Origin of the sequence: Cupriavidus basilensis (assembly GCF_000876015.1) — a bacterium.
In the GTDB taxonomy this organism is placed as follows: domain Bacteria; phylum Pseudomonadota; class Gammaproteobacteria; order Burkholderiales; family Burkholderiaceae; genus Cupriavidus; species Cupriavidus basilensis_B.
In genome coordinates, this window is record NZ_BBQM01000011.1 from 281,378 (window position 1) to 337,343 (window position 55,966).

General features: G+C 68.6%; 54 protein-coding genes and 2 tRNA genes (2 of these 56 cut by a window edge). 40 read left to right on the forward strand and 16 right to left on the reverse strand.

Going from position 1 to position 55,966, the window contains the following annotated elements; translation table 11 throughout:
- From sdhA to KF708C_RS07630, 26 genes are all read left to right on the forward strand, one after another.
- Positions 1-1,451 carry the 3' portion of a succinate dehydrogenase flavoprotein subunit gene (sdhA, locus tag KF708C_RS07505; protein WP_029043134.1) on the forward strand. 328 nt of this gene lie to the left of the window's left edge, so the window shows 1,451 of its 1,779 coding nt (coding positions 329-1,779); its start codon lies beyond the left edge, outside the window; the stop codon is at positions 1,449-1,451.
- Between the two features lie 35 nt (positions 1,452-1,486).
- Positions 1,487-2,188 (forward strand): succinate dehydrogenase iron-sulfur subunit, encoded by a 702-nt coding sequence (locus tag KF708C_RS07510; protein ID WP_020200774.1) that lies wholly within the window; start codon positions 1,487-1,489, stop codon positions 2,186-2,188.
- An 82-nt stretch (positions 2,189-2,270) separates the two neighbouring features.
- Positions 2,271-2,558, forward strand: coding sequence for an FAD assembly factor SdhE (locus tag KF708C_RS07515; RefSeq protein ID WP_059411347.1), 288 nt, complete (start codon positions 2,271-2,273; stop codon positions 2,556-2,558).
- Between the two features lie 41 nt (positions 2,559-2,599).
- Positions 2,600-3,901, forward strand: coding sequence for a citrate synthase (gene gltA, locus KF708C_RS07520; protein ID WP_029043132.1), 1,302 nt, complete (start codon positions 2,600-2,602; stop codon positions 3,899-3,901).
- A gap of 541 nt (positions 3,902-4,442) precedes the next feature.
- Entirely contained in the window at positions 4,443-5,558 is a 1,116-nt protein-coding gene (locus tag KF708C_RS07525) for a branched-chain amino acid ABC transporter substrate-binding protein (protein ID WP_020200771.1), read from the forward strand.
- Between the two features lie 187 nt (positions 5,559-5,745).
- Positions 5,746-6,672: a high-affinity branched-chain amino acid ABC transporter permease LivH gene (gene livH / locus KF708C_RS07530; RefSeq protein WP_020200770.1), complete on the forward strand. Its 927-nt coding sequence runs from the start codon at positions 5,746-5,748 to the stop codon at positions 6,670-6,672.
- Between the two features lie 10 nt (positions 6,673-6,682).
- Positions 6,683-7,927 (forward strand): high-affinity branched-chain amino acid ABC transporter permease LivM, encoded by a 1,245-nt coding sequence (locus KF708C_RS07535; protein ID WP_029043131.1) that lies wholly within the window; start codon positions 6,683-6,685, stop codon positions 7,925-7,927.
- Positions 7,924-8,712, forward strand: coding sequence for a high-affinity branched-chain amino acid ABC transporter ATP-binding protein LivG (livG, locus tag KF708C_RS07540; protein WP_059411348.1), 789 nt, complete (start codon positions 7,924-7,926; stop codon positions 8,710-8,712). Before KF708C_RS07535 ends, livG begins: the two co-directional genes overlap by 4 nt.
- Positions 8,713-9,414: an ABC transporter ATP-binding protein gene (locus KF708C_RS07545; RefSeq protein ID WP_059411349.1), complete on the forward strand. Its 702-nt coding sequence runs from the start codon at positions 8,713-8,715 to the stop codon at positions 9,412-9,414.
- A 275-nt stretch (positions 9,415-9,689) separates the two neighbouring features.
- On the forward strand, positions 9,690-11,099 hold the full coding sequence (gene leuC, locus KF708C_RS07550) for a 3-isopropylmalate dehydratase large subunit (RefSeq protein ID WP_020200766.1): 1,410 nt from the start codon (positions 9,690-9,692) through the stop codon (positions 11,097-11,099).
- 48 nt (positions 11,100-11,147) lie between these two features.
- Positions 11,148-11,276, forward strand: coding sequence for an entericidin A/B family lipoprotein (locus KF708C_RS07555; RefSeq protein WP_196812830.1), 129 nt, complete (start codon positions 11,148-11,150; stop codon positions 11,274-11,276).
- A gap of 11 nt (positions 11,277-11,287) precedes the next feature.
- Positions 11,288-11,938: a 3-isopropylmalate dehydratase small subunit gene (leuD, locus tag KF708C_RS07560; RefSeq protein ID WP_020200764.1), complete on the forward strand. Its 651-nt coding sequence runs from the start codon at positions 11,288-11,290 to the stop codon at positions 11,936-11,938.
- Positions 11,939-11,969: 31 nt separating this feature from the next.
- Positions 11,970-13,037, forward strand: coding sequence for a 3-isopropylmalate dehydrogenase (gene leuB / locus KF708C_RS07565; RefSeq protein ID WP_059411350.1), 1,068 nt, complete (start codon positions 11,970-11,972; stop codon positions 13,035-13,037).
- Between the two features lie 378 nt (positions 13,038-13,415).
- Positions 13,416-14,552, forward strand: coding sequence for an aspartate-semialdehyde dehydrogenase (gene asd / locus KF708C_RS07570; RefSeq protein ID WP_029043129.1), 1,137 nt, complete (start codon positions 13,416-13,418; stop codon positions 14,550-14,552).
- 340 nt (positions 14,553-14,892) lie between these two features.
- On the forward strand, positions 14,893-17,769 hold the full coding sequence (locus tag KF708C_RS07575; protein ID WP_059411351.1) for a FimV/HubP family polar landmark protein: 2,877 nt from the start codon (positions 14,893-14,895) through the stop codon (positions 17,767-17,769).
- Positions 17,770-17,942: 173 nt separating this feature from the next.
- Positions 17,943-18,767, forward strand: coding sequence for a tRNA pseudouridine(38-40) synthase TruA (gene truA / locus KF708C_RS07580; RefSeq protein ID WP_059411352.1), 825 nt, complete (start codon positions 17,943-17,945; stop codon positions 18,765-18,767).
- A complete protein-coding gene (locus KF708C_RS07585) occupies positions 18,751-19,449 on the forward strand; it encodes a phosphoribosylanthranilate isomerase (RefSeq protein ID WP_059411353.1) in 699 nt (232 codons plus the stop codon). Before truA ends, KF708C_RS07585 begins: the two co-directional genes overlap by 17 nt.
- Before the next feature lie 115 nt (positions 19,450-19,564).
- Entirely contained in the window at positions 19,565-20,758 is a 1,194-nt protein-coding gene (gene trpB, locus KF708C_RS07590) for a tryptophan synthase subunit beta (protein WP_020206426.1), read from the forward strand.
- Complete coding sequence (locus KF708C_RS07595; protein ID WP_020206427.1) at positions 20,758-21,666, forward strand: DNA-methyltransferase; 909 nt, start codon at positions 20,758-20,760, stop codon at positions 21,664-21,666. Before trpB ends, KF708C_RS07595 begins: the two co-directional genes overlap by 1 nt.
- Before the next feature lie 2 nt (positions 21,667-21,668).
- Complete coding sequence (gene trpA, locus KF708C_RS07600; protein WP_059411389.1) at positions 21,669-22,466, forward strand: tryptophan synthase subunit alpha; 798 nt, start codon at positions 21,669-21,671, stop codon at positions 22,464-22,466.
- A 181-nt stretch (positions 22,467-22,647) separates the two neighbouring features.
- Entirely contained in the window at positions 22,648-23,520 is an 873-nt protein-coding gene (gene accD, locus KF708C_RS07605; RefSeq protein WP_020206429.1) for an acetyl-CoA carboxylase, carboxyltransferase subunit beta, read from the forward strand.
- 321 nt (positions 23,521-23,841) lie between these two features.
- Positions 23,842-25,152 (forward strand): bifunctional tetrahydrofolate synthase/dihydrofolate synthase, encoded by a 1,311-nt coding sequence (gene folC, locus KF708C_RS07610; protein WP_059411354.1) that lies wholly within the window; start codon positions 23,842-23,844, stop codon positions 25,150-25,152.
- Positions 25,153-25,275: 123 nt separating this feature from the next.
- The gene (locus KF708C_RS07615; protein WP_020206431.1) at positions 25,276-26,085 is read left to right on the forward strand and encodes an SPOR domain-containing protein; all 810 of its coding nucleotides are present in this window, start codon (positions 25,276-25,278) and stop codon (positions 26,083-26,085) included.
- A 69-nt stretch (positions 26,086-26,154) separates the two neighbouring features.
- Positions 26,155-26,652: a CvpA family protein gene (locus KF708C_RS07620; RefSeq protein ID WP_020206432.1), complete on the forward strand. Its 498-nt coding sequence runs from the start codon at positions 26,155-26,157 to the stop codon at positions 26,650-26,652.
- Between the two features lie 93 nt (positions 26,653-26,745).
- Positions 26,746-28,275 carry an amidophosphoribosyltransferase gene (purF, locus tag KF708C_RS07625; RefSeq protein WP_059411355.1) on the forward strand — a complete coding sequence of 510 codons (1,530 nt, stop codon included), beginning with the start codon at positions 26,746-26,748 and terminating at the stop codon, positions 28,273-28,275.
- 441 nt (positions 28,276-28,716) lie between these two features.
- Positions 28,717-29,922 carry an O-succinylhomoserine sulfhydrylase gene (locus KF708C_RS07630; protein WP_059411356.1) on the forward strand — a complete coding sequence of 402 codons (1,206 nt, stop codon included), beginning with the start codon at positions 28,717-28,719 and terminating at the stop codon, positions 29,920-29,922.
- A gap of 30 nt (positions 29,923-29,952) precedes the next feature.
- Here KF708C_RS07630 and KF708C_RS07635 read toward each other — a convergent pair whose 3' ends face one another.
- From KF708C_RS07635 to nodI, 3 genes are read right to left on the reverse strand one after another with little or no spacing between them, the layout of a single operon-like run.
- Complete coding sequence (locus KF708C_RS07635; protein WP_020206435.1) at positions 29,953-30,207, reverse strand: hypothetical protein; 255 nt, start codon at positions 30,205-30,207, stop codon at positions 29,953-29,955.
- Positions 30,204-31,061, reverse strand: a complete 858-nt coding sequence (locus KF708C_RS07640) for an ABC transporter permease (RefSeq protein WP_020206436.1) — start codon at positions 31,059-31,061, stop codon at positions 30,204-30,206. Before KF708C_RS07640 ends, KF708C_RS07635 begins: the two co-directional genes overlap by 4 nt.
- 57 nt (positions 31,062-31,118) lie before the next feature.
- Positions 31,119-32,057 carry a nodulation factor ABC transporter ATP-binding protein NodI gene (gene nodI, locus KF708C_RS07645; protein ID WP_029044330.1) on the reverse strand — a complete coding sequence of 313 codons (939 nt, stop codon included), beginning with the start codon at positions 32,055-32,057 and terminating at the stop codon, positions 31,119-31,121.
- Positions 32,058-32,226: 169 nt separating this feature from the next.
- Between nodI and KF708C_RS07650 the strand changes: the two genes are divergently transcribed.
- Complete coding sequence (locus KF708C_RS07650; RefSeq protein ID WP_059411357.1) at positions 32,227-32,760, forward strand: PaaI family thioesterase; 534 nt, start codon at positions 32,227-32,229, stop codon at positions 32,758-32,760.
- A 359-nt stretch (positions 32,761-33,119) separates the two neighbouring features.
- Here the strand turns inward: KF708C_RS07650 and rpsU are convergent, their stop codons facing one another.
- Together rpsU and KF708C_RS07660 are read right to left on the reverse strand one after the other, a co-directional pair.
- Entirely contained in the window at positions 33,120-33,332 is a 213-nt protein-coding gene (gene rpsU, locus KF708C_RS07655; protein ID WP_029044331.1) for a 30S ribosomal protein S21, read from the reverse strand.
- Between the two features lie 36 nt (positions 33,333-33,368).
- A complete protein-coding gene (locus KF708C_RS07660) occupies positions 33,369-33,566 on the reverse strand; it encodes a cold-shock protein (RefSeq protein WP_006158572.1) in 198 nt (65 codons plus the stop codon).
- A 128-nt stretch (positions 33,567-33,694) separates the two neighbouring features.
- On the opposite strand from KF708C_RS07660, the gene KF708C_RS07665 reads away from it, so the two are divergent.
- From KF708C_RS07665 to KF708C_RS07675, 3 genes are all read left to right on the forward strand, one after another.
- Positions 33,695-33,770 (forward strand) — tRNA-Met (locus KF708C_RS07665).
- 281 nt (positions 33,771-34,051) lie between these two features.
- Positions 34,052-36,160, forward strand: a complete 2,109-nt coding sequence (fusA, locus tag KF708C_RS07670; RefSeq protein ID WP_059411390.1) for an elongation factor G — start codon at positions 34,052-34,054, stop codon at positions 36,158-36,160.
- 81 nt (positions 36,161-36,241) lie between these two features.
- Positions 36,242-36,511, forward strand: coding sequence for a hypothetical protein (locus tag KF708C_RS07675; RefSeq protein ID WP_020206044.1), 270 nt, complete (start codon positions 36,242-36,244; stop codon positions 36,509-36,511).
- A 97-nt stretch (positions 36,512-36,608) separates the two neighbouring features.
- Here KF708C_RS07675 and KF708C_RS07680 read toward each other — a convergent pair whose 3' ends face one another.
- Positions 36,609-37,343: a GntR family transcriptional regulator gene (locus tag KF708C_RS07680; protein ID WP_059411358.1), complete on the reverse strand. Its 735-nt coding sequence runs from the start codon at positions 37,341-37,343 to the stop codon at positions 36,609-36,611.
- A gap of 170 nt (positions 37,344-37,513) precedes the next feature.
- On the opposite strand from KF708C_RS07680, the gene pcaB reads away from it, so the two are divergent.
- The 3 genes from pcaB to KF708C_RS07695 all read left to right on the forward strand — a co-directional run bounded on the left by pcaB (position 37,514) and on the right by KF708C_RS07695 (position 41,780).
- Complete coding sequence (gene pcaB / locus KF708C_RS07685) at positions 37,514-38,890, forward strand: 3-carboxy-cis,cis-muconate cycloisomerase (RefSeq protein ID WP_059411359.1); 1,377 nt, start codon at positions 37,514-37,516, stop codon at positions 38,888-38,890.
- Positions 38,891-38,912: 22 nt separating this feature from the next.
- Complete coding sequence (locus tag KF708C_RS07690; protein ID WP_155888335.1) at positions 38,913-40,277, forward strand: cation:dicarboxylate symporter family transporter; 1,365 nt, start codon at positions 38,913-38,915, stop codon at positions 40,275-40,277.
- Positions 40,278-40,385: 108 nt separating this feature from the next.
- Complete coding sequence (locus tag KF708C_RS07695; RefSeq protein WP_059411391.1) at positions 40,386-41,780, forward strand: class II fumarate hydratase; 1,395 nt, start codon at positions 40,386-40,388, stop codon at positions 41,778-41,780.
- Positions 41,781-41,806: 26 nt separating this feature from the next.
- On the opposite strand, the gene KF708C_RS07700 is transcribed toward KF708C_RS07695, so the two are convergent.
- From KF708C_RS07700 to KF708C_RS07730, 7 genes are all read right to left on the reverse strand, one after another.
- On the reverse strand, positions 41,807-42,568 hold the full coding sequence (locus tag KF708C_RS07700; protein WP_231401709.1) for a GntR family transcriptional regulator: 762 nt from the start codon (positions 42,566-42,568) through the stop codon (positions 41,807-41,809).
- Positions 42,569-42,704: 136 nt separating this feature from the next.
- Positions 42,705-43,667: a Bug family tripartite tricarboxylate transporter substrate binding protein gene (locus tag KF708C_RS07705; RefSeq protein WP_059411360.1), complete on the reverse strand. Its 963-nt coding sequence runs from the start codon at positions 43,665-43,667 to the stop codon at positions 42,705-42,707.
- A 26-nt stretch (positions 43,668-43,693) separates the two neighbouring features.
- On the reverse strand, positions 43,694-44,374 hold the full coding sequence (locus KF708C_RS07710; RefSeq protein ID WP_231586395.1) for a 3-oxoacid CoA-transferase subunit B: 681 nt from the start codon (positions 44,372-44,374) through the stop codon (positions 43,694-43,696).
- Complete coding sequence (locus KF708C_RS07715; protein WP_059411361.1) at positions 44,371-45,042, reverse strand: 3-oxoacid CoA-transferase subunit A; 672 nt, start codon at positions 45,040-45,042, stop codon at positions 44,371-44,373. Before KF708C_RS07715 ends, KF708C_RS07710 begins: the two co-directional genes overlap by 4 nt.
- A gap of 70 nt (positions 45,043-45,112) precedes the next feature.
- On the reverse strand, positions 45,113-46,282 hold the full coding sequence (locus KF708C_RS07720; RefSeq protein ID WP_059411362.1) for an acetyl-CoA acetyltransferase: 1,170 nt from the start codon (positions 46,280-46,282) through the stop codon (positions 45,113-45,115).
- Entirely contained in the window at positions 46,279-46,689 is a 411-nt protein-coding gene (locus tag KF708C_RS07725) for a Zn-ribbon domain-containing OB-fold protein (protein ID WP_059411363.1), read from the reverse strand. Before KF708C_RS07725 ends, KF708C_RS07720 begins: the two co-directional genes overlap by 4 nt.
- Before the next feature lie 26 nt (positions 46,690-46,715).
- Positions 46,716-47,618, reverse strand: a complete 903-nt coding sequence (locus KF708C_RS07730) for an SDR family oxidoreductase (RefSeq protein WP_059411364.1) — start codon at positions 47,616-47,618, stop codon at positions 46,716-46,718.
- Positions 47,619-47,662: 44 nt separating this feature from the next.
- On the opposite strand from KF708C_RS07730, the gene KF708C_RS36880 reads away from it, so the two are divergent.
- Positions 47,663-47,794: a hypothetical protein gene (locus KF708C_RS36880; RefSeq protein WP_269432141.1), complete on the forward strand. Its 132-nt coding sequence runs from the start codon at positions 47,663-47,665 to the stop codon at positions 47,792-47,794.
- A 220-nt stretch (positions 47,795-48,014) separates the two neighbouring features.
- Here the strand turns inward: KF708C_RS36880 and KF708C_RS07735 are convergent.
- From KF708C_RS07735 to fdxA, 3 genes are all read right to left on the reverse strand, one after another.
- Positions 48,015-48,090: transfer RNA gene (locus KF708C_RS07735), tRNA-Asn, on the reverse strand.
- A 261-nt stretch (positions 48,091-48,351) separates the two neighbouring features.
- On the reverse strand, positions 48,352-49,458 hold the full coding sequence (locus tag KF708C_RS07740; protein WP_059411365.1) for an NAD(P)/FAD-dependent oxidoreductase: 1,107 nt from the start codon (positions 49,456-49,458) through the stop codon (positions 48,352-48,354).
- 111 nt (positions 49,459-49,569) lie between these two features.
- Entirely contained in the window at positions 49,570-49,893 is a 324-nt protein-coding gene (fdxA, locus tag KF708C_RS07745) for a ferredoxin FdxA (RefSeq protein ID WP_020206055.1), read from the reverse strand.
- Between the two features lie 370 nt (positions 49,894-50,263).
- On the opposite strand from fdxA, the gene KF708C_RS07750 reads away from it, so the two are divergent.
- From KF708C_RS07750 to rmuC, 6 genes are all read left to right on the forward strand, one after another.
- Positions 50,264-50,812, forward strand: a complete 549-nt coding sequence (locus KF708C_RS07750) for a hypothetical protein (protein ID WP_020423969.1) — start codon at positions 50,264-50,266, stop codon at positions 50,810-50,812.
- A 77-nt stretch (positions 50,813-50,889) separates the two neighbouring features.
- Positions 50,890-52,068, forward strand: a complete 1,179-nt coding sequence (gene pncB, locus KF708C_RS07755; RefSeq protein WP_020206057.1) for a nicotinate phosphoribosyltransferase — start codon at positions 50,890-50,892, stop codon at positions 52,066-52,068.
- Between the two features lie 53 nt (positions 52,069-52,121).
- Positions 52,122-52,808 carry a LutC/YkgG family protein gene (locus KF708C_RS07760; RefSeq protein WP_059411366.1) on the forward strand — a complete coding sequence of 229 codons (687 nt, stop codon included), beginning with the start codon at positions 52,122-52,124 and terminating at the stop codon, positions 52,806-52,808.
- A gap of 208 nt (positions 52,809-53,016) precedes the next feature.
- Positions 53,017-54,441, forward strand: a complete 1,425-nt coding sequence (locus tag KF708C_RS07765; protein WP_059411367.1) for a sodium:proton antiporter — start codon at positions 53,017-53,019, stop codon at positions 54,439-54,441.
- A complete protein-coding gene (locus tag KF708C_RS07770) occupies positions 54,438-55,436 on the forward strand; it encodes a 2-hydroxyacid dehydrogenase (RefSeq protein WP_020206060.1) in 999 nt (332 codons plus the stop codon). The genes KF708C_RS07765 and KF708C_RS07770 overlap by 4 nt, the downstream gene beginning before the upstream one ends.
- Positions 55,437-55,497: 61 nt before the next feature.
- Positions 55,498-55,966: the start of a DNA recombination protein RmuC gene (gene rmuC, locus KF708C_RS07775; RefSeq protein ID WP_059411368.1), read on the forward strand. 1,013 nt of this gene lie beyond the right edge of the window; the window shows 469 of its 1,482 coding nt (coding positions 1-469); it begins with the start codon at positions 55,498-55,500; its stop codon lies off the right edge, out of view.

Below are 55,966 nucleotides of genomic sequence, written 5' to 3' on the forward strand. Positions count from 1 at the left end.
CGTTCGACCGCAACGCCGACGGCACCATCTACCAGCGCCCGTTCGGCGGCCACACCTCGAACTACGGCGAGAAGCCGGTCCAGCGCGCCTGCGCCGCGGCCGACCGCACCGGCCACGCGCTGCTGCACACGCTGTACCAGCGCAACGTGCGCGCCAAGACCCACTTCTTCGTCGAATGGATGGCGCTGGACCTGATCCGCGACGAGGACGGCGACGTGCTGGGCGTGACCGCGCTGGAAATGGAAACCGGCGAAGTCTACATCCTCGAAGCCAAGACCACGCTGTTCGCCACCGGCGGCGCGGGCCGCATCTACGCCGCTTCCACCAATGCCTTCATCAACACCGGCGACGGCCTGGGCATGGCGGCGCGCGCGGGCGTGCCGCTGGAAGACATGGAGTTCTGGCAGTTCCACCCGACCGGCGTGGCCGGCGCGGGCGTGCTGATCACCGAAGGCGTGCGCGGCGAAGGCGGCATCCTGCGCAACAAGGACGGCGAGCGCTTCATGGAGCGCTACGCGCCGACGCTGAAGGACCTGGCACCGCGCGACTTCGTCTCGCGCTCGATGGACCAGGAAATCAAGGAAGGCCGCGGCTGCGGCCCGAACGGCGACTACGTGCTGCTGGACCTCACCCACGTCGGTGCGGACACCATCATGAAGCGCCTGCCGTCGATCCGCGAAATCGGCCTGAAGTTCGCCAACGTCGACGCGATCAAGGAACCGATTCCCGTGGTCCCGACCATCCATTACCAGATGGGCGGCATCCCGACGAACCTCCACGGCCAGGTGGTGGCGCCGAAGAACGGCAACCCCAACGAGGTCATCAACGGCTTCTACGCGATCGGCGAATGCTCGTGCGTGTCGGTGCACGGCGCCAACCGCCTGGGCACCAACTCGCTGCTGGACCTGGTGGTGTTCGGCCGTTCGGCCGGCAACCACATCGCCGCGACCGCGATCAAGCAGAAGGAGCACAAGCCGCTGCCGGCCGACGCCGCCGACCGCGCGCTGTCGCGCCTGGCCAAGCTGCAGTCGTCGTCGTCGGGCGAGTACACCCAGGACGTGGCCAACGACATCCGCAAGAACATGCAGTCGCATGCCGGCGTGTTCCGCACGCAGAAGCTGATGGACGAAGGCGTCGAGCGCATCCTGGAAGTGACCGAGCGCGCTGCCAACATCCACCTCAAGGACAAGTCCAAGGTCTTCAACACCGCGCTGGTGGAAGCCCTGGAAGTGTCCAACCTGGTGGAAGTGGCCAAGGCGACCATGATCTCGGCGGCAGCCCGCAAGGAATCGCGCGGCGCGCACGCCCACAGCGACTTCCCCAATCGCGACGATCAGAACTGGCTCAAGCACACGCTGTTCTACAGCGAAGGCAATCGCCTCGACTACAAGCCGGTGAAGATGGAGCCGCTGACGGTGGAAAGCGTTCCGCCCAAGGCCCGGACCTTCTGAGCACCGCGTCGAAGAGCTAAACAGGACCCACAGAAATGAAGCGTATTTTCGAAGTCTACCGCTACGATCCGGACAAGGATGCGGCACCCCGCATGCAGACCTACGAGGTCGAGCTGGACGGTCACGAGCGCATGCTGCTGGACGCGCTGGTCAAGCTGAAGAAGCTCGACGAGTCGATCTCGTTCCGCCGCTCGTGCCGCGAAGGCGTGTGCGGTTCGGACGCCATGAACATCAATGGCAAGAACGGCCTGGCCTGTCTGACCAACATGCGCGAGCTGCCGGACCGCATCGTGCTGCGCCCGCTGCCCGGCCTGCCGGTCGTGCGCGACCTGATCGTCGACATGACGCAGTTCTTCAAGCAGTATGATTCGATCAAGCCGTACCTCATCAACGACGAGCCGCCGCCCGAGAAAGAGCGCCTGCAGTCGCCCGAGGAGCGCGACGAGCTCGACGGCCTGTACGAATGCATCCTGTGCGCGAGCTGCTCGACGTCGTGCCCGTCGTTCTGGTGGAACCCGGACAAGTTCGTCGGCCCGGCCGGCCTGCTGCAGGCCTACCGCTTCATCGCGGACAGCCGCGACCAGGCCACCGGCCAGCGCCTGGACGACCTGAACGACCCGTACCGCCTGTTCCGCTGCCACAGCATCATGAACTGCGTCGACGTCTGCCCGAAGGGGCTGAACCCGACCAAGGCCATCGGCAAGATCAAGGAGCTGATGGTTCGCCGCTCGGTCTGACCGCGCGGTGGTTGTAAGCGGCGCGTCAGCCCGGGCCTGCACCATGCAGCCCGGGCGATGCGCCGGAAGTAGGTAGGGACCTATGAGCGAAAGTACTTCCCCCAGTTTCTCCCACCAGGCCGATCCGCACCGGCGTGCGCGATTGCGCTGGCGCGCGCGGCGCGGCCTCCTGGAGAACGACATCATCGTCGAACGTTTTTTCAACCGTTACGAGCAAAACCTGTCCGATGAGGACGTGGCTTCGCTCTCCCAGCTGTTCGAGCTGGGCGACAACGAGTTGATGGACCTGCTGCTTGCCCGCAAGGAGCTGGACGGTGAGCTCGACACGCCCCCGATGCGGCATGTGATCTCTCTGCTGCGTTCGGTCTGAGTATCGTCAACATCATTAGTCAAGCATTTGAAGGAACCGACATGACACCGTCCGATGTGAAAGCCACGCTATCGTTTTCCGATGGTTCCCCCAGCGTTGAGCTGCCGATTTACACCGGTACCGTAGGTCCGGACGTAATCGATATTCGCAAGCTGTACGGTCAAACCGGTAAGTTCACTTACGACCCCGGTTTCATGTCGACGGCTTCGTGCAACTCGAAGATCACCTATATCGACGGCGACAAGGGCGAGCTGCTGTACCGCGGCTACCCGATCGAGCAGCTGGCCACCAAGTGCGATCACCTGGAAACCTGCTACCTGCTGCTCAAGGGCGAGCTGCCCAACGCCAAGCAGAAGGAAGAGTTCGTCGACGCCGTGATGAACCACACGATGGTTCACGAGCAGATGCAGTTCTTCCTGCGCGGCTTCCGCCGCGATGCCCATCCGATGGCCGTGCTGACGGGCCTGGTGGGCGCCATGAGCGCGTTCTACCACGACGCGATGGACATCGACGATCCGCATCAGCGCGAAATCTCCGCGATCCGCCTGATCGCCAAGATGCCGACCCTGGTCGCGATGGCCTACAAGTACAACATCGGCCAGCCGTACGTCTACCCGCAGAATGACCTGTCCTACTCGGGCAACTTCATGCGCATGATGTTCAGCACGCCGTGCGCGCCGTACACCGTGAATCCGGTGCTCGAGCGCGCGCTCGACCGCATCTTCATCCTGCACGCCGACCACGAGCAGAACGCCTCGACCTCGACCGTGCGCCTGGCCGGCTCGTCGGGCACCAACCCGTTCGCCGCCATCGCCGCCGGCGTGGCCTGCCTGTGGGGTCCGGCCCACGGCGGCGCCAACGAAGCCGCGCTGAAGATGCTCGAGGAAATCGGCAGCGTCGACAACATCACCGAGTTCATCAAGCAGGTCAAGGACAAGAACTCGGGCGTGCGCCTGATGGGCTTCGGCCACCGCGTGTACAAGAACTACGATCCGCGCGCCAAGCTGATGCGCGAAACCTGCTACGAAGTGCTCAACGAACTGGGCCTGCACAACGACCCGCTGTTCAAGCTGGCGATGGAGCTGGAAAAGATCGCGCTGGAAGACGAATACTTCGTCAGCCGCAAGCTGTACCCGAACGTCGACTTCTACTCGGGCATCGTGCAGCGCGCGCTGGGCATCCCGACCTCGCTGTTTACCTGCATCTTCGCGCTGGCCCGCACCCCGGGCTGGATCTCGCAGTGGGAAGAGATGATCACCGATCCGGAATACAAGATCGGCCGTCCGCGCCAGCTGTTCAACGGCGCGGCCAGCCGCGACGTGCCGGAAATCGGCAAGCGCTGATTTTCCGCGGCGGGCGGCCCGCGCGGCCGCCCGCGGCAGTGCCACGAGCAGTGCAGCAATACCAGACGCCCCGGCTTGCCGGGGCGTTTGTCATTCAAGGCCGGCACCGCTTTGTGCATTGCGGGAGAATCATTGCCGCCCAGGTGGTGAAACCGGCAATTTCTGGCCATTTGTGCCGTGGTTGAGCCGCTAAGGTCCTCATTAATTGTGCAGATTTGATGCCGGACGGGAAATTTGCCCCTATAATGCGGGCTGCTTTGCCGACAGCAGCCGGGCCACCCTTCCGGATTGCGCCGCGGCGAGCGGGGCAGGCGAATCACCTGCGCAATAGAGAACGCATCCACGTTGTCTTTCCGAACCAAGGTCCTTCGCCACGGCGCGGGGCTGACACATGCCGGGCCCCGCATACGCTGTTCATTGTCTTCGTCGGCCCGTCTTCCGCGCTCGGGCGTTTTTCTCGGCGGTAGTTCGCGGGTGTTGTTCGATTGCGCAGGTCATGCCGCCACCAGCCCGTGACCACTACATAATCGAGGAGCTCCTGATGACGCTGTCCCGTCTTACGTCCATCTCCCTGGCCGCCGCACTGGCGGCCTTCGGCGCCGCCGCCCACGCGGAAACCGTCAAGATCGCCATCGCCGGCCCCATGAGCGGCTCGGTTGCGCAGTATGGCGACATGGTCAAGGCCGGCGCGCTGACCGCCATCGAGCAGATCAACGCGGCCGGCGGCGCCGGCGGCAACAAGTTCGAAGTGGTGCTGATGGACGACGCCTGCGAACCGAAGCAGGCCGTCGCCGTCGCCAACAAGATCGTCAGCCAGAAGATCAGGTACGTGATCGGCCACGTGTGCTCGGGTTCCACGATCCCGGCCTCCGACATCTACGAGAACGAAGGCGTCGTGATGGTGACGCCGTCGGCCACCGCGCCGCAGCTCACCGAGAACAAGAAGCGCAAGTTCATCTTCCGCACCATCGGCCGCGACGACCAGCAAGGCCCGGCCGCCGCCCAGTACATCATCGCCAAGGTCAAGCCCAAGAAGGTCGCCGTGCTGCACGACAAGCAGTCGTACGGCCAGGGCATCGCCTCGTCGGTGAAGAAGGACCTGGAAGCCGCCAAGATCCCGGTGGCCGTGTTCGAAGGCATCAACGCCGGCGACTCCGACTACTCCGCGGTGATCACCAAGCTCAAGTCGCAGGGCGTGGACTTCGTCTACTTCGGTGGCTACCACCCCGAGATGGGCCTGCTGCTGCGCCAGGCGCGCGAGCAGGGCGTCAAGGCCACCTTCATGGGCCCCGAAGGCGTGGGCAACAAGGACGTGACGGCCATCGCCGGCCCGGCCTCCGAAGGCATGCTGGTGACGCTGCCGGCCGACTTCTCGGCCGACCCGGCCAACGCCGCGCTGGTCAAGGCCTTCGCCGACAAGAAGCGCGACGCCAACGGCCCGTTCCAGATGCCGTCGTACGCCGCGGTGCAGATCATCGGCGACGCCATCGCCGGCGCCAAGAGCACGGACCCGGCCAAGGTTGCCGCGTACATGCACAAGAACGCCTTCCAGACCCCGATCGGCAAGGTCGAGTACGACGCCCAGGGCGACCTCAAGTCGTTCAAGTTCGTCGTCTTCACCTGGCACAAGGACGCCACCAAGACCGCAGCCAACTAAGCCGCACATCGGCTTCGCACGCCCCGCCCGGCATACCGGCGGGGCGTTTTGGTATCGGGCCGCGGCCCGGCCGGCCCGCGCGCCGCGGCATGAGCGCGGCGCGCGCGGCATCCGTCCTGTCCGGCCTCGCCGGTCCCGGGGCTCGCCGCTTTCAAGGCGCCGGTTTCAAAGTAATGGGGCTTCCCGCATGAACGAGTTCCTTCCACAGTTCACCCAGCAGCTGGTCAACGGCCTGACGCTGGGTGCGATCTATGCGCTGATCGCCATCGGCTACACGATGGTCTACGGCATCATCGGCATGATCAACTTCGCCCACGGCGAGATCTACATGATCGGCGCCTACGTGGGCCTGGTGACGCTCACCGCGATCGGCGTGCAGGCCGGGTATCCGCTGCCGCTGGTGCTGGGCGCCGCCTTGCTGGTGTCGGTGCTGGTCACCGGCATGTACGGCTTCGCCGTCGAGCGCGTGGCCTACCGGCCGCTGCGCGGCGGGCCGCGGCTGGTGCCGCTGATCTCCGCCATCGGCATGTCCATCTTCCTGCAGAACTACGTGCAGATCGGGCAGGGCGCGCGCGACGTCTCCGTGCCCGTGCTGATCTCCGGCGCCATCGAATTCCAGATGGGCGGCGACTTCACCGTGACCGTGCCGTACTCGCGCCTGCTGATCGTCGGCGTGACGCTGGTGCTGATGGTGGCGCTGACGCTGTTCATCGGCCACTCGCGCATGGGCCGCGCCTGCCGCGCCTGCGCCGAGGATATGCGCATGGCCAACCTGCTCGGCATCGACACCAACCGCGTGATCTCGTTCACGTTCGTGCTGGGCGCGATGCTGGCCGCCGTGGGCGGCGTGCTGATCGGCCTGACCATCGGCAAGCTCAATCCGTTCATCGGCTTCGTGGCCGGCATCAAGGCCTTCACCGCGGCGGTGCTGGGCGGCATCGGCAGCATTCCCGGCGCCATGCTGGGCGGCGTGCTGCTGGGCCTGGCCGAGACCTTCGCCTCCGGCTACATGCCGGCCGAGTACAAGGACGTGGTGGCCTTCGGCCTGCTGGTGCTGATCCTGCTGTTCCGCCCGACCGGCCTGCTCGGCAAGCCGGACGTGGAAAAAGTCTGAGGAGCGCGCGATGAGAAACGACGCATCGATGGGGCAATCCCTCAAGAACGCGATTACCGCGGCGGTCATGACCGCCATCCTCACCGTGCCGGTGCTGGGCCTGCAGCTCAAGCTCGACGGCTACAAGGTGGTGCTCGAGCCGCACTGGCAGCCGGTCTGGCTGGCGGTCGGCGCGGTCTTCCTGTTCCAGTTGTGCAAGCCGCTGTTCCTGCGCGCGAGCGCCGGCATCAGGCTGCCGGCGATGCCGGCGCTGGGCGCGGACCGCCAGCGCAAGGTGATCTGGCTGCTGCTGGCCGCCGGGCTGGTGTGGCCGTTCTTCGGCTCGCGCGGCGCGGTGGACGTGGCCACGCTGGCGCTGATCTACGTGATCCTGGGGCTGGGCCTGAACATCGTGGTCGGCTACGCCGGCCTGCTCGACCTGGGCTACGTGGGCTTCTACGCCGTGGGCGGCTACACCTACGCGCTGCTCAACCAGTATTTCGGCCTGACCTTCTGGGAATGCCTGCCGATCGCCGCCTGCATGTCGGCCACCTTCGGCTTCCTGCTGGGCTTCCCGGTGCTGCGGCTGCGCGGCGACTACCTGGCCATCGTCACGCTGGGCTTCGGCGAGATCATCCGCCTGCTGCTCAACAACCTGACCAGCCTCACCGGCGGCCCGGACGGCGTCTCGGGCATTCCCAAGCCGACCGTGTTCGGCATCGAGATGGCGCGCAGCGCCAGCGTGGAGGGCGTCAAGACCTTCCACGAGCTGCTCGGCTGGGACTACAGCGGCGAGCACATGGTGATCTTCCTCTACCTGCTGGCGCTGCTGCTGGTGGCCTTCACGCTGTTCGTCACCAGCCGGCTGATCCGCATGCCGATGGGGCGCGCGTGGGAAGCGCTGCGCGAGGACGAGATCGCGTGCCGCTCGCTGGGCCTGAACCCGACCCGCATCAAGCTGTCGGCGTTCACGCTGGGCGCGGCCTTCGCCGGCCTCGGCGGCGCCTTCTTCGCCGCGCGCCAGGGCCTGGTCAATCCCGAATCGTTCACCTTCATCGAGTCCGCGCTGATCCTGGCGGTGGTGGTGCTGGGCGGCATGGGCTCGCAACTGGGCGTGATCCTGGCCGCGATCCTGCTGACCGTGCTGCCCGAGGTGGCGCGCGGCTTCGCCGAGTACCGCATGCTGATCTTCGGCCTGGTGATGGTGCTGATGATGATGTGGCGTCCGCAGGGCCTGCTGCCCGCGAGCCGCCCCCACGTGGAGTTGCCGCAATGAGCCAGGCACACCAAGTACAACCGGCGGAACTGCTGAAGGTCTCCGGCCTGCAGATGCGCTTCGGCGGCCTGCTGGCCGTGGACGGCATCGATTTCGACGTGCGCCGCGACGAGGTCTTCGCCATCATCGGCCCCAACGGCGCCGGCAAGACCACGGTGTTCAACTGCGTGGGCGGCTTCTACCGGCCCACCGCGGGCGAGGTCACGCTGGACGGGCATTCGATAGCCCGCCTGCCGAGCCACCAGGTGGCGCGCCGCGGCCTGGTGCGCACGTTCCAGAACATCCGCCTGTTCAGGCAGCTCACGGTGGTCGAGAACCTGCTGGTGGCGCAGCACCTGCAGGTGCGCGCCGGCCTGCTGCACGGCCTGTTCGCCACGCCGGCCTACCGCCGCGCCGAGCGCGCGGCGCTGGAGCGCGCCGCGGTCTGGCTCGAGCGCATGGGCCTGCGCGACGTGGCCAACCGCGAGGCGGGCACGCTGTCGTACGGCCACCAGCGCCGGCTGGAGATCGCGCGCTGCATGATCACCAACCCGCGCCTGCTGATGCTCGACGAGCCCGCCGCCGGCCTCAACCCGCAGGAGAAGGTCGTGCTGTCGCAGCTGATCGACCAGCTGCGCCGCGAGTTCAACATCTCGGTGCTGCTGATCGAGCACGACATGAGCCTGGTGATGGGCGTGTCCGACCGCATCCTGGTGATGGAGCACGGCCGCCCGATCGTGGTCGGCAAGCCCGCCGAAGTGCGCAACGACCCGCGCGTGATCAAGGCCTACCTGGGAGAGGACTAAATGCTGAAGCTGGAACAGGTCCATACCCACTATGGCGCCATCGAGGCGCTGTCGGGCGTGTCGATCGAAGTGAACAAGGGCGAGATCGTCACGCTGATCGGCAGCAACGGCGCCGGCAAGACCACGCTGATGATGACCGTGTGCGGCTCGCCGCGCGCCTCCAGCGGGCGCGTGCTGTTCGAGGGGCAGGACATCACGCGCCTGCCCACGCACGAGATCATGCGCCTGGGCATGGCGATCTCGCCGGAAGGGCGGCGCGTGTTTCCCAGCCTGTCCGTGCTGGAAAACCTCAAGATGGGCGGCTTCTTCGGCAAGCGCGACGAGGTCGAGGCCAGCATCGAGCACGTCTACACGCTGTTCCCGCGCCTGAAACAGCGCTCGGGCCAGCGCGCCGGCACCATGTCCGGCGGCGAGCAGCAGATGCTGGCCATCGGCCGCGCGCTGATGAGCCGCCCGCGCCTGCTGCTGCTGGACGAGCCCACGCTGGGCCTGGCGCCGCTGGTGATCGCGCAGATCTTCGACATCATCCGCGCCATCCGCGACGAGGGCGTGACGGTGTTCCTGGTCGAGCAGAACGCCAACAAGGCGCTGGGCGTGGCCGACCGCGGCTACGTGCTGGAGACGGGCCGCGTGGTGCTGGCGGACACGGGCGCCAACCTGCTGGCCAACGACCGCATCAGGAGCGCCTACCTGGGCGGCTGACCTCTGGCGCTCTTCCCCGCGGCGGGGGAGGGCGCCAGCCCCTTTTCGCCATCGGCGAAATCCCCCTTTCGCCAATCACATTACATCGGCAGGCCCGATCCGCGCGGGCGGAGGCCGGCCGCGCGCTATCGCTGTGGCATAATCGATTGTGATGTCAAGCATTGCTGCAAGCTGCATTTCCTGCACGCATCCGGCGCGACAAAACCTCCCCGCAAACTACCGCGCGACGCCGCCAACCGTGCTGAACCGAACGGTCCCGGCCCGCCCATCGCATCATGGCCAAGACGCTTTACGACAAACTCTGGGATGACCACACCGTGCACGTCGAGGACGACGGCACGACGATGCTGTACATCGACCGCCACCTGCTGCACGAAGTCACCAGCCCGCAGGCGTTCGAAGGCCTGAAGCTCGCGCAGCGTCCGGTCTGGCGCATCAGCGCCAACCTGGCGGTGTCGGACCACAACGTGCCGACCACCGACCGCAGCCAGGGCATCGCCGATCCGGTCTCGAAGCTGCAGGTGGACACGCTGGACACCAACTGCGACGCCTATGGCATCACCCAGTTCAAGATGAACGACCTGCGCCAGGGCATCGTGCACGTGATCGGGCCGGAGCAGGGCGCCACGCTGCCGGGCATGACGGTGGTGTGCGGCGACTCGCACACCAGCACGCACGGCGCGTTCGGCGCGCTGGCGCACGGCATTGGCACCTCCGAGGTGGAGCACGTGCTGGCCACGCAGACGCTGCTGGGCAAGAAGGCGAAGAACATGCTGGTGCGCGTGGAAGGCAAGCTGCCGCGCGGCTGCACCGCCAAGGACATCGTGCTGGCGATCATCGGCAAGATCGGCACCGCCGGCGGCACCGGCTACACCATCGAGTTCGCCGGCTCGGCCATCCGCGAGCTGAGCATGGAAGGGCGCATGACGGTGTGCAACATGGCCATCGAGGCCGGCGCGCGCGCCGGGCTGGTGGCGGTGGACGACATCACGCTCGAGTACGTCAAGGGCCGCCCGTTCTCGCCGCAGGGCGTGGAGTGGGACCATGCCGTGGCCTACTGGCGCACGCTGCATTCCGACGCCGGCGCGCAGTTCGATCAGGTGGTGGAGCTGCGCGCGGAAGACGTGCGCCCGCAAGTGACCTGGGGCACCTCGCCCGAGATGGTGGTCAGCATCGAAGACCGCGTGCCGGATCCCGAGAAGGAAAAGGACCCGAACAAGCGCAACGCGATGGAGCGCGCGCTGGAGTACATGGGCCTGCAGCCCAACGTGCCGGTGAGCAGCATCAAGATCGACAAGGTCTTCATCGGCTCCTGCACCAACAGCCGCATCGAGGACATGCGCGCCGCCGCGTGGGTGGTGCAGAAGCTGGGCCGCCGCGTGGCCGGCAACGTGAAGCTGGCGATGGTGGTGCCGGGCTCCGGGCTGGTCAAGGCGCAGGCCGAGCGTGAAGGGCTGGACAAGGTCTTCAAGGCCGCCGGCTTCGAGTGGCGCGAGCCGGGCTGCTCGATGTGCCTGGCCATGAATGCCGACCGCCTCGATCCGGGCGAGCGCTGCGCGTCCACCTCGAACCGCAACTTCGAAGGCCGCCAGGGCGCGGGCGGGCGTACCCACCTGGTGAGCCCGGCGATGGCCGCCGCGGCCGCCATCGAGGGCCATTTCGTCGACATCCGCCGGCTCGGCTGAGGCGGACCGCGCTTCGTTATCCCACACACCGACACACGCCGTTTCATCATGAAATACGCCCTGACCGCCCTCGCATGCCTGTGCATGCTGCAACTTGCCGGCTGCAACACCGTGGCCGGCATCGGCAAGGACACCAAGGCAGCGGGCCACGCGCTCGAAAGCGCGGCCAGCAAGTAAGGAACCAGATCATGGACAAGTTCACTGTACACAGCGGGCTCACGGTGCCCCTGGACCGCGAGAACGTCGACACCGACGCCATCATCCCCAAGCAATTCCTCAAGTCGATCAAGCGCACCGGCTTCGGCCCCAACCTGTTCGACGAATGGCGCTACAAGGACGTGGGCCAGCCCGGCCAGGACAACAGCCTCCGTCCGCTCAACCCGGACTTCGTGCTGAACCAGCCGCGCTACCAGGGCGGCTCGATCCTGCTGGCGCGCCGCAACTTCGGCTGCGGCAGCTCGCGCGAGCACGCGCCGTGGGCGCTCACGCAATACGGCTTCCGCGCCGTGATCGCGCCGAGCTTCGCCGACATCTTCTTCAACAACTGCTACAAGAACGGCCTGCTGCCGGTGGCGCTGACCGAATTGCAGGTCGACCACCTGTTCAACGAGACCAATGCGTTCAACGGCTACAAGCTGACCATCGACCTGGACAAGCAGGTGGTGCTCACGCCGGGCGGCGACGCCTATGCGTTCGACATCGCGCCGTTCCGCAAGTACTGCATGCTCAACGGTTTCGACGACATCGGCCTGACCCTGCGCCATGCCGACAAGATCAAGGCATACGAGGCCGAGCGCGTGACCCGGATGCCGTGGCTGAACAACCGCGTGGTCGGCTGAGCCGGCGCAGACACAACAAGGAAGACACAGCATGAAAATCGCAGTCCTGCCGGGTGACGGCATCGGTCCCGAGATCGTGGCGGAAGCCGTCAAGGTCCTGAACGCGCTCGGCGAGAAGTTCGAGCTGGAAAGCGCGCCCGTGGGCGGCGCCGGCTACGAGGCCAGCGGCCATCCGCTGCCCGACGCCACGCTCAAGCTGGCCAAGGAAGCCGACGCCATCCTGTTCGGCGCCGTGGGCGACTGGAAGTACGACAAGCTGGAGCGCGCGCTGCGCCCCGAGCAGGCCATCCTGGGCCTGCGCAAGCACCTGCAGCTGTTCGCCAACTTCCGCCCGGCGATCTGCTATCCCGAGCTGACCGGCGCCTCGAGCCTGAAGCCCGAGCTGGTGGCCGGCCTCGACATCCTGATCGTGCGCGAGCTCAACGGCGACATCTACTTCGGCCAGCCGCGCGGCATGCGCGAGGCGCCGGACGGCCCGTTCCAGGGCGCGCGCGAAGGCTTCGACACCATGCGCTACAGCGAGCCGGAAATCCGCCGCATCGCGCACGTGGCGTTCCAGGCCGCGGCCAAGCGCGGCAAGAAGCTGTGCAGCGTGGACAAGGCCAACGTGCTCGAGACCTTCCAGTTCTGGAAGGACATCGTCACCGACGTGCACAAGGAATACCCGGAAGTCGAGCTGTCGCACATGTACGTCGACAACGCGGCCATGCAACTGGTCAAGGCGCCCAAGAGCTTCGACGTGATCGTCACCGGCAACATGTTCGGCGACATCCTGTCGGACGAGGCCGCCATGCTGACCGGCTCGATCGGCATGCTGCCGTCGGCTTCGCTGGACGCCAGCAACAAGGGCCTGTACGAGCCGTCGCACGGCTCGGCGCCGGACATCGCCGGCAAGGGCGTGGCCAATCCGCTGGCCACCATCCTGTCGGCGGCGATGATGCTGCGCTACTCGCTGGGCCGCGCCGAACAGGCCGACCGCATCGAGAACGCGGTCAAGAAGGTGCTGGCGCAGGGCTACCGCACCGGCGACATCCTGACGCCGGGCTGCAAGCAGGTCGGCACGCGCGAGATGGGCGAGGCGGTGCTGGCGGCGCTGTAAGCGCCAACGGCGCGGCGGCGCCGCCGCACGCCGGCAAGTCGGAAAGGCGCCCCGCGGGGCGCCTTTCCCTGCGTTTTCCCCCGCTTTTCTTTAATTTGTCCCCGATTTCGCGCGTGCGGCGCTGCCACAAAATCGTGTAGACTTTGCGGATGGTCCGAATCTTCCAGTCCCCCTCGACTGCCAGCCTCCTCCTGACTGCCACCAGCAGCCCGGCCGGCCTGGGTTCGCACGGCCACCCGCTTACCGCAACGACGATTAAAACCATTACCACCAAAGCGATCGGCTAGATCGTTCGTCGTGCCTGCTCGTCTTCCCCGCGCAGTCACGCCGGGCGAGGAAAGCGCGGGGAAGAAGTTCAAATCACATCCGAGGTAAGTCATGATTGTAGGTCTCGTCGGTTGGCGAGGAATGGTCGGCAGCGTCCTGATGCAACGCATGCAGGAAGAGCGCGATTTCGACCATATCGAGCCCGTTTTCTTCAGCACGTCCAACGCGGGCGGCAAGGCGCCGGCCCTGGCGAAGAACGAAACCACGCTGAAAGATGCCAACGACATCGAAGCGCTGAAGAAGTGCGACGTCGTGCTCACGGCGCAGGGCGGCGACTACACCACCGAGGTCTTCCCCAAGCTGCGCGCGGCGGGCTGGAAGGGCTACTGGATCGACGCGGCGTCCTCGCTGCGCATGAAGGACGATGCCATCATCGTGCTCGACCCGGTCAACCTCGGCGTGATCAAGGATGCGCTGTCCAAGGGCGTGAAGAATTTCATCGGCGGCAACTGCACGGTGAGCTGCATGATGATGGGCCTGGGCGGCCTGTTCCAGCACGACCTGATCGACTGGATGACCTCCATGACGTACCAGGCCGCGTCGGGCGGCGGCGCGCAGCACATGCGCGAGCTGCTGACCCAGTTCGGCACGCTCAACGCCTCGGTCAAGCCGCTGCTGGATGACCCGGCTTCGGCGATCCTCGAGATCGACCGCACCATCCTGGCGACCCAGCATGGCCTGTCGGCCGGCGAAACGAAGCAGTTCGGCGTGCCGCTGGCCGGCAACCTGATTCCGTGGATCGACAAGGACCTCGGCAACGGCGTGTCGCGCGAAGAGTGGAAGGGCGGCGCCGAAACCAACAAGATCCTGGGCCGCGGCGAAGGCTTCGTGGGCGCCACCGGCGCCGCGCCGATCGCCGTGGACGGCCTGTGCGTGCGCATCGGCGCGATGCGCTGCCATTCGCAGGCGCTGACCATCAAGCTGCGCCGCGACGTGCCGCTCGACGAGATCGAAGGCATGCTGGCGGCCAACAACCAGTGGGCCAAGGTGGTGCCGAACACGCGCGAGGCCAGCATGACCGACCTCACGCCGGCGGCCGTCACCGGCACGCTGACGATTCCCGTCGGCCGCCTGCGCAAGATGCAGATGGGCGGCGAGTACCTGTCGGCCTTCACCGTGGGCGACCAGCTGCTGTGGGGCGCGGCCGAGCCGCTGCGCCGCATGCTGCGCATCCTGATCGAGGCCTGATCGAAGGCGCCCGCCGGGGCGGGCCGGCAGCCGAGTCCCCGGAACGGGGTTTTTCGCGGCAGCCGCGCCACTGCGCGGTTTCGTTGCTGCCAGGCAACAAAAAACTGCCGCTTTGATGACAACGCCGCGCCTGTGCGCGGCGTTGTCGCGGGCGGCTGCCTATTTCTTCCAGCGTTGGGTCACAATACAGCCGGCATATGCCAGGCTGCGGAGGCGGTTGTCCGCGCGCCTGCAAGCACGCCTGCAAGTGTTGGCGCGGGGCTCAGTCGGGACGCTAACTTGCTGCGCTAAACCATTGATGTTAAGTTAATTTCACTACTAGAACACAACGGAGCACAAGGTGAGTGTGAGCCAACATCGCCGGAAAGATGCGCCTATCGCCCGCCAGCGCTGGTCAACGCTGGCCTTCACGGCACTCGGCTTGCTGCTCGCGCAGCCGGCCGCGTATGCCGCGGGGTTCGGGCAATTACGGGTACAGTCGAATCTGGGTCAGCCGCTACAGGCGGAAATCGATATCAGCGGTGTCAGCGCGGAGGAAGCGGACGGCCTTGCGGTCAAGCTCGCTTCGCCTGATGCCTATGCCAAGGCCGGCCTGACGTACCTGCCGGCGGTCAGCAGTCTGCGCCTGCAGGTCGAGCGCCGTCCCAACGGCAGCTACGTGGCGCGGGTGCGTTCCAACCAGCCGATCAGCGAGCCCTTCGTCGATATCCTCGTCGACATGACATGGCCGAGCGGCCGGGTGTCGCGCGCGTATACGTTCCTGCTCGATCCGGCCGGGGCCAAGCCGAGCAACCAGACCTTCTCGCCCACCACGGTGGTGCAGGCCGGCACGCCCGACGAGTCGGGCGCCACCGCGCCGGCGCCCAGCGCGGCGCCCGCGCCCGCTCCGGTGGCGGCCGCGCCCGCCGCCGCGCCCGCCACACCGGCCGCGCCGGCCGCGCGTACGCCGGCCAGGACGCCGGCACCGCCGCCGCGCCGCGCGGCGCCGCAGGTGGCCGAGGGCGCCGCGGCTGCCGCCGGTTCGTACACCGTGCAGCGTGGCGACAATCTTTCCTCGATCGCCGGCGAGGCGCTGCAGGGCCAGGATTCGGTCTCGCTCGACCAGATGCTGGTCGCGCTCTACCGCAACAATCCCAATGCGTTCGTCGGCGGCAACATGAACCGCCTCAAGGCGGGCGTGGTGCTGAAGGTGCCGAGCCAGCAGGAAGCGCAGGCGGTCGCGCCGCGCGCGGCGCGCCGCGAAGTGGTGGCGCGCACGCAGGGGTTCGAGGCCTATCGCGGCCGGCTCGCCACCGCGGCCGCCGCGCGCTCGGTGGAAGCCGAGAGCGGGCGCTCGCAGTCGGGCAACGTCACCGCGCGCGTGCAGGAGCAGGCCGCGCCGGCCGCCGGCCCGCGCGACGAGCTCAAGCTCAGCAAGCCCGAGCGCGGCGCCCAGGCGGCCGCCGCGACGGCGGAAGCCAATATCGCCAAGGAGCGCCAGCTCAAGGAAGCCGAGGCACGCCTCGCGCAGCTCGAGAAGAACGTCACCGACATGCAGCGGCTGGTCGAGCTGAAGAACGCCGAGATCGCCAAGCTGGGCCAGGCCCAGGCTGCCAAGGGCACGGCCAAGGAAGCGCCGGCGCCCGCGCCGGCCGTGGTGCCGGCGGACGCGGCCAAGGCGGACACTGCCAAGGCAGATGCGGCCAAGGCGGATGCCGCGCCCGCGCCGGCCGCTCCGGCGGTCAATGCCAGCGCGGCCGCCGCCACGGCTGCGGCCACCGCCGCCACGGCGGTTGCCACGGCGGCTTCGGCGCCCGCCGCGCCCGCCCCGGCCGCCGCCGCGAGCGGCGCCGGCGCGCAGGCCACCGCGGCTGCCGCGGCCAAGCCGGCCGCCGCCTCGGCGCCGGCGGCCAAGCGCCCGCCGCCGGTGGTGCAGCCCCAGCCCGTGGCGCAGCCGTCCTTCCTCGAGGACCTGCTGGCCAACCCGATGCTGCTGCCGGGCGGTGGCCTGCTGATCGCGCTGCTGGGCGGCTATGCCATCTACCGCCGCCGCCAGCAGCAGAAGGCCAGCGAGAGCGCCGCCTTCCAGGACAGCATCCTGTCGCAGGAAAGCACCGTCATGGCCGGCGCCCACTCGCTGTTCGGCACGGCGGGCGGGCAGAGCGTCGACACCTCGCAGCACAGCGTGTTCGGCGCGGATTTCCGCATCGGCAACAACGCCGCGGAAGCCAACGAAGTCGATCCGATCGCCGAGGCCGACGTCTATATCGCCTACGGGCGCGATGTGCAGGCCGAGGAGATCCTGCGCGAAGCCCTGGAGCAGGACCCTGAGCGCCAGGCGATCCGCCTCAAGCTCATGGAGATTTACAACAATCGTCAGGATGTGGAAGGTTTTCGCGTGATTGCAGAAGAAATGTTCGCCCAGACGGGCGGGCAGGGGGCGGAGTGGGCACAGGCGGCCGAGATGGGGCGCCGCCTGGAGCCGGACAACGCCTTGTACCTCACCGTGGCGCCGGATGTCGCGCAGAACGACACGACGACGCTGCCGGCGGACCAGTGGCGTACCCACGATCCCTCGCACGATCTGGCCGCGCCGCCGCGCGAGACGGCGCTGGGCGACCTCGGCGACCTGGCGCTGCCGCTCGACGGCTTCCCCGCGCCCGCGGCGGGCACGCCGATCACCGCGCCCGAATCGGCGGCGCTGGTGTTCGGCGCCGCCGAGGAGCCCTCGGCGCTGGCCGCGCGCCTGGACGACGGCCTGGACCTGCCCGCGCATGCCCAGCCCGCCAGCCACGACGCGCCGCCGCTCGACGTGCCCACGCGTAGCCGCCCGCTGGACTTCGACATGTCGGGCATCTCGCTCGACCTGAACCCGGCGGCGCCGGCCAGCGCCAATGCGGACCATCTGTCGGCCGCGCACGACGCGCCGCCGTCCGTGCCTTCGGTGTCGCTGCCCGCGCCCACCATGCTGCGCGACGGCAAGCTGTCCGAGCCGATCGACCTGTCGCGCGTGAGCGCGGAGAGCGGGCTGGACACCGCGCGCGGCATCTCGCCGAGCACGCTGTCCGCCGATCCCGCCGATGGCGGCCGCGACATGCAGATCAAGTTCGATCTGGCGCGCGCCTACATCGAGATCGGCGACAAGGAGGGCGCGCGCGAGCTGCTGCAGGAAGTGGTCGACCAGTCGCCGGAGCCCCTGCAGACCGAGGCCCGTTCCCTGCTGCGCGAGGTGGCCTGAGCAAGCCCGGCGGGCCAGGCTGTATCATGGCGGGCTGAGCGCGGGATGCGCCGGCCCGATGCGAATGCGCCGGAGCCTGGCTTCCGGCGCATTTGTTTTTGGGCGGCCGGCCCGGTCCGGGCGCCTCGCATCCGCACCCGTCCGCACCCACCGCTCCGCCCGGTTTCCGCTACATGACCCGCATCGCCCTCGGCCTCCAGTACGACGGCGCCAGCTTCTCCGGCTGGCAGTCGCAACCGCACCGCAACACCGTGCAGGACCGGCTCGAGGACGCGATCGAGCAGTTCGCCGGCACCCGCCTGCTCACCACCGTGGCCGGCCGCACCGACGCCGGCGTGCACGCGCTGGGGCAGGTCATCCATATCGATACGGAGCTGGCGCGCGAGCCGTTCTCGTGGGTGCGCGGCATCAATGCGTTCCTGCCGCCGTCGATCGCCCTGCACTGGGCGCAGCCGGTCGACGAGGGTTTCCACGCGCGTTTCCTGGCCTTCGAGCGCATGTATTACTACGCGCTCTACGTGGGGCCGCACCGCGTGCCGCTGGTGCACGGCCGGGCCGGCTACCTGATGCTGCCGCCGGGGCAGGGGCTGGACCTGGAGGCGATGCGCGCGGCCGCCGCCTGCCTGCTCGGCGAGCACGATTTCTCGGCCTTCCGCGCCGCGGAATGCCAGGCCAAGTCGCCGGTGAAGACCATGTACGACGTCACCCTCAAGGCCGACGGCAACTGGGTCTTCGTGCGCTTTCGCGCCAGCGCCTTCCTGCACCACATGGTGCGCAACCTGATGGGCTGCCTGGTGGCGGTCGGGCGCGGGCGCTATCCGCCCGCGTGGCTGGCCGAGGTGCTGGCCGGACGCAACCGCGCCAGGGCGGCGCCCACCTTCATGCCCGACGGCCTCTACCTGGCCGCGGTGCAGTATCCTGAGCCCTACCGCCTGCCCGCCGCCGATGCGTCGGGCAGCCTGTTCCACGGAGTGTTTGCCGATGAACCCGTTGCCTGAGCCGGCCCAGCCGCACCGCACCCGCGTCAAGATCTGCGGCCTGACGCGCGAGGAAGACGTGCGCGCCGCGGTGGACGCCGGCGCCGATGCCATCGGCATGGTGTTCTACCCGGGCAGCCCGCGCTGCGTCGACGTGGCGCGCGCGGCCGCGCTGGCCGAGGCCGCCGGGCCGTTCGTCTCGGTGGTCGGGCTGTTCGTCAACGCCGACGCCGAGGAAATCGCCCACGTGGCCGAGCGGGTGCCGCTTACGCTACTCCAGTTTCATGGCGACGAGACTCCCGAGGCCTGTACCCTGGCGGCGCAGCGCTGCCGGCTGCCTTTTCTGCGCGCGGCACGCGTGCGGGCCGGCCTCGATTTGGTAGAATTCGCCAATCTGCACCACGATGCCGCTGCCTTGCTGCTCGATGCCTTCGTCGAAGGCTACGGCGGTGGCGGCCACGTCTTCGACTGGACCCTGATACCCCCCGCATGGCTTCCGCCTGTCCACAACCCGACCGTAAGCGCCGCTCCTCGGATCGTTTTGAGTGGTGGGTTGAACGCGCAAAACGTCGCTGGCGCGATTGAGCGCGTGCGGCCCTACGCTGTCGATGTAAGCAGCGGCGTGGAGGCTGCCAAGGGCGTGAAAGACCACGCCAGGATTGCCGCGTTCGTGCGCGCCGTGCGCGGCGCGGATGCCGGGTGAGTCAGGGTTTCCCGCTCGCCGGCTTTCCGCCCGCCCTGCGCCCGCCAGGCGCACGACCCCATTTCATCGGACCCGCCGCCGGTTTGGCCGGGGGTCCTGATCAAAGAGCTGACTCATGTACGACCTGCCCGATTCCCGTGGCCATTTCGGCCCCTATGGTGGTTCCTTCGTGTCCGAGACGCTGGTGCACGCGCTCGACGAGCTGCGCGAAGCCTACGCCCACTTCCAGAAGGATCCCGAGTTCGACGCGGAATACCGCCGCGAGCTGAAGCACTTCGTCGGCCGGCCCTCGCCGGTCTACCACGCGCAGCGCTGGAGCGAGACGCTCGGCGGCGCGCAGATCTACTTCAAGCGCGAGGACCTCAACCACACCGGCGCGCACAAGATCAACAACGTGATCGGCCAGGCGCTGCTGGCCAAGCGCATGGGCAAGCCGCGCGTGATCGCCGAGACCGGCGCCGGCCAGCACGGCGTGGCCACCGCCACCATCGCCGCGCGCTTCGGCATGGAGTGCGTGGTCTACATGGGCGCGGAGGACATCCGCCGCCAGGCCGCCAACGTCTACCGCATGAAGCTGCTGGGCGCCACCGTGGTGCCGGTGGAAAGCGGCTCCAAGACCCTCAAGGACGCGCTCAACGAAGCCATGCGCGACTGGGTCACCAACGTCGAGAACACCTTCTACATCATCGGCACCGTGGCCGGCCCGCATCCCTACCCGATGATGGTGCGCGACTTCCAGTGCGTGATCGGCGAGGAAGCCAAGGTGCAGATGCCCGAGCTGGCCGGGCGCCAGCCCGACGCGGTGATCGCCTGCGTGGGCGGCGGCTCCAATGCGATGGGCATCTTCTACCCGTACATCGAGCACAAGGACGTGCGCCTGATCGGCGTGGAGGCCGCCGGCGACGGCCTCGAGAGCGGCCGCCACGCCTGCTCGCTGATCGGCGGCTCGCCGGGCGTGCTGCACGGCAACCGCACCTACCTGCTGCAGGACGAGAACGGCCAGATCATCGAAACCCATTCGGTCTCGGCCGGCCTGGACTACCCGGGCGTGGGCCCCGAGCACGCCTGGCTCAAGGACATCGGCCGCGCCGAATACGTGCCCATCACCGACGAGGAAGCGCTCAAGGCCTTCCACGACTGCTGCCGCATCGAGGGCATCATCCCCGCGCTGGAGTCGAGCCACGCCATCGCCTACGCCTGCAAGCTGGCGCCGACGCTGCCCCGGGACCAGCTGCTGCTGGTGAACCTGTCCGGGCGCGGCGACAAGGACATGCACACCGTGGCCGAACGCGCGGGGCTGAAGCTCTGATGCGCGATCTCTTCACGCCGGACGCCACCGAGGGTGGCGCCGCGCCCGCAGCGAGCGCGGCGCCGCAACTGCTGCTGTACCAGGAAGACGTGCTGGCAGGCATCAAGCGCATTCCCGACGACTCGATCGACCTGATCGTGGCCGACCCGCCCTATGGCCTGGGCAAGGACTACGGCAACGATTCCGACCGCCTCTCGGGGCCGGCCTACCTGGAATGGTCGGCCGCGTGGATCGACGCCGTGGTGCCCAAGCTGGCGCCGCGCGGCTCGCTCTACCTGTTCTGCACCTGGCAGTACTCGCCCGAGCTGTTCGTCATGCTCAAGCAGCGCCTGACCATGATCAACGAGATCATCTGGGACCGGCGCGTGCCGAGCATGGGCGGCACCACGCGCAAGTTTTCCTCGGTGCACGACAACATCGGCTTCTTCGCGCGGGCGCGCGACTACTACTTCGACCTCGACCCGGTGCGCGTGCCCTACGACGCCGAGACCAAGAAAGCGCGCAGCCGTCCGCGCTTCGAGGGCAAGAAGTGGCTGGAAGTGGGCTACAACCCCAAGGACCTGTGGAGCGTGCCGCGCATCCACCGCCAGGACCCGGAGCGCGCCGCCCACCCGACCCAGAAGCCGCTCGACATCGTGCAGCGCATGGTGCTGGCGAGCTGCCCGCCCGGCGGGCTGGTGCTCGATCCCTTCACCGGCAGCGGCACCACCGCGGTGGCGTGCGCGCGGCACGGTCGGCGCTTCGTCGGCTTCGAGATGAACCCCGAGTACGCCGGCGTGGCGCGCGAGCGCGTCGCCCAGGCCATCACCGCGCCGCAGGCCGAGCCGGCCTGCCTGATCATCGCCGCTGCGAACGACGAGCCGCTGCTGCCGTCCTCGTCCACGCAGTCGCCCAACTTTGCCCAATGACCATGTCCCGGATCCAATCGACTTTCGCGGCGCTGGCCGCGCACAACAAGAAGGGCCTGATTCCGTTCATCACCGCCGGCGATCCCGAGCCCGGCCTGACCGTGGCGCTGATGCACGCGCTGGTGGCGGGCGGCGCCGACGTGATCGAGCTCGGCGTGCCGTTCTCCGACCCGATGGCCGACGGCCCGGTGATCCAGCGCGCCTCCGAGCGCGCGCTGGCGCAGGGCGTGTCGCTGACCCAGGTGCTGGCCTGGGTGGCCGAGTTCCGCCAGACCGACGACGCCACCCCGGTGGTGCTGATGGGCTACGCCAACCCGATCGAGCGCATGGGCGAGGAGACCTTCGCCCGCGCCGCGCGCGCGGCCGGCGTGGACGGCGTGCTGGTGGTGGACTATCCGCCCGAGGAATGCGAGTCCTTCGCCGCGCTGATGCGCGCCAGCGGCATCGACCCGATCTTCCTGCTGGCGCCGACCTCCACCGACGACCGCATCGCGGCGGTGGCCAAGGTGGCCAGCGGCTATCTCTACTACGTCTCGCTCAAGGGCGTGACGGGCTCGGCCACGCTCGACCTCGACAGCGTGGCCGCGCGCATCCCGCTGATCAAGCGCCATGCCAACCTGCCGGTGGGCGTGGGCTTCGGCATCCGCGACGCGCAGACCGCGCGCGCGATCGGCGGCGTGGCCGACGCCGTGGTGATCGGCAGCCGCCTGGTGCAGTTGCTCGAAGATACGCCGCGCGCCCAGGCGGTAGAATCGCTGCGCGGCTTCATCGCGGACATCCGCCAGGCGCTCGACGCCTGAACGTGATCCGGGCGGCACCGCGGGGCGCTCCGGCGCGCGCGCGGTGCCGCGCCGCAACACCGAATTTGGCGGCCATGTGCCGCAACGGGCGCATGAACCCGGCGGAACGGGGACTGCGAACGGCAGGCGTGGTAAATTCGCGGCCTGACATGTTCCGCGCATGTGCCGAAAGGAGCCTTTCATGAGCTGGTTGGATAAACTCCTCCCTCCCAAGATTCAACAGACCGACCCCTCCACCCGCAAGGGCATTCCGGAAGGGCTGTGGGTCAAGTGCCCGTCGTGCGAGTCGGTCCTGTACCGCACCGACGTCGAGGCCAATCTGCACGTCTGCCCGAAGTGCGACCACCATATGCGCATCCGCGCGCGCGAGCGCCTGGACGGGCTGCTGGACGCCGAGGGCCGCTACGAGATCGGCCAGGAGATCGTGCCGGTCGACGCGCTCAAGTTCAAGGACACCAAGAAGTACCCGGACCGCATCAAGGCCGCGATGGAAGACACCGGCGAGACCGATGCGATGGTCGTGATCGGCGGCGCCATCCACACCATCCCGGTGGTGGTGAGCTGCTTCGAGTTCGAGTTCATGGGCGGCTCGATGGGCTCCGTGGTGGGCGAGCGCTTCGTGCGCGGCGCGCAGTCGGCGCTGGAGCAGAAGGTGCCGTTCATCTGCATCACCGCCACCGGCGGCGCGCGCATGCAGGAAAGCCTGCTGTCGCTGCTGCAGATGGCCAAGACCACCTCGATGCTGAACCAGCTGTCGGCCGCCAGGCTGCCGTTCATCAGCGTGCTGACCGACCCGACGATGGGCGGCGTGTCCGCCAGCTTCGCCTTCCTCGGCGACGTGGTGATCGCCGAGCCCAAGGCGCTGATCGGCTTCGCCGGCCCGCGCGTGATCGAGCAGACCGTGCGCGAGAAGCTGCCCGAAGGCTTCCAGCGCGCCGAATTCCTGCTGCAGAAGGGCGCCATCGACATGATCATCGACCGCCGCAAGATGCGCGACGAACTGGCGCAACTGCTGGCGCTGCTGCAGAAGCAGCCGGCCGACGCGGTGGCCTGAGGCCGCCTGCCGGCGTGGATGAGGGAAAGCGCGGACGCCGGTTCGCGCTTTTTCGTTTTGTGGGCGCCGGGTCCGCCGGCCTGCGGGTTTGCGCGGGCCGTTGCCGCGCCCGCGCGCGGCCGGCCCTTTGACTTGGCCGAAACGTCCCCACATACGTCCCCACATGCGCGCTCCATCGCCCACTCATTCATACGTCTCTGTTGCGCCTGTCTTGCGCCCGTGCGCAAGAGCGCGGGCCAGCCGCTAAGCTACATGCAGACCGCCCGATTCCGCGCGCACGCCGGCGCGCCGGGCGGAATCCCGAACCAGACCTTACCCATCATGCCGATCTTTCCCTCGCTCCCCGAATGGCTCGCCCATCTCGAATCCGCCCATCCGGTCGGCATCGACATGGGCCTGGCGCGCATCACCCGCGTCAAGGAAGCCCTGGGGCTGCGCATCGATGCGGTGGTGTTCACCGTGGGCGGCACCAACGGCAAGGGTTCCACCTGCGCCATGCTGGAGCGCATCCTGCTGCAGGCCGGCTACAAGGTGGGCTGCCACACCTCGCCGCACCTGATCTCGTTCAACGAGCGCGCGCGCATCAACGGCGAGTTCGCCACCGACGCGCAGCTGCTGCCGCATTTCGAGGCGGTGGAGCGCGCGCGCACCAGCTTTGCCGACCCGGTCAGCCTGACCTATTTCGAATTCACCACGCTGGCCATCATCCACGCCTTCGCCGCCGCCGGGCTCGACGCCATGATCCTGGAAGTGGGCCTGGGCGGCCGGCTGGACGCGGTCAACGTGATCGATGCCGACTGCGCCATCGTGACCAGCGTGGACATCGACCACACCCACTACCTGGGCGACACGCGCGAGAAGATCGGCTACGAGAAGGCCGGCATCTTCCGCCCCGGCGTGCCCGCCATCGTGGGCGACCCGCTGCCGCCGCAGTCGGTCATCGACCACGCGCAGGCCATCGGCGCCGACCTGTGGCTGGTGGGGCGGGATTTCCAGCACCAGGCCACCAGGGGCCAGGAGCGCCAGCAATGGGACTGGAGCGGGCGCGAGCGCAGGCTCAGCGGGCTGGGTTATCCGGCGCTGCGCGGCGCCAACCAGCTGCTCAACGCCTCGGCCGCGCTGGCGGCGCTGCAGGCCATGCGCCCGCGCCTGCCGGTGAGCGCGCAGGAAGTGCGCAACGGGCTGGCCTTCGTCGAGCTGCCGGGCCGCTTCCAGGTCATGCCGGGGCGCCCCGCGGTGATCCTCGATGTGGCGCACAACCCGCACGCGGCGGCCACGCTGGGCCAGAACCTCGAGAACATGGGCTTCTTCCGCTACACCTACGCGGTGTTCGGCGCGATGGAGGACAAGGACATCGCCGGCGTGCTGCGCCACCTGTCCGACAAGGTGGACCACTGGTGCCTGTGCGACCTGCCCACGCCGCGCGCGGCCGGCGCGGCGGACCTGCTGGAAAAGCTGGAAGAGGGCGGTTTCCGGCCCGGCCCGGATGCCACCGCGGCCTGCTTTCCCAGTCCGGAGGCGGCTTACCGGGACGCCCTCGGCAGAGCGACCGAGAATGATAGAATTCTGGTCTTCGGATCGTTCTTCACCGTGGCGGGCGTGATGGCGTATCGCGCCACCCAGGCAAATTGAGCCGTGCGGGCGCCGGGCGGGTTTCCCGGCCCGGCACCGAAGCCGCCCTCGGGGCGAGCTGCCGCGCGGACTGAGCGACATTTTCAACGGCCGGGGGTTCCGGCCGGAGCACCGAACCAATCTATGGGCCTGCTTTCGCTGTTTTCTTCCCGCAAGGGCAACGCCCCGGCACCGGAGCGCGGGCGCCGCTCGCGTTCGGACCCGGGCGCGGGCATCGCCTCGTCGCGGCGCCTAGCCGAAGAGTACGCGGACGACACGCTCGACCCCGAATTCCCGCAGAAGCAGCGGGCGCGCCGCCGCCTGATCGGCGCCGTGGTGCTGATGGTGGCCGCCATCATCGTGCTGCCGATCGTGTTCGAGACCCAGCCGCGGCCGCTGGTCGAGAATATCGCGGTGCGGGTCGACGGCGGTGCCGGCGGAGTCGGCAAGGCCAAGGCCGATGCGCGCAAGGCGGACCCGCTGCCGCCGGCGCCGCAGTCCAAGGCCGACACGCAGGGGCTGGACGCGGGCGAGGAACTGGTGGCCGATGCCGGCACCGCGAGGCCGGCCGCCGATGCGCCGGCCGCCGCCGGCAAGGCAGCCGACAAGTCCGGCGACAAGGCCGCGGACAAGGCGTCCGGCAAGGCATCCGACAAAGCGTCAGACAAGGCTTCCGACAAGCCCGCGGACAAGCCCGCCGCGCGCGCCGAGGCCAAGCCCGGCAGCGGCAAGTTCCTGGTGCTGATCGGCGCCTTCTCCTCGGAAGACAAGGCCAAGGGCTGGCTGGCCAAGCTCAAGGCCAGCAAGGTGCCGGCCTATATCGAGAAAAAAGTGCTGGCCGATGGCGAGCGCGTGCTGCTGCGGGCCGGCCCGTTCCCCGACCGCGACACGGCCGACGCCGCCGAGAAGCGCGTGCGCGACGCCGGCCTGAGCGCCAAGGTGGTCGAACAGTAACGGCGGCGGTCCCGGGAACCGGGGCCGCGCCGCGACGGCGCGCAGTCACACCAGTCACACCGTATCCGCATGCAGCCCACTTTCTTCGATTACAGCGTCGCCTTCATCCTGGTTGCCTCCGGCCTGATCGGCGTGCTGCGCGGCTTGGTGCGCGAGGTGCTCTCGCTGATCGGCTGGGTGGTGGCGTTCTGGGTGGCGTACCACTTCGCGGGCACGGCGGCGCGCTGGATACCGGAGTCGGTGCCCGGCGGCGAACTGGCCCGCAGCGCGCTCGGTTTCGGCGTGCTGTTCATCGGCACCGTGATCGCTGCCGCGCTGGCCGGCACGGTGCTGGGGCAACTGCTCGAAAGCACCGGGCTCAAGCCCGCCGACCGCGGCCTGGGGCTGGTGTTCGGCCTGCTGCGCGGCGCGCTGGTGGTGATGTTCGTGGTGACGCTGGCCGGGCTCACCAAACTGCCTGAAGAGGCATTCTGGCGCGATGCGCTGTCCCGGCCCTACGTGATGCAGGCGATGGAGTCGCTGCGGCCGTGGCTGCCGCCGGAAGTCGCCAGGTACGTCAAGACATGAGGCCGGGCAGATCCCCCGGCCGGTAATACGCGGGCCCAGTCCTACAGGGCAGGGCCGTGCCCCCGATTCAAACGCCTTTCCTGGGAGCTTGGCATGTGCGGTATCGTCGGTGTGGTTTCCTCCACGCCCGTCAACCAATTGATTTACGACAGCCTGCTGCTGTTGCAACATCGCGGACAGGATGCAGCCGGCATCGCTACCGCGAACGGCAGCACCTTCCACATGCACAAGGCCAATGGCCTGGTGCGAGACGTGTTTCGCACGCGCAACATGCGCGGCCTGCCCGGCGCCGCCGGCATCGGCCAGGTGCGTTACCCCACTGCCGGCTCGGCTTCCAGCGAGGAAGAAGCCCAGCCGTTCTACGTCAACGCGCCCTATGGCGTGATCCTGGCCCACAACGGCAACCTGACCAACTGGAAACAGTTGCATGAGGAGCTGTTCAGCCGCGACCGCCGCCACATCAACACGCATTCCGACACCGAGGTGCTGCTCAACGTGCTGGCCGACGAGCTGCAGCGCGCCAGCAGCGGCCTCGCGCTGGACCCGGCCACCATCTTCAGGGCCGTGGCCGGCATGCACCGCCGCGTGCGCGGCTCGTATGCCATCGCCGCGCAGATCGCCGGCTACGGCATGCTGGCGGTGCGCGACCCGTTCGGCATCCGTCCGCTGTGCCTGGGCAGCGTGGAAACGCCGACCGGCAAGGAATGGATGGTCGCCTCGGAATCGGTGGCGCTCGAAGGCATCGGCTACAAGCTCGAGCGCGACGTGGCGCCCGGCGAGGCCATCTTCATCGACCTCGACGGCAAGCTCTACACCCAGCAGTGCGCCGACAACCCGGTGCTCACGCCGTGCATCTTCGAGTACGTCTACCTGGCGCGCCCGGATTCGTGCATCGACGGCGTGCCGGTGTATGACGCGCGCCTGCGCATGGGCGACTACCTCGCCGAGAAGATCCGCAGCGAAATCTCCGGCGGCGACATCGACGTGGTGATGCCGATTCCCGACTCCAGCCGCCCGGCCGCCATGCAGGTGGCCAACCGGCTGGGCGTGGGCTACCGCGAGGGGTTCTTCAAGAACCGCTACGTGGGCCGCACCTTCATCATGCCGGGCCAGGCCGTGCGCAAGAAGTCGGTGCGCCAGAAGCTCAACGCGATGGGCGTGGAGTTCAAGGGCAAGAACGTGCTGATCGTGGACGACTCGATCGTGCGCGGCACCACCTCGTTCGAGATCGTGCAGATGGCGCGCGACGCCGGCGCCAACAAGGTGATCTTCGCCTCGGCCGCGCCGCCGGTGAAGTTCCCCAACGTCTACGGCATCGACATGCCCACGCGCAGCGAGCTGGTCGCCCACGGCCGCACGCACGAGGAAATCGCCCGCATCATCGGCGCCGACAAGCTGGTGTACCAGGACGTGGATGCGATGAAGCAGGCCGTGCGCGACATCAACCCCGCGCTCAAGGACTTCGATGCATCGTGCTTCGACGGCCGCTACATCACCGGCGACATCGACGAGGCCTACCTGGAGCGCCTGGAAACGGCGCGCAGCCAGGCCGACCGCGACGGCACCAGCGGCGACACGGAACGCTCGCAGCTGCACCTGCAGCGCTCGGGCGGCAACGAGTAAAGCCCGGCGGCCCGCGCGCGGGCCCGCGCCGCGCAGTTGACGCAGACGGGGCCCGGCCGTAACATGGCCGGGCGTCGATTTGATTGTCAGCTTGCGGACGCGGGTCCTGCCGGGGCGCGATGTGGCGTGATGCCCCCGGACAGGAAATGACCCGATACAGGGAAATGCCCGAAACAGCTAAAGCGGAAGGCCGGTTCCCGGTCGTGCGCGGCAACGGCACGAAGGCGAACCGGCAGTCCCGCCGCGGCGCGGAGCTTCGGGGCGCCTCGGCGCGTTTCGGAACCTTTCCCTCCCCCAGACACAAGCAGCCCGTCGATTCGGCCAGCCAGGCCAGCGGATCGCACGGGCTTTTTTGTTGCCGCGCGTCCCGGCCCGGCCGGCGCGCGCACGACATTCAACGCTCATCACCGATAACCGCGCGGGTATCACCGCTTCCCCATCATGAATGAACCGCTTCCTCTCGACTCCCTTGGCATCGATACGCTCGGCGTGCGCGCCGGCACCATGCGCAGCGAGTTCATGGAGCACTCGGAGGCGATGTACCTGACCTCCAGCTTCTGCTTCAACAGCGCCGCCGAGGCCGCCGAGCGCTTCGCCAATTCGGAAACCGGCTTTACCTATTCGCGCTTCACCAATCCCACCGTGGCGATGTTCCAGGCGCGCCTGGCCGCGCTGGAAGGCGCCGAGGCCTGCATGGCCACGGCATCGGGCATGAGCGCGATCATGTCGATCGTGATGTCGTCGATGCAGGCCGGCGACCACCTGGTCAGCTCGCGCGCCATCTTCGGCTCGACCATGACGCTGTTCTCGAACATCTTCGCCAAGTTCGGCGTCGAGACCACCTTCGTCGACGGCACCGACCTTGCCGCGTGGCGCGCCGCGGTCAAGCCCAACACCAGGCTGTTCTTCCTCGAGACGCCGTCCAACCCGCTCACCGAGGTGGCCGACATCGCCGCGGTGGCGGACATCGCCCACAATGCCGGCGCGCTGCTGGTGGTGGACAACTGCTTCTGTTCGCCGGCGCTGCAGCAGCCGATGAAGTTCGGCGCCGACATCGTGGTCCATTCGGCCACCAAGCACATCGACGGGCAGGGCCGCGTGCTCGGCGGCGCGGTGCTGGGCACGCACGACTTCATCATGGGCAAGGTCTTCCCGTTCGTGCGCACCGCAGGCCCGACGCTGTCGGCCTTCAACGCGTGGGTGCTGCTCAAGGGCATGGAAACGCTGGCGATCCGCATGGAGCGCCACAGCCAGAGCGCGCTGGCGCTGGCGGAGTTCCTGGAGTCGCACCCGGCGGTCGCGCGCGTCTATCACCCGGCGCTGAAGTCGCACCCGCAATTCGACGTGGCCGCCCGCCAGCAGAGCGGCGGCGGCGCCATCGTCTCGTTCGAGCTCAAGGGCGACACGCCCGAGCAGCAGCGCGCCAACGCCTGGCGCGTGATCGACAGCACCCGCGTGTGCTCGATCACCGGCAACCTCGGCGACACGCGCACCACGCTCACGCATCCGTACACCACCACGCATGCGCGCGTCAGCGCCGAAGCCAAGGCCGCGGCCGGCATCGGCGAGGGCCTGATCCGCATGGCGGTGGGGCTGGAATCGGTGGCCGACCTGAAGGCCGACCTGCTGCGCGGCCTGCAGGGCTGACGGCGGGGCCGGCGGCGCGGCGCCGGCAGTTCAGTCGCTGCCGGCCACGGCCTTCACGCCGGCCTTGGTGACGTCGTAGGTCGCCTCGACCGCGGTCGAGGTCACGCTGACGGCGGCCGAGCCGACCGTGGCTGCGGTGGACACCGCGGCGCTGCCCACCGCCACCGTGGCGCCGACCACGCTGCACGCGCCCAGCAGGGCAACGGCGGCAAGCGCGGCCGGCAGCGCGGCGCGGCGGGTCCAGCGGCCCGGCCCGGCGCCATCCTTCTTCGCGCGGCCGCTCATCGCAGCAGCCTGCGGCGCAGCAGCACCAGCGCCAGCACCAGCGCCGCCGCCGCGTAGGCGCCCAGCACCAGCGCGTGCAGCGCCAGGTCGTCGATCGGGCGTCCCAGCATGATGGGGCGGATCAGCGCCACCGCGTGCGCCAGCGGCAGGACCTGCGTGGCGGCCTGCGCGCCCGCGGGCAGTTGCTCGAGCGGGAAGAACACGCCGGACAGCAGCAGCATCGGCGTCATCACCAGGGTCTGGTAGAACATGAAGAAGTCGTAGCTCGGCGCCAGCGCCGTGACGATCATCGCCAGGCTGGCGAAGGCGATGCCCGCCAGCACGATCACCGGCAGCGCCAGCAGCGCGCCCGGCATGTGCGCGTAACCGAGCGCGCCCGCCACCAGCATGATGGCCAGGCCCGACAGCACCGCCTTGCTGGCGGCCCACATGATCTCGCCCAGCACCACGTCGCCCAGCGTCAGCGGCGCGTGCATGATGGCCTCCCAGGTGCGCTGCACGTGCATGCGCGAGAAGGCCGAGTACATCGACTCGAAGCTGGCCGACATCATCACGCTCGAGGCCGTGGTGCCGGCCGCGAGGAAGGCGATGTAGGGCACGCCGTGGACCTGGCCGACCAGCAGGCCGAGGCCCAGGCCCAGGCCGAACAGGTAGATCATCGGATCGGCCAGGTTGCCGATCATCGACGGGATCGCCAGTTTCTTCCACACCATGAAGTTGCGGTACCAGACCAGGGTCCAGTTGCGTGCGTTCAGGGGCAGCAGCGGCTGCGGGTAATGCCGCGCCGGCGCCGCCGCGCGCGGCGGCGCGGTGGCGGCCGGCGTGCCGGCGGGGCGGGGATCTTGTTCGCTCATGTTCAATGGTTCGGTCCGTTGTGGTCCGCTGCCGGCGGTGCGCCGGCGCGGCGAGCCTCAGTCGCGCATCTCGCGCCCGGTCAGCTTGAGGAAGACGTCTTCGAGGTTGGCGGGCCGGTGCAGGTAGCGCACGCCGGCGCGGCCGTGCAGCGCGGCCAGCAGCGGCGCCGGCTCCTTCACGTAGCAGAACAGCGTCTCGCCGCTGACCTCGGTGCGCGCGGCCAGCGGCTGCAGCTCGCCGCGCAGCGGCTCCAGGTTGTCGCCATAGACTTCCACCACGTCGCAGCCGATCTGGCTGTCGATCAGCTCATGCGGCTTGCCTTCGGCGATCTTGCTGCCGCCGTCGATCACGCACAGGTAGTTGCACAGGCGCTCGGCCTCCTCCATGAAGTGGGTGGTCAGCAGGATGGTCTTGCCGCCGGCCAGCAGCGACTTCAGCCGCTCCCAGATCAGGTGGCGCGCCTGCGGGTCGAGGCCGGTGGTGGGCTCGTCCATGACCAGTAGGTCGGGATCGTTGATGAGCGCGCGCGCCACCGTCAGGCGCCGCCGCATGCCGCCCGACAGGTCGCGCACCTGCGCGCCGGCGCGGCTCTCGAGACGGGCGAATTCCAGCAGCGCCGGCACGCGCCGCTCGATCTCGGCGCGCGCCAGGCCAAAGTAGCGGCCGAAGATGCGCAGGTTCTCGACCACGGTGAAATCGGGGTCGAGGTTGTCGAACTGCGGCACCACGCCCACGCGCATGCGGGCCTGCGGCGCGCGCTGCGGGATCGGCTCGCCGCACAGCGTGAGCGAGCCCGAGGCGGGCGTGGTCAGGCCCAGCAGCAGGCGCAGCGTGGTGGTCTTGCCGGCGCCGTTCGGCCCCAGCAGGCCGAAGCACTGGCCGCGCTGCACGCTCAGGCTCAGGTCGTTCACCACCACGGTGTCGCCGTATTGCTTGCTGACGTTGCGGAGTTCCAGGATAGCAGTCAAGGCAGGAGCCGGATCGGGGCGCGCCACGGGCGCAATCCCGCCATTATGCCGGCAAGGCGGCGGATGTCTCGTGGCGCGGCGCAGCAAGGAACGCCGGAACCGGTTATCTTGCTGGTTCGCGCCAGGCGCGCCACGGCGGGCGCCGGGCAGAAGAACAACCCGCGTACCAACGCGAGAACGACAAGGAGACCGATCGATGAGCGCAGAGGATGTACTGGCCCGGTGGCAGGAAGACGAACGGCGCGCGCGCGCCAGCTTGCGCGAGCCCGGCGTGGCGACCACGGCGCAGCTGGGCGAGCGCGCGGGCCTGCAGTTTTTCGAGGACATGATGGCCGGCAAGCTGCCCGGCGCGCCCATCGGGCAACTGATGGACTTCGTGCCGGTGGAGTTCGCCTCCGGCCGCTTCGTGTTCCAGGGCACGCCCGGGCCGCAGCACTACAACCCGATCGGCACCGTGCACGGCGGCTACGCCGCCACGCTGCTCGACTCCTGCGTGGGCTGCGCCGTGCACACCATGCTGCCGGCGGGCAAGGGCTACACCACGCTCGAGCTCAAGGTGAACTACGTGCGCCCGCTGACCACGCGCACCGGCCCCATCCGCGCCGAGGGCAAGGTGATCAGCCTGACCACGCAGATCGGCATCGCCGAGGGCCGCATCGTCGACGCGCAGGGCAAGCTGTACGCATTCGCCACCACCACCTGCCTCGTTTTCCCGATGCCGGCCGCCTGAACCTGTACGGGGCGCTTTCCGTGTCGTTCCGACACTGGCTGGCAAGCCGCGCGGACGGTGGACGAGCGCTACCTGGAATATGGGGGAAGGGGTGTCGCGCGCCGGACGAACGGGCGAGCGCATGCAAGACGCCGGCCGCGCATCGATTCTTGCGGGCTGGGCGGAGCAGGGAAGGAATGGGTGGTGAGCGGTAGTCCGGCCCCGGAAGGCGGGACTACCGTCGGCGCCGCGCAAATGCAAAATCCGCCAGGTGATGCCTGGCGGATTCATGCGGCCCGGATATGTCTATGCGGGCCTTGAGGCCTGCGCGGCCCGCGGCAACTCGCGCCGGAGCGCGCTCGCCGCCTGCACTGCCGGAATCAGTACAGCTTCTTCGGCAGCATTTGCATGCGCAGACGCTTGCGAAGGCGCGATTCCGCTGCCTTCTTCTTGCGCTTGCGCTCGGTCGTGGGCTTCTCGTAAGCGGTACGGCTCTTGAGTTCAACGATCAGGCCGGTCTGGAGGATGGCCCTACGGAAACGCCGCATTGCAACTTCAACGGGCTCACCGGGTTTCAAGACGATCTTAGTCAATTCTGTCCTTTAGCATTGCCGCGCGAAGCGGCGGGTTCAAACGGGGGAAACATTGGCCGCTTCAGGGCCTTTCTTGCCCTGTTGCGACTGGTATTGCACTCGCTGGTTATCTTGCAGCGGAGCACCCCCGCGAACCTGAGAGATGTGGACGAACAAGTCCTTGCCACCGGCGTCGGGGGTAATGAAGCCAAAACCCTTCTGGGCGTTGAAGAACTTGACGGTACCAGTTTCCATGAAGATTCCTCTTTTGAGCGCACAGAATGCGCCCACTTGCTTTTACATGTTTACGTAAACGCTGTCAAGGAAAGTCGCTGAAAACGCTTCACATATTCACGCCAGTGGCGTATAGTACGCCCCTCTGGCGCGGGGTGGAGCAGTTGGCAGCTCGTCGGGCTCATAACCCGAAGGTCGCAGGTTCAAGTCCTGCCTCCGCAACCAAGACCGCTATTCTACTAAAAAGCCCGCCTCTTATCAGGCGGGCTTTTCTGTTTTTTACCGCCGTCTGCCGCCTTTCTTGCGCCTTTCTTGCACCTTTCCCGCGCCGTCTTGCGCGCGGGCGCACGTTCGCCACCGTCGCCCGCCCGGCATGGTGGCGGAGGTGGTCCGCGCGGCCCCGCCCGGTGCCCTCCGGCACCCCGCCAGCCCTTGCCCCGCAAGGCTTTCGATGTGCCGCACGCAGAAGTGATACTCTTTTGAGCGATGCCTACCAGGAGATCACCGTGAGCCGCAAAACCCCCATCGAGCGCTACCGGAACATCGGTATCAGCGCGCACATCGACGCCGGCAAGACCACCACCACCGAGCGCATCCTGTTCTACACCGGGGTCAATCACAAGATCGGTGAAGTGCACGACGGCGCCGCCACGATGGACTGGATGGAGCAGGAGCAGGAACGCGGCATCACCATCACTTCGGCCGCCACCACCGCCTTCTGGAAGGGCATGGCCGGCAACTATCCCGAGCACCGCATCAACATCATCGACACCCCGGGCCACGTGGACTTCACCATCGAGGTGGAGCGCTCGATGCGCGTGCTCGACGGCGCCTGCATGGTCTACGACGCGGTCGGCGGCGTGCAGCCGCAGTCTGAGACGGTCTGGCGCCAGGCCAACAAGTACAAGGTGCCGCGCATCGCCTTCGTCAACAAGATGGACCGCGTGGGCGCGGACTTCTTCCGCGTGCGCGCGCAGATCGCCGAGCGCCTCAAGGGCACCCCGGTGCCGGTGCAGATCCCGATCGGCGCCGAGGATGGCTTCCAGGGCGTGATCGACCTCGTCAAGATGAAGGCCACGGTGTGGGACGACACCAGCCAGGGCCTGCATTTCGAGTACCGCGAGGTGCCCGCCGAACTGCTGGGCCTGGCCACCGAGTGGCGCGAGAAGATGGTCGAGGCGGCGGCGGAAGCCAGCGACGAACTGCTGCACAAATACCTCGGCGGCGAGGCCCTGAGCGAGGAAGAGATCAAGGCGGCGCTGCGCCGGCGCACCATCGCCAACGAGATCGTGCCGATGCTGTGCGGCAGCGCCTTCAAGAACAAGGGCGTGCAGACGCTGCTCGACGCCGTCATCGACTACCTGCCGTCGCCGATCGACGTGCCCGCCATCCTCGGCCACACCCCGGACGACAAGGAAGCCGAGCGCCACCCGAGCGACGACGAGCCGTTCTCCGCGCTGGCCTTCAAGATCATGACCGATCCCTTCGTCGGCCAGTTGATCTTCTTCCGCGTCTATTCCGGCGTGGTGAACTCCGGCGACACGGTCTACAACCCGGTCAAGGACAAGAAGGAGCGCCTCGGCCGCATCCTGCAGATGCACGCCAACGTGCGCAGCGAGATCAAGGAAGTGCGCGCCGGCGACATCGCCGCCGCGGTCGGCCTCAAGGAAGCGACCACCGGCGACACACTGTGCGACCCGGCCAACGTCATCATCCTCGAGCGCATGAGCTTCCCCGAGCCGGTGATCTCGCAGGCGGTCGAGCCCAAGACCAAGGCCGACCAGGAAAAGATGGGCCTGGCGCTGAACCGGCTGGCGCAGGAAGACCCGTCGTTCCGCGTGCATACCGACGAGGAATCGGGCCAGACCATCATCTCCGGCATGGGCGAGCTGCACCTGGAAATCCTGGTCGACCGCATGAAGCGCGAGTTCAACGTGGAGGCCTCGGTCGGCAAGCCGCAGGTGGCCTACCGCGAGACCATCAAGCAGGCCGCCAAGGACGTCGAGGGCAAGTTCGTCAAGCAGTCCGGCGGGCGCGGCCAGTACGGCCACGTGGTGATCGACCTCGAGCCGCAGCCGGCCGGCAAGGGCTACGAGTTCGTCGACGCGATCAAGGGCGGCGTGGTGCCGCGCGAATTCATCCCGGCGGTGGACAAGGGCATCCGCGAGACGCTGGAGACCGGCGTGCTGGCCGGCTATCCGGTGGTGGACGTCAAGGCCACGCTGGTGTTCGGCTCGTACCACGACGTCGACTCGAACGAAAACGCCTTCCGCATGGCCGGCTCGATGGCGTTCAAGGAAGGCATGCGCCGCGCCAGGCCGATCCTGCTCGAGCCGATGATGGCGGTGGAAGTGGAGACGCCCGAGGAGTTCACCGGCAACGTGATGGGCGACCTGTCCTCGCGGCGCGGCATCGTGCACGGCATGGAGGACATCGCCGGCGGCGGCGGCAAGCTGGTGCGCGCCGAGGTGCCGCTGGCCACCATGTTCGGCTACTCGACCTCGCTGCGCTCGCTGACCCAGGGGCGCGCCACCTACACGATGGAATTCAAGCACTACACGGAAGCGCCGGCCAGTGTGGCGGAGGCCGTCATCAACAGCCGGCAGACGCGCTAGCGTGCCCTGAGCGGCAGGGCGAAGGCGCCGCGCGGCCGGCACATGCCGCGCGGCGCCGCTTCGACTCGAAAGGAGAGTGCGATGGCCGAGCAGCTATATCCCCATTTGCCTGCCGATGAGCAGCACGAGGTCCAGGTCCTGTGCGAGCGGCTGGGCTTCGCGCCCGGCGATTTCGAGATCACGCAGGAACAGGCCGACGCGGGCCAGCCGCGCCGGCTCGGCGTGCGGCGGCTGTCGACCAGCGCGCAGAGCGCCTACGAGGCGGCCCCGGGGCTGGCGTGGATAGAAGAACTGGAAAGCGACCTGGAGTGCGGGCTGTACGGGCAGCCGTCGCGCAGCGCTTCGGCATAGCGCCGCGCGCAAGCCGCAAGAGAAAACAAAAGGCCGGCGGCCGTCATGCCGGCCTTTTGCTTTTCCGGCGCCCGCCGCTTCCGTTGCTTCCGCCGCTTCAGGCGCCCGAGCGCTGCAGCCGCATCGACACCGAGAAGCGCTCCGCCGGATGGACCGAGACCGACACCTCGAACGCCTCGCCGGCCTTGTCGAGATAGCGGCGCACGATCTTCAGGGCGGCGGCGCCGACGTCGAGCCGCAGCGCGCGCGCCAGGGCCGTGTCGGTCACGGTGCAGGCGCGCACGTCCTGGTGGATCTCGGCGATCTGGCGGCCGTAGCGGGTCTCGATCAGGGCGCTGATCAGCGTGTCGGGGGACGCGCGCACCAGTTCGCCGATCTCCCCGTAGGCCGGGTCCACGTAGACGTCGGTCCAGCCGATCGGCGCGCCGGCGGCGTCGCCGGTCATGCGCAGGCTGGACACGCGCAGCCAGCGGCTGCCGCTCGCGCAGCCCAGTTCCTTCGCCAGCGCGCCGGTCACTGTCACCTCGCCGGTCGACTGCACCACGCGCAGGTGTTCCTCGCCGAACTGCACGAGGTCGTCGACCGAGGCCAGCGACGGCCGGAAGACGGTCTTCGGCCTGGCCGCCTCGACGCGCGTGCCGACGTTCTTGCGCCGGGACACGAGACCGAGCTGCTGCACCTCCTGCAAGGCGGCGCGGATCGTGTGGCGGCTGGTCCGGTATTGCTCGCACAGCTCGAACTCGGTCGGCAGCAGCGAGCCGACGGCGAAGCGGCCGCTGGTGATGCCTTCGATCAGCTGGCGCGCGATTTCCGCGTAATTAGGCTTGGTCATGCAAAGGCACTGGATTCTGACTAAGGGTTAACGCTTGGTTGAGGGGAATGTCCGGACATATTACACTATGCATATGTCCGGACATATATGTCCGATTGTGTTGCGGTTCTTCCGCTGCTCTTTCGCGTTTCTTCCGCGCTTCCGTCATTTCCACTCGCTCATCGGGCCCCATGCTAACTTCCTCCCTTCCGGCGGCAAGCACCGTCGTTGATTCCATCCTGTTCCGCGACGCGTTCGGCACGCAGAAGATGCGGCAGGTATTTTCCGACGGCGCGCTGATCCAGCGCTACATCGACGTCGAGGTGGCGCTGGCGCGGGCCGAGGCGCGCGCGGGCGTGATTCCCGCCGATGCGGCCGAGGTGATCGCGCGCGAGTCGCGGATCGAGCGCATCGACTTCGACCACATGCGCGAGGAAACCGACATCGTCGGCTACCCGATCCTGCCGCTGGTGCACCAGATGGTGGCCATGTGCGGCGAGGCCGGGCGCTACGTGCACTGGGGCGCCACCACCCAGGACATCATGGACACCGCGGTCGCGCTGCAGGTGCGCGACGCGCTCGACAGCATCGACGCGGACGTGCGCGAACTGCGCGGCGTGCTCGCCGCGCTGGCGCAGAAGCACCGCGACACGCCGATGGCCGGCCGCACCCACCTCCAGCAGGCGCTGCCGGTGACGTTCGGCTACAAGGTGGCGATCTGGCTGGCGATGTTCGACCGCCACCAGCAGCGCATCGCCGAGCTGCGCCCGCGCGTGGCCGTGGTCGAGTTCGCCGGCGCCGCCGGCACGCTCGCCTCGCTCGGCGACAAGGGCTTCGAGGTGCAGAAGGCGCTGGCCGAGGAACTCGGCCTCGGCGTGCCCGCCACCACCTGGCACGTGGCGCGCGACGGCTTTGCCGAAGCGGTCAACCTGCTGGCCCTGGTGACCGGCTCGCTGGGCAAGATCGCGCTCGACATCATGATCATGGCCTCGACCGAGTTCGCCGAGGTCTACGAGCCGTTCGTCAAGGGCCGCGGCGCCAGCAGCACCATGCCGCAGAAGCGCAACCCGATCTCCAGCGAGCTGATGCTCGCCGCCTCCAAGGCGGTGCGCCAGCATGCCGGCCTGATGGTGGATGCGATGGTGCAGGACTTCGAGCGCGCCACCGGCCCGTGGCACGCCGAGTGGATCGCCATTCCCGAGAGCTTCATCCTCACCTCGGGCGCGCTGCACCAGGCCAAGTTCGCGCTCGGCGGCCTGATCGTCGACGAGGCACGCATGAAGCACAACCTGGGCATCTCGCGCGGCCTGATCGTGGCCGAGGCGGTGATGATGGGCATGGCGCCGTACATCGGCCGCCAGCAGGCGCACGACGTGGTCTACGACGCCTGCCGCACCGTCAACGAGCACGGCGGCACGCTGGCCGAGGCGCTGGCCGCGCTGCCCGCGGTCACGGCGCATTTCGACCGCGCCGCCATCGAGCGCATGACCGACCCCGCCAACTACCTGGGCCTCGCGCCGCAGATGGTGGACCGCGCCGTGGCGCTGTCGGCGCAGGCCGGGGTCTGAGATAGCGGTGGAGGAAGACATCATGCACAACGAATCCACCGGCGCCGCCACGACGGCGCCCCCGAAGCCGCTGCCCTGGTACCGCAAGCTCGGCATGCAGGTGCTGCTGGCGCTGATACTCGGCATCGCGGTCGGCTTTGCCTTTCCGAAGCTCGCGCCGCAGCTCAAGCTGCTGGGCGACATGTTCCTGTCGCTGATCAAGGCCGGCGTGGCGCCGCTGGTGTTCCTCACCATCGTGCACGGCATCGCCTCGGCCGGCGACGTGCGCAGCGCCGGGCGCGTGGGCTGGCGCTCGATCGTCTATTTCGAGGTGATCTCCACCATCGCGCTCATCTTCGGCCTATTCGCCGGCAACCTGCTGCAGACCGGCAAGGGCATGACCGCCGCCGCCGGCGCGGCGCCGGTGGCCGTGGCCAAGGCGGCCGCGCCGCAGGGCTTGCTGGAGTTCCTGCTCCACATCGTGCCGGACAACTTCGTCGGCGCCTTCGCCAAGGGCGAGCTGCTGCAGGTGGTGGTGCTCGCGGTGATGGTCGGCATCGGCATCCTGGCGATCCCGGAGTCGCGCCGCGCCAAGGTCAACGACGGCCTCGAGACCATCTCCGAGGTGCTGTTCTCCTTCATCAACCTGGTGATGAAGCTCGCGCCGATCGGCACGTTCGGCGCGGTGGCCTACTCGGTGGGCAGCAACGGCGCCGCCGTGCTGGTCGCGCTGGCGCAGCTGGTGCTGAGCTTCTACGCGGTGGTGGTGCTGTTCATCGCCGTGGTGATGGGGCTGGCGGCCCGGCTGGCGGGCTTCAGCCTGTGGCGCTTCCTGCGCTACATCAAGGACGAGATCCTGATCGTGCTCGGCACGGCGTCGTCCGAGAGCGCGCTGCCGCGCCTGCTGATCAAGCTGCAGCGCCTGGGCTGCGCCAAGCAGACGGTCGGGCTGGTGCTGCCCACGGGCTATGCGTTCAACCTCGACGGCACCTCCATCTTCATGGCGATGGGCGTGATGTTCATCTCGCATGCCTACGGCGTGCCGCTCACGCTGGACCACCAGATCGGCATCCTGCTGCTGATGCTGCTGACCTCGAAGGGCGCGGCGACGGTGTCGGGCGGCTCGTTCGTGGTGTTCGCCGCGACCGTGACCTCCACCGGGCTGCTGCCGGTGGAAGGGCTGGCCGTGATCTTCGGCGTCTACCGCTTCCTGTCGATGGCCATCTCCACCTGCAACACCATCGGCAACGGCGTGGCGACGGTGGTGGTGGCGAAGTGGTCGGGCACGTTCGACGCCAAGGTGGCCGAGCCGTACTTCTATCCCGAGCGCTATCCCGGCTTCGCCGCCGACGCCGCGGCGGTCGAGGTCGATCCGCATGGCGCGCTGCCCAAGGCGCCCACGCTCTGACCTGCGCGCAGGTCCACCACGCGGCCCGGCGGTGTCCGCCGTCTTCCCGAGCGGGGAGCGGCCGGCGCCGCCGGGCCGCTTCCACCGGATTGAAACCAAGTGAACACCATGACGGCTACCCGCGTCGAGCATGACGCCTTCGGCCCGGTCGAGATTCCCGCCGACCGCTACTGGGGCGCGCAGACGCAGCGCGCGCTCGGCGTCTTCGAGGTCGGCGACGAGCGCTTCCCGGCCTGCCTGGTCCGCACCTTCGGCCTGCACAAGATGGCGGCGGCGCGCGCCAACGTGCGCTGCGCCGCGCTCGATCCCGCGCTGGCGCAAAGCATCGAGGCCGCCGCGGCGGAACTGCGCGCCGGCCGCTTCGACGCGCATTTCCCGCTGACCATCTGGCAGACCGGCTCGGGCACCCAGACCAACATGAACGCCAACGAGGTCATCGCCAACCGCGCCAACGAGCTGCTCGGCCAGCCGCTCGGCACCAAGTCGCCGGTGCATCCGAACGACCACGTGAACGCCTCGCAGTCCTCCAACGACAGCTTCCCGACCGTGATGCAGATGGCCGCGGCGCTGGAAGTGCGCGAGCGCCTGCAGCCGGCGCTGGCGCTGCTGCGCGATACGCTGCAGGAGCGCGCGCGCGCCTTCGCGGGCGTGCTCAAGGTGGCGCGCACGCACCTGATGGACGCCGTGCCGATGACGATGGCGCAGGCCTTCGAGAGCTTCGCCACGCAGGCCGCCGGCGGCCTCGCGCGGATCGACAGCGTGTTCCCGCGCCTGCTGGTGCTGCCGCAGGGCGGCACCGCGGCCGGCACCGGCCTCAACGCGCCGCGCGGCTTCGACCAGGCCTTCTGCGAAGAAGCCGGCCAGCTCGCGGGCCTGGCGTTCAGCCCCAGCCCCTGCAAGGTCGAGGGCATGGCCGCGCACGACACGCTGGTCGAGCTCTCGGGCGTGCTCAACGTCATCGCCACCTCGCTGGCCAAGATCGCCAACGACCTGCGCTGGCTGGGGTCGGGGCCGCGCTGCGGCCTGGGCGAGCTGGTCATTCCGGACGACGGCCTGACCTCGTCGATCATGCCCGGCAAGCGCAACCCGACCATCGCGGAAGTGGCGGTCCAGGCCGCCATGCAGGTCATGGGCAACCACGTCACCGTCACCCTGGCGGGCGCATCCGGCAACTTCGAGCTCAACGTCGCCAAGCCGGTGCTGATCCACAACGTGCTGCAGTCGATCCGCGTGCTGTCCGACAGCATGCAGGTGCTGGCGCGCAAGCTGGTGGCGGGGCTGGACGTGAACCGCGAGCGGCTGGCGGCGAACGTGGACGGCGCGCTGCTCGCCGTGACCGCGCTCAACCCGGTGATCGGCTACGACCGCGCCGCGCGCATCACGCGCACCGCGCTCGAGCGCGGTATCACGCCGCGCGCGGCGGCGCTCGAGCTGGGGCTGCTGAGCGGGGAGGAGTACGACCGCCTGGTCGATCCCGCCAGGATGGCGCGCGGACTGGCCTAGCGCGCGCAGGCCCGGGCCGGCGCGGTTCAGGTCGCCGCGGCGGCGGCCGGCGGCATGCGCCGCTGCAGCACCGTGGTGTAGCTGAAGCGGTCCGCCGGCTGGATGCTGATGGAGACTTCCATCAGCGTGTGCGACTGGTCGTAGTACTGGCGCACGAACTCCAGCGCATGGGCGCCGGGCTCCGTGCCGAGCTTGGCCGCCAGCGCCTCCGGCACGCCCACGGCCCTGGCCGTCTGCCGGATCTCCATCACCACGCTGCCGGTCACGTCGCTGATGAGGTCGCAGATCAGCTCCTGCGTATGGCGCAGCTGGCGGCGGATCTTGCCGCCGTCGGCCGCGCGCACGTACACGTGGAACCATGCCACCGGACAGGCGTGCGTGAGCGGGTCGACGCGCGCCGCCTGCACCTCCATCCAGTGCGTGCCGGGCGCGCAGCCCAGGCGCGCGGCCATTTCCACGTCCACCACGATGTTCTTGATGCTGTGGATCACGCGCTGGGTGTTGGCGCTGTACTGCAGTAGCTCGTCGACGGTGGAGATGGTCGGCGCGTAGCCGGTGGCCGGCGGCGCCGAGGCCTCGACGCGCGTGCCGGCGCGCTTGCGGCGCGAGATGAGCCCGAGCGCCTGGACCTGGTCGAGCGCCGCGCGCACCGTGCCCCGGCCGACGCCGTACTTCTGCGCGAGCTCGAGCTCGCCGGGCAGACAGCTTCCCACGGGATAGGCGCCTGAGGCGATGTCGTTCAACAACATCTCCGTCAGCTCGACGTAACGCGGCTTCGTAACGCTCACGGCTTGGTCCGGACCAGGTAAATGACGAGCGGATTATATCGCCGCACCCGGCGCCCGCCGCGAAGCCGCCCGGCGCGATGCCGCCGTTCACCTGTTCCGGGCTCCGCCCCCGCATCCGCCACTCCATGCCATGTCCTCACTCGAGCTTGATGTTGGCGTCCTTGACCACCTTGGACCAGCGCGCCATTTCCTGCTTGATGTAGTCCATGAACGCCGGCGGCGTGGACGGCGCGGGGATGTAGCCGAGGTCGCCCACGGTCTTGCGGAACTGCGCGTCGGCCAGCGTGTCGGCCACCGCCTTGTTCAGCACCGCCACCACGCTGTCGGGCGTGCCGGCCGGCGCGAGCAGGCCATACCATCCCTGCACCTCGTAGCCCTTGAGGCCGCCTTCCTGCACGGTCGGCGTGCCGGGCGTCAGTGGCAGGCGCGTGGCGCTGGTGACGGCCAGCGCGCGCAGCCTGCCGGCCTGCGCCTGGTTCAGGCTGTCAGGGCCGGCGAACACGGCGTTGACCTCGCCGCCCATCGCCGCGGCGATGGAGGGGCCGCCGCCCTTGTACGGCACGTGCAGCAGCTTCACGCCGGCCATGTTCGAGAACAGCTCCAGCGCCAGGTGGCTGGTGTTGCCGTTGCCCGCCGACCCGACCGAGACCGCGCCCGGATGCTCCTTGGCGTATTGGATGAACTCGGGGATGGTCTTGGGCCCGAACTTCGGGTTGGTGTAGAGCACCAGCGGCAGCTTGGCCACCATCGACACCGGCTTGAAGTCCTTCACCGAGTCGTATGGCAGGTTGGGATAGAGGCTCGGGTTGATCGCGTGCGCGGCCAGCACCATCACCAGCGTGTAGCCGTCCGGCGTGGCGCGCGCCACGTACTGCGTGGCGATCGCGCCGCTGGCGCCGGCCTTGTACTGCACCACCACCGGCACGCCCAGGTATTTCTGCAGGCCGGCCGACAGCGGCCGCGCCACCACGTCGGCGGTGCCGCCGGGCGGGTAGGGAATGATCAGCTCGACGGGGCGGTCGGGAAAGGCCGCCGCGCCGGCGGCGGTGGCGGCGAACAGCAGTGCGGCGCCGAGCAGGCGGGTGATCTTGGTATGCATTTGTCTCTCTCCGTAGGTATCGGTGTTCAGATCAGGGTCAGGTCGTCCGGGAATGTGAGCGGCGCTTCGGTGGCGGCCTGGAGCTCGTCCCTGGACACGCCCGCGGCCAGGGCCCGCACCACGAAGCCGCGCCGCGGGTCGACGTCGATGATCGCCATGTCGGTGTACACGGTGTCGACAGCGCCCTTGCCGGTGAGCGGGAAGGTGCAGTGGCGCAGCAGGCGGGGCTTGCCGTCGCGCGTGGTGTGCTCCATCACCACGATGACCTTGCGCGCGCCGGCCACCAGGTCCATCGCGCCGCCGATGCCGGGCACCGCGTCCGTGTCGTCGGTGGCCCAGCTGGCGATGTCGCCCTCGCTCGACACCTGGAAGGCGCCGAGGATGGTGGCGTCGAGGTGCCCGCCGCGCATCATGGAAAACGACAGCGACTGGTCGCAGATGGACGCGCCCGGAATCAGCTGCACGTGCGCCTTGCTGGCATTGATGAGGTCTTCGTCGCCGGGGTCGCCGGGGGTGACGTCCTCGATGCCGAGGATGCCGTTCTCGCTGTGGAGCACGATTTCCTTCTTGGGGTCGAGGTGGCGCGCCACCAGCGTGGGCATGCCCAGGCCGATGTTGACGTAGCTGCCGGGCCGGATGTCGGCGGCGACCAGTTGCGCGACGCGGTCGCGGCTGAGTTTCTTGCTGTCGCTCATGGTGTCGCTCATTGCTTGCCGTCCTTGCGCACGACCTTGCTGACGAAGATGCCCGGCGTGACCACCGTCTCGGGCGGCATGAAGCCGAGCGGGAGGATGTCGTCGACCTGGGCGATGGCGGTCCTGGCGGCGGTGCACATCACCGGGCCGAAGCCGCGCGCGGCCAGGCGGTAGGTGAGGTTGCCCCAGCGGTCGCCGTGATACGCCTTGACCAGCGCGAAGTCGGCATGCAGCGGTTCCTCGAGCACGTAGCCGCGCCCGTTGTAGACGCATTGCGGCTTGCCCTCGGCCAGCGGCGTGCCGTAGCCGGTCGGCGTGTAGAACGGGCCGAGCCCGGCGCCGGCCGCGCGCATGCGCTCGATCAGCGTGCCCTGCGGCACCAGCTCGAGCGCGATCTTCTTGTTCTTGTACAGGTCCCGGAAGATGTCGGCGCCCGACGACTTGGGATAGGTGCAGATCATCTTGCGCACGCGCCCGGCGGCCAGCAGCGCGGCCAGGCCAGTGGTGCCGGTGCCGGCGTTGTTGCTGATGATGGTCAGGTCGGTGGCGCCGTGCTCGATCAGCGCGTGCAGCAGCTCGCGCGGCAGGCCCGAATCGCCGAACCCGGTCACCATCACCGAGGCGCCGTCGCCGATGCCCGACACGGCGTCGAGCAGGCTGGGCGAAATCTTGTTGATCATGGATGTCTCTTCCTTGGCGACGGGCGCCGGCGCCCGTCGGTTCTTGCGTCGATGTTTTCCCTGGGCCGCCTCACAGCGCGGCCGCGGTGCCGAGGATCGCGGTCGACTGGCTCGACAGCGTGGCGCCGTTGCCGTGCACCAGCGCGATCTCGGCCTTCTGCTGCCGCTCGCCGGCCTCGCCGCGCAGCTGGCGCACGGCCTCGATGACGAGGAACACGCCGTACATGCCCGGATGCCCGAACGACAGGCCGCCGCCGTTGGTGTTGACCGGCAGCGTTCCGCCCGGCGCGATCGCGCCGCCGCTGACGAAATTCCCGCCTTCGCCCTTGGGGCAGAAGCCGAGGTCCTCGAGGAACAGGATGGTGTTGATGGTGAAGGCGTCGTACAGGCACAGCAGGTCGACGTCGTCCTTGGTCACGCCCGCCATGCGGTAGGCGCGCCGGCCCGATTCGGTCGCGGCCGTCACGGTCAGGTCGTGCATCGAGGAGATCTGGCGGTGCCACAGCGCCGAGGCATTGCCGAGCACGTAGGCCGGCGGCTTCGGCGTGTCGCGGGCGCGGTCGCCGCGCACCAGCACGAAGGCGCCGGCGCCGTCGGTCAGCAGGCAGCAGTCGCGCACGGTCAGCGGGTCGCAGATCATGCGCGAGGCCAGCACGTCCTCGACCGAGAGCGGGTCGCGCGAATAGGCCTCGGGATTCAGCCGCGCCCATGCGCGCGCGGCGACCGCCACTTCCGCCAGTTGTTCGCGCGTGGTGCCGAACTCGGCCATGTGGCGCGCCGCGGCCAGCGCGTAGGCGCTGATCGGCTGCATCGGCTGGTACGGCGTTTCATAAGGCTGCGGGTCCAGTACCTGCCGCATCTTGCCGACCGCCGCGCGGTCCACCGCGCCGCTGCGCTGCGTGCTGCCGTAGCAGACCAGCACGGCGTTGCATTCGCCGGCGGCCAGCGCGTGCATGGCCGGCAGCAGGTGGGCGACGAAGCTCGAGCCGCCGAGCATGGTGCTGTCGACGAAGGCCGGGCGGATGCCGAGGTATTCGGCCACCGGCATGGCCCACATGGTGGCCGACGCGCTGCACGTGCACAGGCCGTCGATGTCCGCCATCGTCATCCCGGCATCGGCCACCGCGCGCGCGGCGGCCTGCGCCAGGATCTCCATTTCCGTATAGCCGCGGGCGCTGCCCAGGCCCGCCTGTCCGACGCCGACGATGGCCGTGGCGCCGCGCAATGCCGACGCGCTCATGCCGTGCCCTCCGCCAGCGTGAAGACCACGAGATGCGTCTCGCCCTCGGGGCGCACGCGCGCGCGCACGCGGTCGCCGATCCGGGCGGCGGCCGGGTCCGGCGATTCGATCTGGCTCATCATGCGGAATCCTTCGTCGAGATCGACCAGGCACAGGTTGCGGTCGCCGCCGGCTTCGGCCGGGCGGCGCATGACGGTGGTCGAATGGACCGTGCCGCCGCCGGACGGCGCGATCCATTCGAATTCGCCGGCGCCGCAGTTCAGGCAGTGCATGCGCGGGTAGAACACCACGGCGCCGCAGCCGCGGCATTTCGGCACGCGCCACTCGCCGCCGTCGAGGTAGCGGAAATAGGTCTGCTCGGGTCCGGCCGCGGGCGGCGCGCCGTCCTTCGTCACTGGTTTTGACATGATCGTCCTGTGTGCGAAGCGGGAATTCAGATGGGGTCCCAGCACACGACGTCGGGCGAGCGCTCGAGGTCGTAGAAGCTGGTGCGCATGGCGGGGATGGCGACCTCGGCGATGGTCTGCGGCGTCCAGCCGTCGCTGCGGTGCACCGAGCGGATCGGGCGCGGCTGGCTGAACAGCAGGATCTCGTTGGCGCGCACGCCGAAGATCTGCCCGGTCACGGCGCTGGCCGCGTCGCTGGCGAGGTACACGGCCATCGGCGCGATCTTGCCGGCTTCCATGCGCTTGAGCTTGGCGACGCGCGCGGCTTCTTCCGGCGTGTTGGCCGGGATGGAATCCGTCATGCGGCTCCAGGCGAACGGCGCGATGCAGTTCGAGCGCACGCCGTACTTCTGCATGTCCAGTGCGATCGACTTCGACAGCGCCACGATGCCCAGCTTGGCGGCGGCATAGTTGGCCTGGCCGAAGTTGCCGATCAGCCCCGAGGTCGACGTCATGTGGACGTAGGCGCCGCCGTTCTGCGCCCTGAAGTGTGGCGCCGCGGCGCGGCTGACGAAGAAGCTGCCATGCAGGTGCACGTCGATCACGGCACGCCATTCTTCCTCGCTCATGTTGTGGAAGAAGCGGTCGCGCAGATTGCCCGCGTTGTTGATGACGGCATCGATGCGGCCATAGGTGTCGAGCGCGCACGCGATCACGTTGGCCGCGCCTTGCCAGGTCGTCACGCTGTCGGCGTTGGGCGTGGCCGTGCCGCCGGCCTGCGCGATCTCCTCGGCCAGGCGCCCGGCCGCGCTGCTGTCGCCGCCCTGTCCGGACAGGGACACGCCGACATCGTTCACGACCACCTTCGCGCCGGCCTGCGCCAGCGCCAGCGCGATGCCGCGGCCAATGCCGCCGCTCGCGCCCGTCAATACGACAACCTTGTCTTCCATTCTCAGCCTCGGTGTGCGGCGGCGTTCTGCGCGCCGGCTTGTTTATGTTCGAACATATTGTGTATGCTGAACATATTGATGTCAAGCCTGCGCCGCCGCCGGCGGAGATGGCGGGCGTGGCGCCGGGCTGGCGCGCAGGAAGCGAGGAAAGCTGGATGCGCGAACGCGCAGGGTGACGGCGGGAGAGGGGAGGTGTGAGTCGACGAACAGGCTGGCAGGCGTGCCGGCAAGAGATGGCGTCCGCGCAAGGGAACGCGGCAGGCAGGAGGTAACGCGGGGGAGGGGTGGCACGCGCGATGGCACGCGGGGCGGCGGTGCTTGCTGTCCGCCATGCGCCAGGGCGAACCCAAAAGCAAAAAAGCCCGCAATTGCTTGCGGGCTTTTCTACGATACTTTTGGCTCCCCGAGCTGGGCTCGAACCAGCGACCTGCGGATTAACAGTCCGTCGCTCTACCAACTGAGCTATCAGGGAACAGCAGAGAAAAGGATTATAACCAGTTTCTCGTTTATTCGTCAACACCTGCGCGGTAGTTCTTACCGCCGGTGCCGCGAAACTTCTGGTTCCGCCTGAACGATCCCGATGCGCCGGCCGGTGCTGCTGGCCGCGTGCCGTCGGTGTTCGATGGCGAGGGCCACATTATAGGCAATGTTTTTGATTTCTGCCATAAAAAACCGCCCGGAAGGGCGGTTTTCTTTGTTCCCATCCGCTTCACCGGACGGTGGCCATCGCCGTTCAGTCGAACACGGGCGAATCGACGCCCAGGATCTTGTGCAGCTTCGGCGAGGTGGTGGTGTACTGCATGTGGATTTTCTTCTCGGGGAAGATGTAGGGCGCGGCGCCGAAGGCGGCCAGCGCGGCTTCGTGGAAGCCCGAGAGGATCAGCTTCTTCTTGCCGGGGTAGGTGTTGATGTCGCCCACCGCGAAGATGCCCGGGATGTTGGTCTCGAACTTCTCGGTGTCCACCTTGATCTGCTTGCGCTCGAGCGCCAGGCCCCACTCGGCGATCGGGCCGAGCTTGGGCGACAGGCCGAAGAACACCAGCAGGTCGTCCAGCGGCAGGCGGCGCGTCACGCCGTCGGCGCCGGTCACCTTGATCTCGGTGAGCAGGCCGTCCTTTTCCTCGTAGCCGCCGATCTGGCCGACCACGAACTGCATTTCCAGCTGCTCGCACAGTTCCTTCATCTTGGCCACCGAGGCGGGCGCCGCGCGGAAGCCGTCGCGGCGGTGGATCATCACCACCGACTCGGCCTTGCCGACCAGGTCCAGCGTCCAGTCGAGCGCGGAGTCGCCGCCGCCGACGATGACCAGGTTGCGGCCGTGGAAGCGGCTCGGATCCTTGACGCGGTAGAACAGCTGCTTGCCCTCGAACCTGTCGATGCCCTCGACCTTGACCGTGCGCGGCTGGAACGAGCCCACGCCGGCGGCGATGAAGATGGTCTTGGTGATGAAGCGCGTGCCGAGCGAGGTCTCGACGAAGAAGCGGCCGTCGTCGCGGCGCTCCACCACCGAGACTTCCTGGCCCAGGTGGAAGGTCGGCTCGAACGGCTCGATCTGCTTGAGCAGGTTGTCGGTGAGCTCCTGGCCGGTGCAGATGGGCACCGCCGGGATGTCGTAGATCGGCTTGTCCGGATACAGCTCCACGCACTGGCCGCCCACCACCTTCAGCGAGTCGATCACGTGCGCCTTGATTTCGAGCAGGCCCAGTTCGAAGACCTGGAAGAGTCCGACCGGTCCGGCGCCGACGATCAGCGCGTCGATTTCCAGCGGCTGGCCGCCGGCGTTGCCGGTGGCCACGCTGAGGCTGGCGTCGGCGACGGGGTTAGGAATGCTCAAGTCCATATTCGTCCTGATACGTTGTGGGCACCGATGTGCCCGGCATGACGGGAAAACGCGTATGTGGGGACGGCTTCCTGGCCTGTTCTGCTCTCTTGTTCCGGCGGATCCAGGCGTTCAGCGCTCGAGGTACTGCAGCTTGTCGCCGACGTCCTTCCACTGGTCGGCGTCGGGCAGCGGCGACTTGGTCTTGGTGATGGACGGCCAGTTGCGCGCGAGCTCGGCGTTGAGGTCGATGTACTGCTGCTGGTCGCCGGGCACGTCTTCTTCCGCGTAGATCGCGTTCACCGGGCATTCCGCCACGCACACCGCGCAATCGATACACTCGTCCGGGTCGATGGTGAGAAAGTTCGGACCTTCGCGGAAGCAATCGACCGGACACACGTCGACGCAGTCGGTGTATTTGCAGCGGATGCAGGATTCGGTGACAACGTGAGTCATTTCGGTTCCAGAAAAACGGGGTCGGCTTCGATGGGGGGATCAGGCTTGCTGTGCACTGCGAATCACGCCGCCGGGCGGGGCCGGATGGGATGCCCCGCGGGTTCACCATCCGTCCACCATGAGTTCACCGTGCGCGGCGCGAGCGCAGGCCGTGGCCTTTCAAAGACCGATATTGTAGCCGAGGCGCAAACCTAGGGTAATCCTCCTATATAGCCGGATCAGATAGTTTTCTTATTTCTTTATGTAGGTTTGATCCAGCGCAGTACCGGCGCGCCCGCGCCGGCGCGCTTTGCTGGCTCCCGGCCCGGCGCCGTTGTATGCTCCCCAGGGCCTGCCCGCGCCGCCGGCGCGACAAAACGAGGAGAACGCCATGCCAGTTCCCGTCCGCCAGCAGCCCGCCGGCAGCGCCCGGCGCACGCGCGCGGCGGCGCGGCTCGCCGGGCTGGCGCTGCTGCCGGCCCTGGCCGCGCCGGTGGCGCACGCGCAGACGCTGGCGCAGGCCGGCGGCCCGTCCGAGAGCGTGGTGGCGCGGCTGATGGCGTGGCGCATGGAGACCGACCGGCCGGTGTCGCTGGCCGCGCTGACCCGCTTCGAATGGGACGACTTCGGCGTGGTGGTCGAGCCCGCCGGCGAGGCCGTGGCCAATTGCGGCCAGGCCGGCTTCATGCCGTGCGATGCGGGCCTGCAGCCGGCGCGCGGCGCGCCGGTCCAGGTGCTGGTGTTCCGCCGCGCGGCCACGCCGGTCTACCACGAGCGCATCACGGTGCGCTCGGCCGTGTTCGCCGAACCGCTGCCGAGCGCCGTGCCGCGCGCGCAGGCCACGCTGATCGGATGCCCCGGCTACAACGGCGAGACGCTGTGGTGCCTGCGCGGCAGCGCGCGCGGCCGCCAGCCGGACCGCTTCCTCGATGGCGGGTGAGCGCGCCCGCCGCCAGCCCTGCGTGCGCGCTTTCGGTTAGCATGTCGCACTGACTTGGCTTTGCCGTCCGGCCTGACATGATCATCTCATCCCTGCTCGACACCGACCTGTACAAATTCACCATGATGCAGGTGGTGCTGCACCATTTCCCGGCGGCGCAGGTCGAGTACCGCTTCAAGTGCCGCAACGCGGGCATGGACCTGACGCCATACGTGGACGAGATCCGCGACGAGATCGCCCAGTTGTGCCAGGTGCGTTTCACCGAGGACGAGCTCGACTACCTGCGCGGCCTGCGCTTCATCAAGAGCGATTTCGTCGATTTCCTCGGACTGTTCCACCTCAACCAGAAATACGTCACGGTGGCGCCCGCCGCATCGGGCGCGGGCGAGATCGAGATCACCATCCGCGGCCCGTGGCTGCACACCATCCTGTTCGAGGTGCCGCTGCTGGCCATCGTCAACGAGGTGTACTTCCGCAACACGCAGCCGCAGCCGGACTGGCGCGAAGGCCGCCGCCGGCTCGAAGAGAAGCTGGCCCTGCTGAAGATGCCCGGCCACGCCGACTGCGTGATCGCCGACTACGGCTCGCGGCGCCGCTTCTCGCGCGACTGGCAGGAAGAGGTGCTGCAGACCATGCGCCGCGTGCTCGGGCCCCAGCTGGCCGGCACCAGCAACGTGCATTTCGCGCGCATGCACAACCTGATTCCGCTGGGCACGATGGCGCATGAATACCTGCAGGCCTGCCAGGCGCTCGGCCCGCGGCTGCGCGACTCGCAGGTGTTCGCGCTCGAGGTGTGGGCCAAGGAGTACCGCGGCGACCTCGGCATCGCCTTGTCCGATACCTACGGCTTCGACGCCTTCCTGCGCGACTTCGACCTCTATTTCTGCAAGCTGTTCGACGGCGTGCGCCACGATTCCGGCGACCCCTTCGCGTGGGGCGAGCGCATGCTGGCCCACTACGCCGCGGGCCGCGTCGACCCGCTGGGCAAGACGCTGATCTTCAGCGACAGCCTCGACATCCCGCGCGTGATCGAGCTGTACGAGCGCTTCGGCGGGCGCTGCCGGCTGGCCTTCGGCGTGGGCACCAACCTCACCAACGACCTCGGCTACACGCCGCTGCAGATCGTCATCAAGATGACCCGCTGCAACGGGCAGCCGGTGGCCAAGCTGTCGGACACGCCCGAGAAGACCATGTGCGACGATCCCGCCTACCTGACCTACCTGCGGCAGGTATTCGGCATCAAGGCGCCGGCCTGAACCCGGGAACCCCGGCCTCCAGACATTCCGCATCCACCACCGGACAGCAACGCATGGACACCTCTTCCGCACGCGACCGCATCTTCGCCCGCATCCGCGCCGCCCAGGGCCGCGCCGCCGGAGTCAGCAACGGCGAGCGCGCGGCGGTGGCCGACTATCTCGCGCGCCATCCGGCCGGCCCGCGCCCGCCGGCGCCGGCGGACCGCATCGCCGCGTTCGAGGCGCAGGCGCTCAAGCTGGCCTCCACGGTGGCGCGCGTGGCGACGCTGGCCGACGTGCCGGCCGAGGCCGCGCGCTACCTCGACAGCCTGGGCCTGGCGCGCCGCGCCATCGCCTGGGACAGCTTCGGCGCGCTCGACTGGCAGGCGCACGGCCTGGCGGTGGAGTGCCGCCTGCCCGAGCGCGACGCGCAGGCCGACCACGACCACGGCGACCTGGTCGGCATCACCGGCTGCTTCTGCGCCATCGCCGAGACCGGCTCGCTGATGCTGCTGTCCGGGCCGCGGACCTTTGCCTCGGCCGCGCTGCTGCCGGAGACGCATATCGCGGTGGTGCCGGTCTCGCGCATCGTCGACGGCCTCGAGGACGCCTTCGCGCTGGTGCGCGGCGAGCGCGGCGAATTGCCGCGCGCCACCAACGTCATCAGCGGCCCGTCGCGCACCGGCGACATCGAGCAGACCATCGTGCTCGGCGCGCACGGGCCCTACCGCGTGCACGTGATCCTGGTCGAGCAGGACTGAGCGCCGCGCGCCCGGCGCCCGCGCGGGAAAGCCGCAGGAAAGTTCGGCGGAAAGCCGGCGGAAAGCCACGGCGATTGCTTTACACTTGAGGCCTTCGCCGCGCGCCGGCGGCCCGCCGTGCCGGCGCCTTGCCAGCCGGCGCGCTGTCTCCGCCCGCCGCCTTCGCCCGGCGCGGGTGCCGCAATCCAGAACCAGGAGATCCCGCCCGATGCGCCGTGCCCCCGCCTTGCTTTCACCACTGCTCGCGCTGACGCCCGGCCTGGCCGGCGCGGCGGAGCTCGACGGTGCGGCGCTGTCGCCGGCATGGGCCCTGCCGTTCGCCGGCACGCTGCTGTCGATCGCGCTGTTGCCGCTGCTCGCGCCGCGCTTCTGGCATCACCACTACGGCAAGGTCGTGGCGGCCTGGGCGCTGCTGTTCCTGGTGCCGTTCGCGCTGGCCTTCGGCGCGCATGCGGCGGCCGCCAGCGCCGTGCATGCGCTGCTTTCCGAATACGTGCCGTTCATCGCGCTGATCGCCTCGCTGTACATCGTGGCCGGCGGCATCTGCGTGCGCGGCAACCTGCACGGCACGCCGCGCCTGAACACCGGCCTGCTCGCGCTCGGCACGGCGCTGGCCAGCCTGATGGGCACCACCGGCGCGGCCATGCTGCTGATCCGCCCGCTGCTGCGCGCCAACGACAACCGGCGCCACGTCGCGCACGTGGTGGTGTTCTTCATCTTCCTGGTGGCCAACGCGGGCGGCGCGCTCACGCCGCTCGGCGACCCGCCGCTGTTCCTGGGTTTCCTCAAGGGCGTGGATTTCTTCTGGACGCTGCGCAACATCCTGCCCGAGACCCTGTTCATCTGCGGCGCGCTGCTGGCGATCTTCTACTTCGTCGACCGGCACTACTACCTCAACAGGGAAGAAGAATTGCCGGCCGCGGCCGATCCCACGCCGGACTCGGCGGGCATCCGCATCGAGGGCAAGCGCAATTTCGTGCTGCTGCTGGCGGTGGTCGGGCTGGTGCTGATGAGCGGGCTGTGGCAGCCCGGCATCGCGTTCGACGTGATGGGCGCGCCGGTCGGCCTGCAGATGGCCGTGCGCGACGTGCTGCTGGTGGCGGTGGCGCTGCTGTCGCTGTGGATCACGCCGGCCGCGGCGCGCGCCGGCAACGAGTTCACCTGGGAGCCGATCCTCGAGGTGGGCAAGCTGTTCGCCGGCATCTTCCTGACCATCATCCCGGTGATCGCCATGCTCAAGGCCGGCGCGGACGGCGCGTTCGCCGGCGTGATCGGCCTGGTCAGCGACGCCGGCGGCCAGCCCGTCGACGGCATGTATTTCTGGGCTACCGGCATCCTGTCGTCGTTCCTCGACAACGCGCCGACCTACCTGGTGTTCTTCAATACCGCCGGCGGCGATGCCGCCACGCTGATGACGCGGAACGCCTCCACGCTGGCGGCGATCTCGGCGGGCGCCGTGTTCATGGGCGCCAATACCTACATCGGCAACGCGCCCAACCTGATGGTCAAGGCCATCGCGGAAAGCCGCGGCGTGCGCATGCCCAGCTTCTTCGGCTACATGCTGTGGTCGGGGTGCGTGCTGGTGCCGTTGTTCCTGATGATGACCTTTATCTTTTTCCACGTCCAAGCATGAGCAAGCCATCCATTCTCGTGACCCGCGCCGTCTTTCCCGAAGTGATCGACCGGCTCGCGCAGTATTTCGACGTCGACAGCAACCAGCAGGACGAGGCGCTCGACGCCGCCGCGCTGAAGGCGCGCCTGGCCGGCAAGGCCGGCGTGCTGGCCAATGCCGCGGACCGCATCGACGGCGCGCTGGTGGCGGCGCTGCCGGCGCTGCGCGCGGTCTGCAACATGGCCGTGGGCTACAACAACCTCGACGTGGCGGCGCTGACCGCCGCCGGCATCGTGGCGACCAACACGCCCGACGTGCTGACGGAAACCACCGCCGATTTCGGCTGGGCCCTGCTGATGGCCACCGCGCGCCGCGTGACCGAGTCCGAGCACTGGCTGCGCGCCGGCAAGTGGGAGCGCTGGAGCTTCGACATGTTCCTCGGCATGGACCTGCATGGCAGCACGCTCGGCATCCTCGGCATGGGCCGCATCGGCCAGGCGCTGGCGCGGCGCGCGGCGGGCTTCGGCATGCCGGTGATCTACCACAACCGCAGCCGCCTGCCCGAGGACACCGAGCGCGCGCTCAACGCGCGCTACGTCAGCAAGGCCGGGCTGCTGGCGCAGTCCGACCACCTGATCCTGGTGCTGCCGTACAGCGCGCAGAGCCACCACAGCATCGGCGCGGCCGAGCTGGCGCAGATGAAGCCGTCGGCCACGCTGGTCAATCTCGCGCGCGGCGGCATCGTCGACGATGCCGCGCTGGCCGAGGCGCTGCGCGAGCGCCGCCTGTTCGCCGCCGGGCTCGACGTGTTCGAGGGCGAGCCGCAGGTGCATCCCGGCCTGCTGGCGGTGCCCAACGTGGTGCTGACCCCGCATATCGCCAGCGCCTCGGAGAAGACCCGCCGCGCGATGGCCGACCTTGCCGCCGACAACCTGATCGCCGCGCTCGACGCCGGGCCGCAGGCGGGGCACCCGTCCTCGGTGATCAATCCCGACGTGATGGCGCGCCGCCGCTGAAGCCTGTGCGCCGCCGTGGCGCGCCATGCCGCCACGGCGTTCCCGATCCTTCCCGACCCACATGAACCTGATTTCCCTCCTGACGCTGGCGCTCGCGGCGGCCGCGGTATTGCTGCTGCTGGTATTGGTGCTGCGCGGGCGCGGCGACGGCGCCAGCCCGGAACTGGTGCGGCTGCTCGCCGAGCTGCGCGCCGAAGGCGCGCGCGGCACCGAGCGGCTCGACCGGCTCGAGCGCGAGCTGCGCACCGAGATCGCCGAGAGCGCCCGCACCGGCCGCGGCGAGGCCGGCCAGCAGATGATGCGCTTCCAGCAGGCGCTGTCGTCGCAGCTCACCAGCATCGCCACGCTGCAGAACAACCAGATCGACATGTTCGCGCAGCAGCTCGCCAAGCTGACCGAATCCAACGCCGCGCAGCTCGACCAGGTCCGGCAGAACCTGCTGGCGCAGGGCCAGCAGGCGCGCGAGGAGCAGGGCGCGGCGCTGCGCCGCTTCGGCGACGTGCTGCAGCAGCAGCTGGGGCAGATGTCCG

Excerpts from the sequence above, each read along its gene's own strand:
- KF708C_RS07510 (WP_020200774.1), top strand. The coding sequence starts at position 1,487 with ATGAAGCGTATTTTCGAAGTCTACCGCTACGATCCGGACAAGGATGCG.
- KF708C_RS07515 (WP_059411347.1), top strand. The coding sequence starts at position 2,271 with ATGAGCGAAAGTACTTCCCCCAGTTTCTCCCACCAGGCCGATCCGCAC.
- gltA (WP_029043132.1), top strand. The coding sequence starts at position 2,600 with ATGACACCGTCCGATGTGAAAGCCACGCTATCGTTTTCCGATGGTTCC.
- KF708C_RS07525 (WP_020200771.1), top strand. The coding sequence starts at position 4,443 with ATGACGCTGTCCCGTCTTACGTCCATCTCCCTGGCCGCCGCACTGGCG.
- livH (WP_020200770.1), top strand. The coding sequence starts at position 5,746 with ATGAACGAGTTCCTTCCACAGTTCACCCAGCAGCTGGTCAACGGCCTG.
- KF708C_RS07535 (WP_029043131.1), top strand. The coding sequence starts at position 6,683 with ATGAGAAACGACGCATCGATGGGGCAATCCCTCAAGAACGCGATTACC.
- livG (WP_059411348.1), top strand. The coding sequence starts at position 7,924 with ATGAGCCAGGCACACCAAGTACAACCGGCGGAACTGCTGAAGGTCTCC.
- KF708C_RS07545 (WP_059411349.1), top strand. The coding sequence starts at position 8,713 with ATGCTGAAGCTGGAACAGGTCCATACCCACTATGGCGCCATCGAGGCG.
- leuC (WP_020200766.1), top strand. The coding sequence starts at position 9,690 with ATGGCCAAGACGCTTTACGACAAACTCTGGGATGACCACACCGTGCAC.
- KF708C_RS07555 (WP_196812830.1), top strand. The coding sequence starts at position 11,148 with ATGAAATACGCCCTGACCGCCCTCGCATGCCTGTGCATGCTGCAACTT.
- leuD (WP_020200764.1), top strand. The coding sequence starts at position 11,288 with ATGGACAAGTTCACTGTACACAGCGGGCTCACGGTGCCCCTGGACCGC.
- leuB (WP_059411350.1), top strand. The coding sequence starts at position 11,970 with ATGAAAATCGCAGTCCTGCCGGGTGACGGCATCGGTCCCGAGATCGTG.
- asd (WP_029043129.1), top strand. The coding sequence starts at position 13,416 with ATGATTGTAGGTCTCGTCGGTTGGCGAGGAATGGTCGGCAGCGTCCTG.
- truA (WP_059411352.1), top strand. The coding sequence starts at position 17,943 with ATGACCCGCATCGCCCTCGGCCTCCAGTACGACGGCGCCAGCTTCTCC.
- KF708C_RS07585 (WP_059411353.1), top strand. The coding sequence starts at position 18,751 with ATGAACCCGTTGCCTGAGCCGGCCCAGCCGCACCGCACCCGCGTCAAG.
- trpB (WP_020206426.1), top strand. The coding sequence starts at position 19,565 with ATGTACGACCTGCCCGATTCCCGTGGCCATTTCGGCCCCTATGGTGGT.
- KF708C_RS07595 (WP_020206427.1), top strand. The coding sequence starts at position 20,758 with ATGCGCGATCTCTTCACGCCGGACGCCACCGAGGGTGGCGCCGCGCCC.
- trpA (WP_059411389.1), top strand. The coding sequence starts at position 21,669 with ATGTCCCGGATCCAATCGACTTTCGCGGCGCTGGCCGCGCACAACAAG.
- accD (WP_020206429.1), top strand. The coding sequence starts at position 22,648 with ATGAGCTGGTTGGATAAACTCCTCCCTCCCAAGATTCAACAGACCGAC.
- folC (WP_059411354.1), top strand. The coding sequence starts at position 23,842 with ATGCCGATCTTTCCCTCGCTCCCCGAATGGCTCGCCCATCTCGAATCC.
- KF708C_RS07615 (WP_020206431.1), top strand. The coding sequence starts at position 25,276 with ATGGGCCTGCTTTCGCTGTTTTCTTCCCGCAAGGGCAACGCCCCGGCA.
- KF708C_RS07620 (WP_020206432.1), top strand. The coding sequence starts at position 26,155 with ATGCAGCCCACTTTCTTCGATTACAGCGTCGCCTTCATCCTGGTTGCC.
- purF (WP_059411355.1), top strand. The coding sequence starts at position 26,746 with ATGTGCGGTATCGTCGGTGTGGTTTCCTCCACGCCCGTCAACCAATTG.
- KF708C_RS07630 (WP_059411356.1), top strand. The coding sequence starts at position 28,717 with ATGAATGAACCGCTTCCTCTCGACTCCCTTGGCATCGATACGCTCGGC.
- KF708C_RS07635 (WP_020206435.1), bottom strand. The coding sequence starts at position 30,207 with ATGAGCGGCCGCGCGAAGAAGGATGGCGCCGGGCCGGGCCGCTGGACC.
- KF708C_RS07640 (WP_020206436.1), bottom strand. The coding sequence starts at position 31,061 with ATGAGCGAACAAGATCCCCGCCCCGCCGGCACGCCGGCCGCCACCGCG.
- KF708C_RS07650 (WP_059411357.1), top strand. The coding sequence starts at position 32,227 with ATGAGCGCAGAGGATGTACTGGCCCGGTGGCAGGAAGACGAACGGCGC.
- KF708C_RS07660 (WP_006158572.1), bottom strand. The coding sequence starts at position 33,566 with ATGGAAACTGGTACCGTCAAGTTCTTCAACGCCCAGAAGGGTTTTGGC.
- KF708C_RS07675 (WP_020206044.1), top strand. The coding sequence starts at position 36,242 with ATGGCCGAGCAGCTATATCCCCATTTGCCTGCCGATGAGCAGCACGAG.
- KF708C_RS07680 (WP_059411358.1), bottom strand. The coding sequence starts at position 37,343 with ATGACCAAGCCTAATTACGCGGAAATCGCGCGCCAGCTGATCGAAGGC.
- pcaB (WP_059411359.1), top strand. The coding sequence starts at position 37,514 with ATGCTAACTTCCTCCCTTCCGGCGGCAAGCACCGTCGTTGATTCCATC.
- KF708C_RS07690 (WP_155888335.1), top strand. The coding sequence starts at position 38,913 with ATGCACAACGAATCCACCGGCGCCGCCACGACGGCGCCCCCGAAGCCG.
- KF708C_RS07695 (WP_059411391.1), top strand. The coding sequence starts at position 40,386 with ATGACGGCTACCCGCGTCGAGCATGACGCCTTCGGCCCGGTCGAGATT.
- KF708C_RS07705 (WP_059411360.1), bottom strand. The coding sequence starts at position 43,667 with ATGCATACCAAGATCACCCGCCTGCTCGGCGCCGCACTGCTGTTCGCC.
- KF708C_RS07710 (WP_231586395.1), bottom strand. The coding sequence starts at position 44,374 with ATGAGCGACACCATGAGCGACAGCAAGAAACTCAGCCGCGACCGCGTC.
- KF708C_RS07715 (WP_059411361.1), bottom strand. The coding sequence starts at position 45,042 with ATGATCAACAAGATTTCGCCCAGCCTGCTCGACGCCGTGTCGGGCATC.
- KF708C_RS07720 (WP_059411362.1), bottom strand. The coding sequence starts at position 46,282 with ATGAGCGCGTCGGCATTGCGCGGCGCCACGGCCATCGTCGGCGTCGGA.
- KF708C_RS07725 (WP_059411363.1), bottom strand. The coding sequence starts at position 46,689 with ATGTCAAAACCAGTGACGAAGGACGGCGCGCCGCCCGCGGCCGGACCC.
- KF708C_RS07730 (WP_059411364.1), bottom strand. The coding sequence starts at position 47,618 with ATGGAAGACAAGGTTGTCGTATTGACGGGCGCGAGCGGCGGCATTGGC.
- KF708C_RS36880 (WP_269432141.1), top strand. The coding sequence starts at position 47,663 with ATGTTCGAACATATTGTGTATGCTGAACATATTGATGTCAAGCCTGCG.
- KF708C_RS07740 (WP_059411365.1), bottom strand. The coding sequence starts at position 49,458 with ATGGACTTGAGCATTCCTAACCCCGTCGCCGACGCCAGCCTCAGCGTG.
- fdxA (WP_020206055.1), bottom strand. The coding sequence starts at position 49,893 with ATGACTCACGTTGTCACCGAATCCTGCATCCGCTGCAAATACACCGAC.
- KF708C_RS07750 (WP_020423969.1), top strand. The coding sequence starts at position 50,264 with ATGCCAGTTCCCGTCCGCCAGCAGCCCGCCGGCAGCGCCCGGCGCACG.
- pncB (WP_020206057.1), top strand. The coding sequence starts at position 50,890 with ATGATCATCTCATCCCTGCTCGACACCGACCTGTACAAATTCACCATG.
- KF708C_RS07760 (WP_059411366.1), top strand. The coding sequence starts at position 52,122 with ATGGACACCTCTTCCGCACGCGACCGCATCTTCGCCCGCATCCGCGCC.
- KF708C_RS07765 (WP_059411367.1), top strand. The coding sequence starts at position 53,017 with ATGCGCCGTGCCCCCGCCTTGCTTTCACCACTGCTCGCGCTGACGCCC.
- KF708C_RS07770 (WP_020206060.1), top strand. The coding sequence starts at position 54,438 with ATGAGCAAGCCATCCATTCTCGTGACCCGCGCCGTCTTTCCCGAAGTG.